The organism is Desulfovibrio sp. DV (genome assembly GCF_001936595.1).
In the GTDB taxonomy this organism is placed as follows: Bacteria; Desulfobacterota; Desulfovibrionia; order Desulfovibrionales; family Desulfovibrionaceae; genus Solidesulfovibrio.
Window position 1 is genome coordinate 1 of record NZ_MLBG01000017.1, and the last position, 52761, is coordinate 52761.

Sequence of the window (52761 nt, forward strand, 5' to 3'; positions counted from 1 at the left end):
CCGGGGATGATCCCCCCCGGTTTTCTTTCTCTTCGTATTCGTTTTCACTTCTGGCACTGCGGACAAAACGTCGATGTCCGCCCGGCCACTTTGATCGAAATAAGCGCTTTGCCGCAGCCCGGGCAGGGCTCGCCGGCCTTGCCGTAGACGGCGAACTGGTGCTGGAAGCCGCCTTCCACGCCATCCGGGGTGCGGTAGTCCCGGATGGTGCTGCCGCCGGCGGCAATGGCCCTGGCGATGACGGCCTGGATGGCGGTGAGCAACTTGCGGCGGGCGGCCGGGGTCAGGGCGCTGGCCGGCGTATCGGGCCGGATACAGGCGGCATGGAGGGATTCGTCGGCGTAGATGTTGCCGACCCCGGCGATGACGGTCTGGTCGAGGATGGCCGCCTTGATGCGGGTGGTCTTGCGGCAAAGGGCCGCCTCAAAGGCCTCGGGCGTCATGTCCCAGGGTTCCGGGCCAAGGGAGGCGTAAAATTTCCAGGCGGCCAGCGCCTCGGGGGTCGCCAGCCGGGCCGTGCCGAACCGGCGCATGTCGGAAAAAACCAGGGCATTGCCGTCGTCGAGGTGGACGAGCAGCCGGGCATAGGCCGGGGGGGCGTCGTTCGAGGGGGCGATGTGGAAGCGGCCGGTCATTTTGAGATGCAGCGCCAGGAAGACCGGGCAGTCGTCGGCAATGTGGGGCCGGGGTCCAAGGGCAATGAGCAGCAGCTTGGCCCGGCGGCCGACCGATTCGACCACCCGCCCCAAGGCGGCGGCGGCAAAGGCTGTGCGGCTCCCCGGCCCGGCCAGGACTTTGGCGTCGGGGACGTCGACCCCGGTCACCACGCGGCCGGTCAGGCCCGGAGCCAGGGCGCGGGCAATGGTTTCCACTTCGGGAAGTTCGGGCATGGCGGTTATTTTCCAGCCGGCGGCGCGGCGAGCGGGATGGTGATGGCCAGTGTTTCGCCGGCCCGGGAGACGGTGAGCGTCAGCGGTTCCCCGGCCTTGGCCGCTTCCATGGCGGCTTGGTGCAGCACGGCCAGATCGGTGGCCGGATGTTTACCGGCCGCGGTGACGGCGTCGCCGGCCAGCAGCCCGGCTTTCCCGGCGGCAGAGCCCGGGGCCACGGCTGTTACCAAGAGCGGCGGGACCGGCTGGCCCGGCGTTGGCTGGTCATGCGAGAGGGTCATGCCGAGCCGGCTTTTCTGGATGGCCGGACAGGCGGCAAAAAACGTGGCTTCGCCCGGAGCCGGGGCCTCGCCGCCGCGCCAGGGCACAACGGTGACGGTCCGGGCCGAAGGATCGTACACGGCCAGCCGCCGGGCAATGCCCCAGCCGTCCGCCACATGGCCGGCTCCGGCGATAATCACCACCGGGCGGGCGGTCAGCGAGCGGGCATACAGCGCCCGGGCCGCCATCTGCGTATCCCACAGGGACTGGACCGTCAGGAAGCTGGCAAAGGGATCGCGGCCGGGCGCAGCTTCTTTCCGGGGCGCGGAATCGGGGACGGGCTTGCCCATGGGGCCGTGGTGGACGAAAAAGGCACGCAGTTCCTCGACCTGGGCCGGATGGGGCGGCAGGAGGGCACCGGGGAGGAGGGTCCGCTCGGCCGGGGGCAGGGCGTCAAGGCCGGCGCGGCCGACTTTCTTGGCCAGGCCCTTGGGGACATTTAGGGCGAAAAGGGGCAGGCGGAAGTCCCGGGCGGCCTCGAAAATGGGGGCGTAGAGCTCGAAATCAAAGCCCCAGGTGGTTTTCCAGTCCAGGGCCTTTGGCAGGTCGGCCAGGGACAGGGTGCCGGCATTGAAGGCGTCCAGGACCTGCTGCCGGTCGGCCGGGACCATCTCCAGGCCGATGGCCGGGAAAGCGCCGGCAGCGGCCAGTCGGCGGATGACGGCGGCCTGGGCCAGGTGGTCGCAGGGGTTGGGATGTTCCTCGCCAAGGAGGATGTAGTCGGCCCCGGCGATGTCCCGGGCAAAGACGGCCGGGGAGAGCGGTCTGGCCGCAGCATCGAGCAGGGTTTCCGGGGCAAAAGGCGGCGGTCCGGCGCGTCTGGCTGCGCACCCGGCCGTGAGAACGGCCAGGGCCAGCAGACAGGCCATAAAAACGGCCCGCAGGGCGCGGGGGATACCCGCGCCCCGGAGGGCCGAAAAGGCAGCTTGTAAAGAGGCCGGCGCGTTCATGCCGTTGGCTGTTGGGCGCGCTCGCCTAGTCCCACTTGCGCTTGTCTTCGATGGGCTTGATCTGCGGCGGCAGGGTGCCGGGAGCCACCACGGTCAGCCCCGGGCGCAGCTTGATCTTCTCCCGGAACTTGTGGAGCAGATCTTCTTCGCGCTTGAAGTTGGAGGCCTCGATGATGAGGTTCATCTCGTCGATGCCGCCGGGGTTGGTGACTTCGATCTGCCAGCGCTTGATTTCCTCAAACCGGGTGATGACCTGCTCGACCTGGTGCGGGTAGACGAACATGCCCTTGATGCGGGCGGTTGTGTCCACGCGTCCGACAATGGAACCCAGGCGCGGCGAGGTCCGTCCGCACGGGCAGGGCGCACGCTCGATGTAGGACAGATCGCCCGTGGCCAGCCGGATCAGCGGATAGGTCTTGTTAAAGGCCGTGACCACGATTTCGCCGACTTCGCCGTCCTTGAGCGGAATGCCCGTGTCCGGATGGCAGATTTCGACAAAAGCCCGGTTGGCGATGTGCAGGCCCGTCTTGTGGAAGCACTCGTAGCCGATGCAGCCGACATCCGCTGTGCCGTAGCCCTGGCGCATGATGATGTCGAATTTCTTCTCCAGATTGGCGCGCAGCTTTTCGGAGAATTTCTCGCCGGTGACGAAGGCCACTTCCATGTACAGGTCTTTGCGCAGGTTAAGCCCCATCTCCTCGCCCTTCTGGGCCAGGTGCATGAGGTAGCTCGGGGTGCCGACATAGCCGGTGGCCCGCAGCTTCTGCATGATCTCAAGCTGGGTGGCCGAGTTGCCGGGACCGGCAGGGACCACGGCGCAGCCCAGGTTTTTAAGCGGCTCCTCGAACATGAGGCCGGCCGGGGTGAGATGATAGTTAAACGTCACCTGCACGAGGTCGCCGGAACGGAAGCCGCAGGCGTAAAAGCCTTCGGTCCAGCCCCAGTAATCGTCCTCGCGGTCCTCGGGGTCGAAGATCGGTCCGGGGGACAGAAAAATCCGCCGCAACTCGCCCATGTCCTTGGTGAGCAGCCCTCCCAGGCGCGGACCCATGGACTGCAGAAAGATGAGTTCTTTCTTTTTGAGAATGGGTATGTGCTTGAGGTCCGAGAGGGTCTTGAACTTCGAGGCCTGGAACTGGGCACGGTCGAAGCGCTTTTTGACATCCTCGGAATAGCGATAGGCATACGAGAGCAGATCCTTGATCTGGATCTGATAGTATTGGCGGCGTTCCGATTCGTCGAGCACTTCCCGGCGGGAATAGATGCCCTCGGTACGGTCCTTACGGGTCATGCCGGGTCTCCTTTGGAGCGATATCCCGTGGTGGGAAAAAGAGAGGTTTCATAGCGCGGGCCGGCGCGGAAATCAAGCGATTCGAGGCGCTCTGCCCAACAAAGTCCGTTGGACCACGGCCAGCAGTTCATAACGGGTGACGGGCTTGGCAATATAATCGGTCATGCCGGCTTCCAGGCCGAGCCGGCGGTCTTCCGGGGTGGCTGAGGCGGAAAGCCCCACGATGGGGATGTCCCGGGGCAGGCCGGGAACGAACCCGTCGCGGATGCGCCGGGTGGACTCCAGGCCGCAGATGCCGGGCATCTGGATGTCCATAAGCACCAGATCCACGGATTGGGCGCCCAGGATGTCAAAGAGCTGCTCGCAGGATGCGGCGATGACCGGGGCGTATCCCCGGTCTTCGAGAATGCGGCGCACCAGGAGCTGGGCCACCGGGTCGTCTTCGGCGTAAACAATGACCGCCCCCTGGCAGCGGGCGGACGACGATTGGCCCAGGGCCGGGAGCAGGGCGGACAGGAGTTCGGGAGAGGGGCGGCGCAGCATGGCCGTAAAAGAAAAGGCGCTGCCCCGGCCAAGGGTGCTTTCCAGATGGAGACAGCCGTGCATCTTCTCCACGATGTCCTTGGAAATGGCCAGACCCAGGCCGACCTGGGCGTAGCGTTTGCTGAGAAATGGTTCGCCGATGGTGAAATGCTCGAAGATATCGTTTTGCCGGTCCGGGTGGATGCCGATGCCGGTGTCGCGCACGGTGAACCGAAGGGGCACGACGTCGGTGGAGGCATGACCGGCCGGATCCACCGATGCGGTGACGCTGATGGAACCCTTTTCGGTATATTTAAGCGCATTGTGGATGAGGTTGAGCAGCACCTGGCGCAGGCGCTGGGCGTCGCCAACCAGAAACTGCGGCACGGCCTCGTCGATGGTGTTATGAAAGGCAAGGCCACGCGCGGCAGCGTCCTCGCCGCACATGGCGAAAAGCGCTGCGAGGGTGGTGCGCAGGTCGAAGGGCTCCTCAGCCAGGGTGAGGCGGCCGGCGGTGATGGTGGTCATGTCGAGCAGGGCGTTTATGACGCCAAGGAGCTGGTTGGAGGCGTTCATGGCCAGTTCCAGGAACTGGCGGCGGCGCTGGTCCTGCTCGCCTTGCAGCAGAAGGCTCAGCATCCCCATGATGCCGTTTAAGGGTGTGCGCAGCTCATGGCTCATGTTGGCCAAAAACAGTTCCTTGGCCGCGCCGGCCTTGGCGGCCGATCCGGCAAAGGCGGCGAATTCCCGGTAAAACGCCTGGAGCATGGTATGGCGTTCCGGGGTCAGGCAGGGAATGATGTGCAAGGCGGCGTCGGCTGCCGGGCTGTGCCCGAACAGGCTTTGCCGATCGGCCGGATTGGTGAAATACGGCCCCAGGGTCAGCACACCCGGGCCGCCGTCGCGAAGGGGCAGGGAGAACCGGCGGACGGTCATGCCCAGGGGGCACAGGGCCGGCGAGGGGCTCTCATCCGGGAAGGCATCCGTCGCCTCGAGCAGGGGACAAGGGCCGCGCTCGGGAAATTCCCGGTGCAGCATGGCGTGCGCCTCGGCCCCGGGGTCCGGCCAGACCGGACTGTCGGCCGACGGGCGGACGGTGACCGGGATCCCGAGCAGGCTGCCCAGAGGATCGAGCAGCCGCTTGAGGGACCGGGGGGTTTCGGCGCACAGCACATCTTTTGCCATGATAAGACTCTTAGCCGCATCCCCCCGGCAGGTCAATCGGATGGTCCGGGAATATTGGGGCCGTCAGCTTCCGGATGTCCGGGAGCGTCAAGGGAATCCGGGAAATCGGCCGGCGGCAGCGGGGGGCACACGTCCCGGCCGCCGTGGCGGGCAAAGACGAGAAATCCGGTATGGGCCACCATGCGGTCTTCGGGGCGCAGGCGCTCGGGTACGGGCTTGTAGCGGCGCACCAGGATTTCCAGCACCTCGATGTCCTCGAAGGGGGACTTCTCCATGGCCCAGAGCAGTTCGCTGATCTGGTTGGTGGTGGGCAGCAGGAACCCGACCGGCGCGCCGGGACGCACCACGGCTGCGGCCTGGTCAAGATAGTCCCAGGGTGTGCGCACGTCGAGAAAGAGCGCGTCGGCGTCGGTGGGGTCGCTTTGCGGATCGCCCTTGGTCACGGATTCCGGGAAAAAGCCCTCGGCAATGTCGCAGTTGTGGCGCGACACGCGATGGCCAAGGCCCACGGCGTCGAGGTTTTCGCCGGACAAGGTGTAGAATTCCGGACGCTTTTCAAAGGTGTAGACCCGGCCCGTGTCGCCTACGTGCCAGGCCAGGGCCAGGGTCAGGCCGCCGGAGCCGCTGCCGGACTCCACCACCCGCACTCCTGGGCCGATGCCCAATTTCAAAATGACGTAACCGATCTCTTTGGGGTACATGATCTGGGTCGAACGCTTGACCCCCTTGATGAGATCGTAGGTGGATGGGCGAAGGATGCGGAAGACGTGGCCGATGTGGGTGGTCACAGCGCCGCCGCTGCCGGCGCGCTCCACATCGGTGAACCGAATCATGCCTTCCTGGGTATGGAGTACGGTTTCCGGGTCAAAACGCCGCAGATATCGCTTGCCCTTGGGAGAGACCAGAAGTATCAAATCGCCCTGTTTCACATGTCACCCCGCAGTGGTATATGGGTCGAGGCCCTTGACCACGCCGGGACGCGCCTGTCAAGTGTGTACGCGGCAAGGAGGATCGCGCTACGAACCCTCTTCAGTATGTTTTCGGCCCGGTCGGATCGGGTCGCCTTGGCGTGTCGTTGGGCCTGGACCTGCTTGGCGCGCGGATCTGCACGTTCGATTGCCTCTACTGCGAGGTCGGCGTCACCGAGGCCCTGACCACCGTCCGAAAGCCCTATGTCCCGGCCAGGCGCATCCTGGACGAACTGGCCGCCTGGAAGGCGGCCGGCCACGCCATGCCCGACGTCGTGACTCTCGGGGGGCTTGGCGAACCCTGCCTCAATACCGACCTTGGCGACATTATTGCCGGGACCAAAGAACTTTTCCCCGACATCCCCGTGGCCGTGCTCACCAATTCGAGCCTGCTGCCGGATGCGGACGTGCGGGGAGCGCTTTCTGCCGCCGACATTGTCCTGCCCTCCATGGACACGTTGGTCGCCTCCGAGTACCGTCGCCTGAACCGCCCCCATGCCGCCATCGGCCTGGACACCATCCGCCGGGGCCTGCTCGATTTTCGGGCCATGTACGGCGGATCGATCTTTCTGGAAGTGCTGCTTTTGGCCGGTATCAATGATACGGCTGAAAATCTTGATCTTTTGCAGGGGTTTTGCCGGGAACTGGCACCCACGCGGGTGGATGTCGTCACCATGTCCCGGCCCGGAGCCTATGCCGGCGCGACGGCTGTCCCGCGCGAGGTTCTCGCCCGCTTTCGCGAGAGCCTCGGCAGTGCCGACGCTGCAACGGCCCTTTCCGGCGATCCGTCCGGACACGGGCCGACGGCTCTGGTCGGTCGGCATTCGGAGGAGCTTGCGGCCCGCATCGCCGCCTCCGTGGCCCGTCGCCCCCAGACTGAGCAAGGGTTGGCTGCCGGACTCGGCGTTCCCGTCGAGCACGTGCGCCGTGCCCTTGATGGCCTCCTGCGGACCGGTTCGGTTCGCCGGCAGCCCGACGATGATGATTTTTTCTATTCCGGATGACCGGATAAACAAAATTTTGCCCGGACGAACGCGTCCTGGCAGGGAGTTTCATGGAAATGAGCAGAGGAAAGAAACGCAAGCAGAAAATGTTCATCAGCGTGCTGCCCGGCGAACAGGTCGAGGTGGCCGTGGCCGAAGACGGCCTGCTGCTCGAATATTATGTGGAAATGGTCCACCAGGCCAAGACCCGGGGCCATATCTACAAGGGCAAGATCCATAACATTGATCCGGCCCTGCAGGCGGCGTTTATCAATTACGGCGCGGACCGAAACGGCTTTTTGCAGATCGACGAGGTCCACCCCGAGTACTACCAGATCGTGCAGTCCGGCGGCGACCGCCGGCCCAAATATCCGCCCATCCAGAAGGCGCTGAAAAAAAACCAGGAGTTGCTTGTCCAGGTGGTCAAGGAGCCGACCGGGCACAAAGGCGCGTTTTTAACCACCTATCTGTCCCTGCCCGGCCGTTATTTTGTCCTCACCCCTGGACGCGAGCAGCGGGGCGTGTCGCGCAAGATCGAGGACGAGGCCGAACGCAAGCGGCTTAAGGAAGTCATTTCCGGCCTCAAACTCGACGAGGGCCTGGGACTGATCGTGCGCACCGCCGCCCTGTCCCAGTCCAAGACGTCCCTTGAGCGCGATCTGTCCTACTTAAAGCGCCTGTGGAAGGAAGTGCGCCAGCGCGGCACCACGGCCGACACGCCAAGCCTCATTTACCAGGAGCTCGATCTGTCGTCCCGGGCCGTTCGCGACTACCTCACCGACGACGTGGGTGAAATCTGGGTGGATGAGCCGGAAACCGCCAAGCGCGTGTCCGAAATGGCGGCCCTGGTCTATCCCCGCCGTCCGGGCATCGTCAAACAACACAGCGACATTGATATTCCGCTGTGGGACCGCTTCAATCTGCGCAAACAGATCGAGCAACTCTACGGCCGGGAAGTGACCCTGCCAAGCGGCGGGGTGCTGGTCTTTGACCACGCCGAGGCGCTCACGGCCGTTGACATCAACTCCGGCAAGATCGGCGGCGAATCCAATTTCCGCGAGATGGCCCTCAAGACCAATATCGAGGCCTCGGAAGAAGTGGCCCGGCAACTGCGCCTGCGCGACATCGGCGGCCAGGTGGTCATCGATTTTATCGAGATGAAGGACCGAAAGCACGTGGCCGAGGTGGAAAAAACCTTGCGCGCGGCCTTTAAAAACGACCGGGCGCGCACGGATGTGGGCCGCATCTCCCGTTTTGGCCTGCTTGAGATCGTGCGCCAGCGCCTGGGCTCCTCGGCCCTGTCCATCACCTCCGAACCCTGCCCCTGCTGCAACGGCTCGGGACAGCGCCGCAACCACGAGTGGCAGGCCCTCACCGTGCTCAAAGACGTCTATCGCCAGTTGCGCAAAGACACCGGCCAGGAGTCGGTCACGGCCAAGGTGTCCGAGGAGCTCGCCCTGTACATGCTCAACAACAAGCGGGTGCGGCTTTCGGCCATGGAAGAAGAATTTAAGAAAAAGATCAATATTCTCGCGCTCTGAGCCGCAGTGTGGCCATGGCCAGCCGGGTGTTGCTTCATATCTGCTGCGGCCCGTGCGCCATTGCGCCGCTCCTGCGCCTGACCGAGGCCGGGTTGGATGTTGTCGGGCTTTTTGCCAACGACAACATCCAGCCGGCCGCCGAGTGGCTGCGCCGCCGCGACGGCGCGGCCAAAGTGGCCGGGCGTCTGGGGATCACCCTGGTCATCGACGACTACAATCCCGTGCCCCACATGGTCCGGTCCCTGGCCGACCCGGCCGGACGCTGCCGGCCGTGTTGGGCCGAGCGCCTGAACCGGACCGCGGCCAGGGCCCGCGAACTCGACTGCAACACCTTCACCTCGTCGCTTCTGTACAGCAAATACCAGGACCACGCCGCCATCACCGCACTGGGCCGGGACGCCACCGCCAGCCATGGCGTAGCCTTTGCCTATGCCGACTACCGCGTCCATTGGGATGAGGGCATTGCCCTGTCCCGGGAGTGGGACATCTATCGCCAGCCCTACTGCGGCTGCGTGCTGAGCGAACTCGACCGCTACGCCAAAAAACTGCGCCGCCCGCCTGATATTGGGTGAGAGCGGGGAGAAGAGAAAGAGTGCCTCCGGCGGCCAAAGGGCTGAGCCCTTTGGAATCCCGCCTGGGGTTGGTTTGATTTGACCGGGTGCGGCGTCAAGTCGACGAGCGGAAGTTGCGCAAGAAAAGACGCAAAGGGGCCAGGGTCGTGATCGTTGGTGTTTGAGCTTGACAGGGAACACCGTTGCTCCGGCGGCCAAAGGGACTGATACCCTTTGGAAACCCATCTTGGGGACGTTTGCTTTGACTGCGCGCGGCAGCAAGTCGGTTTGCGAAAGCGGAGCAGGAAACGACGGGAAGAGGCGGACGGGAGACGCAACGCCGCCCCCGGTTTTCTTGGACAGGGGTTTCCATTTTTTCTGGAATCCCGGGCCGGGCCGTCGCCTGATCGTGGAATCCATCTGCCGCATCACCACCACAACTATTGGAATGTTGCATGAATCCACTGCTGCTGCCCTTGGCCGTAGGCCTTGACCTGCTCCTGGGCGATCCGGCCGGCTGGCCCCATCCGGTGCGGGCCATTGGCTGGTGCTACGCCCGGTTGGACACCCTGGCCGACCGGCCGGGCCGGCGCACTCGTGTCTTTGGAGCCGTCTGTGTCCTGGCCGTGGCTGCCGGCAGCGCCGGTCTGGTCTGGGCGGCGTCCCGGCTGCCCTTCCTTGGCTCGCTGTGCGCCCTGTATTTTGCCTATGCCGGGCTGGCCCTGGGGGGCCTTTTGGCCGAGGGCCGTAAGGCGGCACGGTTCTTGATTGTTGGTGACATCGAAGCTGCCCGGAGTGTTGTGGGCGGGCTGGTCAGTCGGGACGTGACGGAACTTGACGGGCCGGACCTGTGGCGGGCCCTGGCCGAATCCGTGGCCGAGAACGCCAACGACGGTTTTGTCGCGCCGCTTTTCTGGCTGGCCCTGGCCGGCCCGGCCGGACTGTGGGCCTACAAGGCCGTGTCCACGGCCGACTCCATGTGGGGCTATCGAACGGAGCGCTACACGGATTTCGGCTGGTTCGGGGCCAGGGCCGACGATGTGCTGGCCTGGTTGCCGGCCCGGCTCACCGTGGCGGCCATGTGGCTGGCTGCCGGCCTGCTTGGCCGCTTAGGCGGTGTGCGTCTGGCCGACATTGCCCGCGACGCCGCCAAAAGCGCCAGCCCCAACGCCGGCTGGCCCATGGCTGCGGCCGCCTGGCTGTGCGGCGGCGGCATGGGCGGCCCGTCGCGGTATTTCGGCGTAATCGTCGAAAAGCCCCGTCTGGGACCGCCGTCTGGGGCCTGGGATGCACAGCGGTATGGGTTGTTGAGCCGGTTAGTATTGTTCACAGGATGTATTGTTGCTGTGGGAACAATTGCTTTGCGAAGCATTATCGCGCTGCTTGCATAGTGCTCGTGCCTGAATGTGGTTCTCGCTCAATCCTCAGTCAATCGGTCTTCTTTATTCGTTCTATGGACGCTAAAATGATTTGTTGTTGACGACATTCCGTTTTGAGTGGTAGCTGGTAAAGTACGAATTTTTCAGGAGGGCAGACGTATGGCTTTCGAAGGCACCGTGAAGTGGTTCAGTGACAAAAAGGGTTATGGATTTATCATGCGCGAAGGCGAAGATGACGTCTTCGTCCATTACTCGTCCATTGAAGGCGAAGGATTTCGCACGCTGCGCGAGGGCGAGGAAGTATCCTTTGAGATCCTTCAAGGTGAGCGGGGACCCAAAGCCACAAATGTGGTGCGTCCTGCCTGACCTTGGCCGATCCTGACAAGAGAAAAGCCCCCGCCGGATGTTTCCGACGGGGGCTTTGTTACGATTGTGCGTCGAATTATGCGCCAAGGGCCGTGGAACGGTCCTTGGAGGCCACGGCTGCATCAATGATGGCGGCGCGCACGGCTTTACGGTCCAGATGCATGAGCGCCTCAATGGTGGTGCCGGCCGGCGAGGTCACCATCTCGCGCAACACGCTCGGATGCAGGCCCGTTTCCACGGCCAGCTTGGCCGTGCCCTCAAACAGGCCGAGCACGATGTCCGTGGACTTGTCCCGGGCAAAGCCCATGAGCACCCCGGATTCGATGAGCGCTTCCATGAAGTGGAGCACATAGGCCGGACCCGAACCGGCCAGGCCGGTGAAGGCGTCGAAGAATTTTTCTTCCAGCACGTACGTGCGCCCCAGGGCGGCAAAGAGTCTGGCGACGAAGTCCTTCTGGCCGGCGTCCAGGGCCGGGTCGTCCAGGCACAGGGCGAACTGGCCCGCACCGACCAGGGCCGGGGTGTTGGGCATGACCCGCACCACCGGGCACTTGCCGCCGGCAAGCTCCCGCAGTTTCGCCATGGTCACGCCGGCCACGATGGACACGATGACCGTCTCCGGTCCCAGGTGCGGGGCCAGTTCGGCCATGGCCGCGGCGAGGTACTGGGGTTTGACGCACAAAACGAGATAGTCGCTTGCGGCCGCCAGATCTTCGGGGGTGGCTGCGGCCTTGGCCAGCTTCTCGCCGGCCAGGGCCGCGACCTTGGCGGCATCGACGTCGTAGGCCACGGCCGAAACGTCGGGGACAGCGGCAAGGCCCTTGATGATGGCCGCGCCCATGTTCCCCGCGCCGAGAAATCCGATGACGGCGGCCATGGCCTTAGCCCACCATCTCAAGCGTGCTGAAGTAGTAGGCGGTCTCGAAGGCGGCCGTCTCAGGGGCGTCGGAGCCGTGGACCGAGTTCTTCTCGATGTCCAGGGCAAAGCACTTGCGGATGGTGCCTTCCTCGGCATTGGCCGGGTTGGTGGCGCCCATGAGCTTGCGGTATTTGGCAATGGCGTCGTCGCCTTCGAGGATGGACACGACCACCGGGCCGGAGATCATGAAATCCACCAGGCTGCGGAAAAACGGGCGTTCCTTGTGCACGGCGTAGAAGCCTTCGGCCTCGGCGGCGGAAAGCTGGATCATCTTCATGGCCACGACCTTGAGGCCGGCGTCCTGGATCATTTTGAGGATGGCTCCGGACAGATTGCGCTCAACGGCGTCGGGCTTGATGATGGAAAGGGTACGTTCCATGGTGTGGCTCCTTGATGGTATTGGCTGCGGGCGCGAAAGCCCGGCGAGGCGGGGCTTACCGCGAATCGGCCGGCAAGGCAAATCTATCCCGTCCGGCCGGCGATGACCTGCAAAAGCGCCTCCCGGTCCACCATGCCGACCAGGCGGTTGCCCTCGCCTGTGACCACCAGCCGTTTGACGTGATGGGCCAGCATTTTTTGCAACACGTCCATGAGCGAGGCGTCTTCGGGCACGCTGTGAACGGTTGGCTGCATGACCTCGCGCACCGTGCCGGCCGGGCAGGCGTCAGCAGCCTGCTTTTTACCGAAAAGCGCCTGCAGCAGGCCGGGTTTGCGCTCCGGGCCGCACCGGGTGAGGAGATCGCCGTCGAGCACGATGCCGACGACTGCGCCGGCCTTGTCCACGACCACCACCCGGCGAAGCGGCGAGGCCACGAGCTTGGCCACCACCCCGGGCAGGGGGTCGTCCGGGCTGGCTGTGGGCACGTCGGTAAACATCACGTCGCGGGCCTGCTGCAACAGGCCGGCGGTAAAGCGCGGCAGGGCCACGGCTGTCCCGGCCGGCACCTTGGCTGCCGAACGCAGGATGTCGGCCCGGCTGACGATGCCGATGAGTTCCCCGGCCTCGTCGACCACGGGCAGGCGCTTGAGGCCCTTTTTCACCATCCGCTGCGAAGCCTCGCGCAGGCTGGCCCGTTCGCCGATGGTTTGCGGCGGCGCAGTCATGACGTCCCGGGCAACGCGGCCGGAGAGCTGGGCTGCGGCCTCTTCCCGGGCATCCCGGGGGAGCAGGCCGTAGACCGAAAGCCGCGCCGCCAGCCCCCCGCGGGTGAGCAGGTCGCCGCCGGTGACGATGCCAAGGACCTTGCGCCCGGCGTCGAGCACCGGCACGGCCTTGACGTTTCGGGTGAGCAGCAGGTCCACCACCTCGGCCAGGGGCGCATCCGGGCCGACGGTGGCCACATCGGAAGCCATGACGTCGCGTACCCGCACCGGGCAATGGAACCGGGCGGTCATGGGCTGCCGGGCGATCAGTCCGCCCTTGGCCAGTTCTTCGAGGCGCGGCAGCAGGGCTTCGATGCGGTCCGGGCGGTCGGCGATTTCGACGACCATCGGCAGGTCTTCGGACAGGCGCAAAATTTTGGCGGTATGCACCAGGCTGCCGGCCCCGAATCCGAGCACTCCGCGCAGCACCGTGGCTCCGGCCGCGCCGTGCCGCCGCGCTTCCTCCACCAGCAGTTCATAGACCGGCCGGCCGTCCACGCGGTCGGATTCGCCGCAATAGATACGCACCAGTTCGATTTCGACGTATTCCGACATCGGGTTATACCTCCATCAGTATCGTACCCATGGGGAGCTTCCGGCTCGCTCAGGGGTCCGGGGGGGCCTGGGGCTAACGCCCCAGGTTTCTGTCTCCAGCCTACGGCAGCTACAGCAGCCGGCCAAGCAGCAGGCCGCCGAACATTGCGGCAAACCCCAGCACGGTCTGAAAACCCACATTGGCCAGGGCCGGCAGGATGCGGCCGTCTTCCAGAAAGGCGCTGCTTTCAAAAATGAAGGTGGAAAAGGTTGTAAACGCGCCCATGAAGCCGGTAAGCAGGACAAGGCGGGATTCGGTGCGCAAGAGCATCCGTTCGCCGCCAAGCTCCCATACCAGGCCAAACAGAAAGCAGCCGAGGATATTGACGACCGCCGTGCCCCAGGGAAAATCCCGGCCGGCCAGTTCGTAGACCACGCCGGAGAGCCAGTAGCGGGCCAGGGTGCCGGCTGCTCCGGCCAGGGCGACGAGGGCCAGTTTTTCGAGCATAAGGCTCCTCCGCAGCAAAAAACTTCAGGCATCACGCGTCGGGCCGGGCCGGGCGATTTCCGGTCAATCCATACGCCCGGGTCGAAAAAGCGTAAAGGCCGCGGTTGACTATCCGAACCTCATCGTTATGGTATGAATTTGTCGGTGTTCTTTGAAAAAAACGGCCAACGCCCCTTTTCGCAAACCGCCCTGGGGCATACACTGTCGTTGCGCCAGTCGGCCCAAAGCCGACGAAACGGAGGTCATCATGTGGGAATATACGGATAAAGTCAGGGATCATTTTCTCAATCCGAGAAACGTCGGCAGTCTTGAGGACGCCAATGCCGTGGGCGAGGTCGGTTCGCTGGCCTGCGGCGACGCACTCAAACTTTTTCTCAAGATCAATGACGCCGGAGTCATCGAGGACGCCCGGTTTCAGACCTTCGGCTGCGCCTCGGCCATTGCCTCAAGCTCGGTTTTGACCGAACTGCTCAAGGGCAAGACCATCGAGGAGGCCCGGGCCCTGACCAACAAGGACATCGCCGACGACCTGGGCGGCCTGCCCAAGGAAAAGATGCATTGCTCGGTCATGGGCCAGGAAGCCCTGGAAGCGGCTTTGGCCGACTATCTGGGCGAGAAGGCCCCGGCCCATGAGCCTGAGGGCGAGCTGGTGTGCAAGTGTTTCGGCGTCTACGACGGCCAGATTCGCCGGGCCATCCGGGAAAACAAGCTGACCACCGTCGAGGAGGTCACGGATTTCACCAAGGCCGGCGGCGGCTGCGGCGATTGCCTGGAAAAGCTGGCCGGCATCCTGGCCGAGGAACTCGGGCAGGCCGCGGCCAAGCCCCTGGTCGAACTGCAGGTGAAGCGGCCGATGACCAATCTGGAGCGGGTCAAGCTCGTGACCAAGGTCATGGAAGAGGAAATCCGCCCGAATCTGAAAAAGGACGGCGGCGATATCGAACTGGTGGACATCGACGGCAGGACGGTCTTCGTGTCCCTGCGCGGGGCCTGCAAGGGCTGCCCGAGCAGCAACGTGACGCTGACGGAATTCGTCGAGAAGCGGCTCCAGGAACTGGTCGAGCCGGGCATCACGGTCAAGGAGGCAGGGAAATGAAGCCGGTTTATCTCGACAACAACGCCACCACCATGGTGGCCCCGGAAGTCGTGGCCGAAATGCTGCCGTTCCTGTCGGAATACTATGGCAACCCGTCGAGTATGCACACCTTCGGCGGCCATGTGGGCACGAAGCTCAAAGAGGCCCGCAGCGCCATCGCCGGGGTGCTCGGCTGCCAGCCCGACGAGCTGATCTTTACCTCCTGCGGCTCCGAAGGCGACAATACCGCCGTATTAAGCGCCCTGGCCGCCCAGCCCGACAAGCGCCATATCGTCACCACCCGGGTGGAGCATCCGGCCATCCTGAGCCTGGCCAAGCACCTGGAGGAAAAAGACTACGAGGTCACCTATCTCGGCGTGGACGAGAAAGGTCGCCTGAGCCTCGACGAATTGGGGCAGGCCATCCGCAAGGATACGGCCATCGTCTCCATCATGTACGCCAACAACGAAACCGGCGTGATTTTCCCGCTGCCCGAGATTGCCGCCCTGTGCAAGGCCCGCGGCGTGCTGCTCCATACCGACGCCGTCCAGGCCGTGGGCAAGATCGCCATCGACCTGTCCAAGCTGCCCGTGGACATGCTGGTGCTTTCCGGCCACAAGCTCCACGCCCCCAAGGGCGTGGGCGTCCTTTATGTGCGCAAGGGCACGCCGTTCCGGCCGTTTCTCATCGGTGGCCACCAGGAGCGCGGCCGCCGGGCCGGGACCGAGAATACCGCCGGCATCATCGCCCTGGCCAAGGCCATGACCATGGCCAAGGAACACATGGCCGAGGAAAACACCCGGGTCAGAGCCCTGCGTGACCGCCTCGAAGCCGGCATCCTGGCCGCCGTGCCCCACGCCCAGATAAACGGCGACACAGAACATCGGCTGCCCAACACCACCAGCATCGCCTTCAAGTTCGTCGAGGGCGAAGCCATCCTGCTCATGCTCGACCAGTACGGCATCTGCGCCAGCTCCGGCTCGGCCTGCACCTCGGGCAGCCTCGAACCCTCCCACGTGCTGCGGGCCATGGGCGTGCCGTTCACCTACGCCCACGGCTCCATCCGATTCAGCCTCTCGCGCTACACCACCGAGGCCGACGTGGATCTGGTCCTGGAGAAACTGCCGGGCATCATCGAAACCCTGCGGCGCATGTCGCCGTTTCGCGAAGAAGACGCTGCCAAGCCCGCTTGCACGTGTTGAGGCCGCGCCGCCCGCCAAGCAGGTCCGGGGGGGCATTTTCCCCCCCGGCGGGGCCAGGGCAGCGCCCTGGCCGGCAACAGGAGGAACCATGCGCGTTTATAATGACATGACCGAGCTGGTTGGCGGCACGCCCATGGTGTGGCTGACCAAGCTGGCCGAGGGCTTGCCGGCCCGGGTGGCGGCCAAACTGGAGTCGTTTAATCCGTGTTCGTCGGTCAAGGACCGGATCGGCGTGGCCATGATCCGGGCGGCCGAGCGCGAAGGGCGCGTCGGGCCGGGCACGGTGGTGGTGGAGCCGACGTCGGGCAATACCGGCATCGGGCTGGCCTTTATGTGCGCCGTGCGCGGCTACCGGCTGCTCCTTACCATGCCCGAGTCCATGAGCGTCGAGCGGCGCACCTTGCTGCGGGGATTTGGGGCCGAGCTGGTGCTGACTCCGGCGGCCAAGGGCATGACCGGGGCGGTTTCGCGGGCGCGCGAACTCGTTGCCGAGATCCCCGGAGCCTTTATGCCCATGCAGTTTTCCAATCCGGCCAACCCGGACATCCACGCCCTGACCACGGGGCCGGAAATCTGGGAGGACACCGACGGCGCGGTGGATATCTTTGTGGCCGGCGTCGGCACGGGCGGCACCATCACCGGCGTTGCCCGGGCGCTCAAGGCCAGGAAGCCGGAGGTTCGGGCCGTGGCCGTGGAACCGGCCGCCTCGCCGGTGCTGTCCGGTGGCCAGCCGGGCCCCCACGCCATCCAGGGCATCGGCGCGGGGTTTGTCCCCGAGGTGCTGGACCGAAGCCTCGTGGACGAGGTGTTCACCGTGGAAAATGAGGCCGCCATGGCCATGGCCCGGCGGCTGTTGCGCGAGGAAGGCATCCTGTGCGGCATCTCGTCCGGGGCCAATGCCTATGCCGCCCTGGAGATTGCCAAGCGCCCGGAGAATGCCGGCAAAGTGGTTGTCTTTATCGTCTGCGACACGGGTGAGCGCTATCTCTCCACGCCGCTTTTCACCGAGGGGGTCTGATGACTGCCGATGCGATCCGGCTGCCCCGTCCCAAACGGCGAACGCCGGTTGAGTGGGTCACGGAGATGTTGTGCGAGGAGGCCTCCTACCAAAAGGTCTACCACCGGCCGCTGCATGACGAGCCCATGCCGTCGGTGGCGGTCCTGGAAGAGGTCATGGAGCGGCTGCGGGGCGCGATTTTTCCGGGCTATTTCGGCCATTCCGATGTTGCGCCGGAAAACATGCGCTTTCATATCGGGGCCAGCCTCGACGCGGTCTACAAGCTGCTCACCGACCAGGTCCGGCGGGGGCACTGCTTTTTTTGCGAAATTAACGAGGCCGGCAACTGCCAGGAATGCCAGGAACGGGCCGAGCGGCTGGTGGGCGATTTCCTCATGCGCCTGCCCGACATCCGCGAGGCTCTGGCCGAGGACGCCCAGGCCGCCTATGAGGGCGACCCGGCCTCGCGTTCCCCTGGCGAGACCATTTTCTGCTACCCGAGCCTGACCGCGCTGACCCACCACCGGGTGGCCCATGAACTGCACAAGCTCGGCGTGGACCTCATTCCGCGCATCATCTCGGAAATGGCCCATTCCCGCACCGGCATCGACATCCATCCCGGAGCCACCATCGGCCGGCGGTTTTTCATTGACCACGGCACCGGCACGGTCATCGGCGAGACCTGCATCATCGGCGACAATGTGCGGCTCTATCAGGGCGTGACCCTTGGGGCCAAGAGTTTCCCCAAGGATGCGGCCGGGGTCCTGGTCAAGGGCAATGCCCGCCATCCGGTGGTCGAGGACGATGTGGTGATCTACGCCGGGGCCACGGCCCTGGGACGCATCACCATCGGCAAGGGCGCGGTCATCGGCGGCAATGTCTGGGTGGTGGACGACGTGCCGGCCGGGGCGCGCATTGCCCAGCAAGGACCGGGCGGCGTGCTCATCCGCGACGGCGCCGGGATCTGATCCGTCTTTTTCCCAACCCGGCAGACAAACGAAAGCCCGGTCGCAACAGACGTTGCGACCGGGCTTTTCGTCTTGGCCGGGCTGTCTACTCGGTGATGACCATGACGCTGGAGGCCTTGACCATGGCCTTGACCTTGGACCCGGCCTTAAGGCCCATGGCCTCGGCGGATTCCTTGGTGATGACCGAGACGATCTCGACGCCGGGGGCGGCTTCGATGACGACTTCGGCGTTGACCATACCGATGGTGACTTTCTTGACGGTGCCGGGGATCAGGTTGCGGGCGCTGACTTTCATGGTGTGGCCTCCTTGGGTGTTAGAGATCGTTTGGGACCGGCCGGTAGTTCGGGCCGTTGTTGCTTGAGGAAAGGATAGGGCGAACCTGACTCACACGCAAAGTTTATTTTTCGTGTGTGTGATGTTAGTTTTAACACTAATTATTCAAGGTTTTTATTGCCTTAAGAGTCACGAAAATTATTTCCGTGATTGCCTGAGAAAGTGCGACACCGTGTTGTTTATCCACGTCGTTTTTCAATTATTTTCTATAATATTAGGTGCTTAATGCATGGACACTGGTTGTTCCCAGGGGGGCAGCGGGGCGACGTCTGGGCGGGGGCCGTGTTTGCCCAAGCCGCGGCGCGGATGCAGCCGCCCGAGGAGGGAACGGGAAGAGCCGACCGGGGCGTGTCCGGCGAAGGGGTTTCCTCCGGTTATCTTGCCGGCCCTGCACCCTGGCCGGCCAGGGCGTGCCCGTCTGCCCGGTCAGGGGCTCGTGTGTCGCAGCAGGACCCGGGAGCGCGATGAACAGTCAAGACGCAGCAAGCCTGACCGCTCAGACGGTTGTGGTCTCTGGCCTCCGGGAGGGGGCGCTGCCGGCGACACCTGGCAGGGAGGCGGCAGGCCGGCCGCTGACAGGTGTCGCCCAGGGGACCAAGCCAGCGGCGTTATTTCCCGGCTTTGAAATCCAGGCGCACCACCACGGTCGGGTCGAGCACCTGGAAGGTGAAGGATTCCAGGAAAAACAGCGCCACTTTCTCGGTGTCGTGGGAGGCGTAGCCGATGGCGATATCGCCGCCAAGGGTCATTTCCAGATCGCCGCCGCGGGTGGAGAGGACGTAGGCCTCCTCGATAAACGGGCTGACGATGACCTGCCCGCCAAGCATGGTCTCCAGATATTGGGACAAGGGGTAGCCCCGGACGTGGCCGGAAAGGGCCACCCACATTTCAGGACCGACCACCAGGGCGTAGGGGCCTTCCACCGAAGTCTTGCGCAGGGCGGTCAGGGCCTTGGACACCTTGTCGGCAATGTCTTCGGGATCGCCCGAGACCAGCATCCGGGTCTGGCTGGACACTTCCGACAGGCCTTTGATGCCGGCCGGGGCAAAGCCGTGGTAGAGGGCTTCTTCTTCGAACCGGGCCAGCTTTTCGGCGGCTTCGTCCAGGGCGGCCAGATCAATGTCCTTGCCGCCGCGGGCGGCGTTGTCGATTTCGGCGATGTCCAGGGTGAAGGGGACTTTGACTTCGATCAGCGGTTTGACCTGGTGCAGGCCGTAGGTGATGCCGGAAACCGACTGGGCCTTGGCGTATTCGATGCGCCCAAGCGGCACGGCGGCGAATTCCCAGCCAAGGGGGCCGGCGACATCAACGACCCGGCGGCCGGACAGCATGGTGGTGAGCGTCTGGCGGGCGCGGTTGTCTACGGCCTGCCAGGCGGCAGCGGTTACCGGGGCGAGATCGCGTTTCAAAATATCCATGGCGTCTCCCGTGCATGGTTAGCAGGTTTCCCCCGACACAAGGCCGGGCGTCCTGGACGATGCGTCACCCGTGGCTGGTTGGCGGGTTTCCCCTGACACACGGTCCGGCTGTCCCGGACAATGCGTCTCCCATGGGTGGTTAGCGGGTTGCCCTGGCACATGGCCCGGCCGTCCAGGATGTTGCGTCTCCCGTTGGTCGTTAGCGGGTTGCCTTGAGGCTGCCGATGCCAAGTGAGCCGGAGCCGGCGGGACGGGCGCTCTGGGGCGCTTCGCCGGTCTGGCCTTCGGCCGTGGCGGCATCTTCCAGGGCGGTGATGTCGCCGGTGGTAAAGAGGTAGGTGCGCATGACCGCGTCCCAGCCCGGCATGGTGCGGCGCAACCATTCCAGACCCATGATGGCGTGTTCCATCTCTTCGTCGCGGTTATGGGCCATGATGGCCTTGATCTGGGGATCGGAAGCCGCCGCCACCCGCTGGTGGTACCAGTTGATGGCTTCGATTTCTTCTTTGAGGCTTGAAAGCGCCCGGACAAAGTCCCGATCCAGGGGCGTCAGTTCGGCGACAGGCTCGTGATACTGATCCATGACTCCTCCTTGGAAAACCCGATCGCCTTCGACCGGGTTGCCGCGTTTGGAGCCAACTATGCCACAGGCTGCAGCGAATGCAACGCCCGGAGGAGATAAATCCGGCGTCAATTGGGATAAGCGGGCGTTACAGGAGGATCAGGTTCTTGATCTCGTCGGTATCGTTGTCGGCCGGGGGAAAGTGCGGGGCGAGGTGGCTGGCCAGGGTGTCCACGCAATCGGCCAGGGCCGCGGCCTGCCGGCCCTGGGCAATGCCCAGGGTCAGGGCGGCGGTGGCCGCGTCCAGCGTCCTGGTCTCGAGCGCGCCGGCCAGACCGGTATCGGGCTGGATAAAGACCAGCCGCTCAAAGACCGAGACATAGATGAGGACTGCGTTTCGGGCCTTGGTTTCGGTCAGGCCGTGGTTGAAAAAGGCGGCCTGGGCCGCTTGCCGGGTCTCGGCCAGGGCCCGGTCCCGGGCCACGAACAAACGCTTTATGGCCGGCGTGCGCTTGGCCGCCTCGAAGCCGAGCAGAGCGAAAATGCCGAAGAACAGGAGAAAAAACCACAGGTTGCGGGTGCCGAAAGCCAGACACAGGAGCAGCCCGGCGGTCAGTCCGACAACCACGGCGCAGGCCAGATCGGCCTTGGGATAGTCGTCGCTGGCTCCGACCACCATGGGCACGATCTCGGCCGAGGTCTGTTTCTCGGCCGCACCAACCGCCGCTACCACCGCTTCCCGGTCGGCCGGGGATAAAAATCCATCCACGAGCTTTCGCATGGTCGTCTCCTACCAGTTTCCCGACGAGCCGCCGCCGCCAAACGAACCGCCGCCGCCGGAAAATCCGCCGCCCCCGCCCGAGGACCCGCCGCCGCCGATGTAAAAGCCGCCGCCTCCGCCGCGTCCGCCCCGGAACAGAAACGGGCCGACCAGGCCAAGCACGACGCCGCCCATGAGCAGCAGGGCCAGCATGGCCAGGGGCAGGGCGAAAAAGGCCCCGAGGACCGGCATGGCCACGCCGAAGATGCCGGCCCGGGCCAGGGCCGGCAGCCCGGAAAGCAGGGCGGTCAGGATCATGGCCAGGATGAACAGGCCGAAAAAGGCGTTGTCGTCGTGGCCGGAGGATTTTCCGGTTTCCGGGGGTGCCTGGTATTCGCCGCGCGCCGCCTCGATGATCGAGGCCACGCCGGATTCGATGCCGGCGTCGAAGTTGCCGGCTTTGAAGGCCGGCACAATGGCGTGGTCGATGATGCGCCCGGTCAGGGCGTCGGTAAGTTGCCCTTCCAGGCCATAGCCCACTTCGATGCGCACCTTGCGGTCATTTTTGCTGACGAGCAGCAGCACCCCGTTGTCCTTGCCCTTCTGGCCGATGCCCCAGGCTTGCGCCACCTTGACGCTGTAGTCTTCAAGCGGTTCACCCTCCAGGGAGGGGATGGTGAGCACCACCACCTGGGTGGAATCGGTGCGCTCGAAGTCGGCCAGCTGGCTGTCCAGGCGGGCGGCGGCGGCCGGCGAGAGCAGATGGGCCGTGTCGGTCACCCGGCCTTCCAGGCGGGGCACGCCAAGAGCCAGGGCCGCACCGCTCCACACGGCAAGGGCGACCAACAAGGTGGCAAAACCGGCCAGCCACGGCCCAACCGGGCGGTTTGGGCCGTCGCTATGAACAATGCGCCGCGTGGCGGCGGGGAGAGAGGTCGGAGCCTGTTGCATCAGTATTCCTTGGGCCGGGCTGCGGCTTCGGGGTTAAGGCCACGCACCTGATGACGGTCGGTCAGGCTAGAACTTCACCTTGGGGGCCTGCTGGGCCGCTTCGTCGGCCTTGTAGTATTCTTTGGGCTTTAAATGGAGCATGAGGGAATTGGTGATGAAATTGGGAAAGGTGCGGATGGAGCTGTTATAGACTTCGACGGTCTGGTTGTAGCGTTGCCTGGCCACGTTGATGCGGTTTTCCGTGCCTTCAAGCTGGTGCTGGAGATCGCGGAAATTCTGGTCGGCCTTGAGCTGGGGGTAGTTCTCGGCCACGGCCAGCAGGCGCGAAAGGGCCGACTGCATCTGGCCTTGCGCTTGCTGGAAGGCGGCCATGGCTTGCGGATCGGCCAGGGTTTCCGGGGTGAGCTTGATCTGTCCGGCCTTGGACCGGGCGTCGGTGACGGCGGTGAAGGTGTCCTTTTCGTGGCTGGCGTAGCCCTTGACCGTTTCCACGAGGTTGGGAATGAGGTCCAGGCGGCGTTGCAGGGCGGCGTCCACATTGCCCCAGGCGGCCTTGACCGCTTCCTCATTGGTCTGCATCTGGTTGTAGCCGCAGCCGGAGAGGCCAAAAAGGGTCAGCAATATGGCAAAGGTGCCGAAGATTCTGGTCATGGGTGCTCCTTCGAACAGGTTCCAGCAATGGACTGCTTATAAGACGGCTGGCAGTCGGAGGCAAGGTGGCGGAAGCAAGGGCCGGTCGCCGTGGCTGGGGGGGAACCGCCACGGCGACCGGTCGGAGGCTAATTATCCAGGAGCAGGAGCAGGTTGGGTGCAGGTGTGCCGGGTATGGTTTCCTTGAAATCGGGATTGGTGGTCCAGATGACGCCGTTGTCGCCCACGGCAAAGGCGGCTGACTGGCTCTCCGACGCGCACAGGCCGTTGAGGGAACTGGTGAAATCGCCCTGGACCAGGACTCCAGCCCCGCCTTCAATCCGGTAGAGGAAGCCCTTGCCCCCGTCTGTATAGGCGGTGTTTGTATTGAGTGCGGCCCAGAAGACACCGTTGCCGGCATGGGTGATGGCCGTGAAGAATTTGAGCGGGACGGTGGGGGGGGAGGCGACTTCGCGGGTGATGCCGGCCACTGGCTGCCAGGTGGTGCCGTCGATGGTGTAAAAGGCGCTGCCGTTGACGCCGACGGCCACGACCATACCGGCGGCGGCAGCCACGGCGGTCAGGTCATCGCCGTTGGCGCCAACCGTGGCCACGCTCCAGGCCCCGTTTCGCCACAGGGCCACCTGTCCGCCCGTGCCCACGGCATGGACGTCGCCGTTGGGCGAGGCGGCCAGGGCGGCGTACTGATAGCTTTCCGATCCGCCTGGCAGGCAGGTGGGGAAGTCCGTGCCGACAGCGCAGGGTTGGCCCTTCCCGTTGAGTTCCATGAGCACCACATAACTGCCTGAAGCCGTCTTGGCCACGTCGAGGATGCCCAGGCCGCTTGTGCCGGGCATAATCCAGTCGCTCCAGCTTGTTCCGTTGCCTCGTTTGGTGACGGTCTGGCTCGCAGTGTAGTCCCAAAACGACAGCCACATGTCCGAGGTTGAAAAGGCTCGAAACGTCCAGGTGAGGCCGTTGCCCGCGAGGCCGGACACGGGGTGCGGCGTCATGCGGCCGCCGTCCCAGGTGTAGAGGCCGGTGGCGGCATCGAGGTAGAGGGGGGCAAGCCAGAGGCGCTCTGGAAAGGCTGCGGTCTTCCACGGGGTATTGACGGCCGGTGGTGTGTTGAGGGCCTGGCGGGTGGCGGTTGAAGGGTTGAAGGACTCAATAAGTCCGAGGTTTCCGGCGAAATAATACTGTCCTGAGCCGGCCGCACAGATGGTGTTGCGGGTTTTTCCCGTGGCATCGTTGTAATTGTCCAGCGCATTGAGCACGCCTGTCCAGTGTCGGATGGCACCACCGGCCCCGACAAACCAAATATCGTCGGCTCCAGTGCCGTCCATGTCCATCATGTTGGCCCCGCCGAGGTATTCGCCCCCGAAGACCAACTCCCAGCCTGAAGATCCGGACGGAAGCAGTCGGTACAGTTGGCCGTAGTTGCCGCCGGCAAAGACGGCCTCGGCAGACGGCCCCCAGACCGTTTGCAGCAGGTTGGTGGACAACCAGTAGGATGGTTCGTACTGGGCGACAACGGTCCAGGTCGTGGCGTCGCGGTGCAGGATGGTGCCGTGGGTGCCGACGGCATAGATGTCGTTGTCGGCAAAACCGTAAAGAGCGCTCAGCTTGTAGTCGCTGTGTTTGCCGTCCGGTATCGTGACGTTTTCAAATTCCCATTTGGCCAGCCCGGCATTCCATTTGACCGGCGCGCTGGAGCTGTCGGTCACGGCATAGGCCTGGCCGGTGGAGGAAACCCAGACGTCGTTTATGGGATAGAGATCGGGGAAAGAGGAATAGGTCGGCGGCGTGGTGGCCGTCCAGGCTGTTCCGTCAAAGTGGAGCAGCACTGAGCGGATGGGATCGGTGTTGGTGCCGGTGGCCGTGCTGCCGCCGACGGCCCAGATGTCGCTGGCGCTGCGGCCGGAGATGCCCTTGAGCGGGGCAATGGTGCCGGACTGCATCTGGCTGTAGGTGGTGCCGACCTTTTTGAGAATCAGGCCACCGTCCCCTACGATAAACAGGGTGGTGCCGCCGTCGGGACTGTAGGCATCATAGAGGTTGTTGCCGGTGGGCGAGGGGGTCAGCAGGGTCCAGGTGTCTGCGCCGGCCGGTTGGGCCAATCCGGCGAACAGGCAAAGGATCAGAAGGGGTAAGAAGACCGGGATGCGATACCACGGAAGAGGCGGGTGATGTGGCATGACGAGTCTCCTGTAACGGGTACTGGGCGTTACCACCCGTGGAGTTTGTCAGTTTTTGCCAGGATTACTCATGTGTTGTGGATTTTTCCAAACGTTTTCAGGCATGTTGGCTGTTGGAAACGGAGAGGGTAAGACAGTAACTATTCTCTCTAGTGAAGTTGCACGCCGTGGTCAATGCCGACTCGGCTGGAGCGTGCAGTTGTTTGCTTAAGACTGGCACTGGAATGGTTTGCAATGCGTGCAGAATGGTTTGCCTCTGGCCATGCCCGATATCTCACGCCATGAAGTGGAATGGTTGCAAAAAAGTGATACAATGCGTGGTGTTCACAGCAAGCAGAAAGTGGCCTGGCCGCGGGTCAGAATCGCGGACCAGACCACTGGACGGAAAACCCGCAGCAAGAGTCTGCGGGCAAGCGCACGAGAGAAGCGGCAGAAGGGGCGGGGCGCGTTTGTGCCGTGCCGTTAAAAAATACGATGGTATTTTTCAAGCGACAGAGAAAGCGTCTCTGGAGTTGTTGTGCTGTCTTGTCTGGGCACGTGGCGAGGCCGTGGCGCTAGTCGGCCCGGCCCCGGCCAAGGATGCGCGAAACGATGTCGCGGGAGTTGGATTCGGCTTGCAGGTATTCCTGCAGGGTCAGGCCCGCGCCGAGAGCCACTTTTTTGCGGCGTTCCTGATTGACCAGATCACCTGGTTCGTGGGCGTCGTTGTTGATGACCAGCTTGGCTCCGAACCGCCGGGCCAGGACGGCCACATGGCCGTTGGTCAGGCTGTGCCCCTTGCGGGTGGTGATTTCCAGGGCGACCCCGAGTTCGGCGGCCAGCTCCGCCTCTTCAGGGGTGATCAGTCCCGGATGGGCCAGGATGTCGCAGCCGGCCTCGATGGCGGCCAGATTGGTGCCGACTTCCACGGGCTCCACAATGGTCTCGCCGTGGACCACCACAAGCTGCGCCCCGGCCGCCCTGGCCCGGTCCACGAGCTGGGAAATGAGCGGCGGCGGCACATGGGTGATCTCCACCCCGCACAGCACCGTCACCCCGAGAAACGCCCCGGTCTCGGCCGTAAACCGGCCGATGTTGGAGACGATGAGGTCGAGGTTGGAGTGGTCGGCATGGTCGGTCATGGCCATGGCCCGATAGCCGGCCTTGGCCGCCCGTCTGGCCAGTTCGGCCGGAATGAGGACCCCGTCGGAAAAGGTGGTGTGGGTGTGTAGGTCGATCATGTTCACATCTTGTATTTGGTGTCGTTGGGATCAAATTTTTCGAGCAGTTCCGTCCATTTGTCCGAGTCGTCGCTGGAAAAGGCCACCACCGAGGCTTCCTTGGATTCGTTGGCCACCTGTTCAATGACCGGCTCGGCCACAAGGATCGGGACCTTGGCCCGAAGGGCCAGGGCAATGGCGTCGGAGGGCCGGCTGTCGATGCGCCGGATGCCGCCTTCCACCTCCACCTCGATGTCGGCGTAATACGTGCCCTCGGTGAGCTCCGTAACATTGACGGCCACCACATGGGCATCGAGCTTGTGGATCATATTGAGCAGCAGGTCGTGGGTCATGGGACGCGGCAGTTCCACGTCGTTTAGGGCCAGGGAGATGGCCATGGCCTCCATGGCCCCGATCCAGATCGGCAGCACGGTTTTTTCCTCGGAATCCTTGAGGATCAGCACCGGCACCTGGGAATCCTCGTCCAGGGCCAGCCCGAAGACTTTCATTTCAATCATGGTCGGCCTCCGCCTCCCCGATGAGGGAGTGCTTTTTGGCTTGGACGATGCGCACCCGCACCAGCCGGCCAGTGGCGTCACCAGCCCCGGGCAGGGCCAGGTTGACGATGCGTCCGGCAGGGTCGCGGCCCCGCCAGGAAGGTCCTTTCGGCCCGTCGCGCCGGCTTGCTCCCTCGATCAGCACGGTGTCTGTCCGGCCCACCCGGGCGGCCAGGGAGGCGGCCAGACGCTCATCGAGGAGCGCTTGGAGTTCGGCCAGCCGGGCGGATTTCACTTCCTGGCTGATTTTCGGCTCCAGACGCTCGGACGCGGTTCCCGGCCTGTCAGAGTACATGAAGGAGAATCCGCTTTCAAATCCTACCTTTCGCACCAAATCGAGGGTGGCGGCAAAATCGGCCTCGGTTTCACCGGGAAACCCGACGATGAAATCCGTGGTCAGGGCGATGTCCGGCCGGGCCCGGCGCAGTTTATCGACCAGGGTCAGGTAGGCGGCCGTGTCATAGCGCCGGCCCATGCGGCGCAGGATGTCGTCGGAACCGGATTGCACCGGCAGATGGAGCGCCGGGCACAGTTGGGGCAGGTCGGCGAACCGGGCTATGACCGCATCGTCCAGGTCTTTGGGGTGGGAGGTGGTAAAGCGGATGCGCTCAAGGCCGGGCACGGCGGCCACGGCGTCGAGCAGGGCGGCAAAACTTGTCCCGTCGCCGGAATCATCCAGGCCGTAGCTGTTGACGTTCTGGCCAAGGAGCGTCACCTCGCGCGCGCCGCGCTGGGCCAGAGAGGTGCATTCCTCGATGATCGAGGGCAGGCTGCGGGATTTCTGCCGGCCGCGCACAAAGGGCACGATGCAGTAGGAGCAATAATTGTCGCAGCCCTGCATGATGGAGACAAAGGCCCGGGGCGGCAGCCGGTCCTCGGGCCAGGACTGGTCGCGCTCGGGATAGGATTCCGTAAAATCCAGAAGCGACAGGCGAAGGCCGGGTTCCCGGGCCAGCCGGGCCAGGGCCCTGGGCGCGGCGGCGATGCCGTCGGTGCCAAAGACCAGCCGGACCATGGGGAAGCGTCGCCACAGGGCCGTGCCAAGCTGCTGGGCGGTGCAGCCGCCAACGGCAATGAAGGCCTCCGGGTTGTCCCGGTGCCGGTCGGCGATGCGGCCGATCTCGCTGACCACCTTCTGCTCGGGTTTATCCCGCACCGAACAGGTGAAAAGAATAAAGAGTTCGGCTTCTTCGTCAGAAGCCGGAGTGAAGCCTTCCGCTATGAGCGCTCGGGTGAGCCAGTCGCCGTCGCCGACGTTCATCTGGCAGCCCATGGTGGTGACGTGAAATTTCATGGCGCAAGAGCCATAATGCACGCCGGGCCGGCGGTAAAGGGGGAGGGGGCGGCACTGGCCCGCCGGCGGCGAAGCCGGAGTGTCGCCAAGTTGCTGCCGCAGCGGGTCCCGGCCAAGGATCGAAGGCTGCGGCGGCTATTTTCGCCGTGCCGCGGCGAAGGTGCAAACGTCTCGCCGCAAAGCAGGCGGGGCAGGGCACAGCCAGACACTTGAACAGGTCTGTTTTGCCGGGATAGGGCAGAATTTTCATCCCTACAACCACTCCTGGCCGTTTATTTTGAAGGAGTTTTGTTGATTTTTGCTTGGTCCGGGGCTTGCATGTCTTTGCAGGGCATCTTTGCGTGTGGGAAATAAACGCCATGTCCTGAAGAGGCGCGGCCTTTGCCTGTCCCAAGAGCGGCGTTTGATTTCCGGTGTTTGCCAAGAAACAGTCGCACAGTCCCGATCGGTCTGGCAGTATCAAAAAAGAACAGACACAGATGGAGTCCAAGAGATGCAAACGGCTGGAATTTCCACTGGTGAGCTGGTGAATGGTTCTCTTGTTCTGACACGCCAAAAAGCGCTGGAACGGGGTGTGCAGTTTCATGAGACCTTGAATCAAATGACAGGTGACAAAACGGAACTGATGCAGACCAGACTCAGTTCCATATCGATGTCGCTCATGCAGAATTGTTATGGCCATGGCGCTGGTGCAGAAACGGGAAATGGTTCCCTGTTTTGCCCAATGCCGGATTCAATAATGCGCATGGACGCCTTGCAGACGCAAGTGGCCGAAGATACCCCGGCAGTGGAACAGGCGCTTTCCGATTGTCTCGCTCAAGCCGGGATTGATCCGAACAGCGGCTTCTCCATGACAGTGGACTATGATACCGACGGGAAAAGCAGAATACACATCGGAAAAGACAACGCGCAGTGGCAGGATATCGAGGCAGTTTTAAATAACAACAAAGCGCTTCATTGTGATGTTATGCGAACATGGAATCAGCAGGACTTGCTTCGTGAAATGCAGGTCGTTGCGCGCGTTCTCAATGAAAACGCTCCTTCCGGGCAGGAGGCGATCAACACGGCCTGGCGTCAGTATGGCCAAGCCGACCTGGGCGCAGTCCGGCAAAATGCGGCTATCCTGTCCTATACCGGCGGAAAGCTCGTTTTCTCCGGCAGCGCCTCGGCCTGACACTGCCCGCTTTGCCCTCGGCCAAGGCAGGAATCAGACCATGCCGGCCCGGAAACAGCCGGCCGGCGGCATTGGCGGCCTGGCTGCTTTGGGCTATGCCGTCAGTATGGACAACGCGCTGACCATCGGTCTTCGGGCCGGACAACCGGTCTTTTTCGCCAATCCCGGCCGCCTCCCCATTGCCTCGGTGGCCGGCTCCCTGCCGGTCAGGCTTGCCGATATCGAGGCGGCCGGGGAGCGCCTCAAGCGTTTCGCACCGCTTCTGGCCGAGCTTTTTCCCGAACTGGCCCCATCCGGCGGTCTGGTCGAGTCGGCCTTGTTTCCTGCGCCCGTGCTGGAACGCCGGCTCAAGGCTGCCGGGCTGCCGGCCGGGGACCGGGTGTTTGTGAAGGCCGACCATGCCCTGCCCGTGGTCGGATCGGTCAAGGCCCGGGGCGGGCTCCATGCCGTGCTGGCCGTGGCCGAGGCCCTTGCCCTGGATGGTGGGCTGCTGGCCGGCCCGGATGACGACTGCCGCCGGATGGCCGAGCCGGCGGCCCGGAACTTTTTTTCCAGCCACACCCTGTCAGTCGGCTCCACGGGCAATCTCGGGCTGTCGATCGGCGTCTTTGGCCGGGGCCTGGGCTTTGGCGTCACGGTCCACATGTCCGCCGAGGCCCGGGCCTGGAAAAAAGAGATGCTGCGCCGCGTCGGGGCCACTGTGGTCGAACACCCCGGCGACTACGCCGCAGCCTGTGCCGTGGCCCGGGAGGAAGCAGGCCATTCGCCGCGCCTGCATTTCATTGACGATGAAAATTCCCTGGACCTTCTGCTTGGCTATGCCGTGGCCGGACTGCGGTTGCCGCAGCAACTGGCCGGATGCCGTATCGCAGTCTCGGCCGGGCATCCCCTGTGCCTGCACCTGCCCTGCGGCGTGGGGGGCGCGCCGGGCGGCATTGCCCTGGGCACGAGGCTGACCCTGGGGGACGCGGCCCTGGCCTTTTTCGTCGAGCCGACCGAGGCCCCGGCCCTGCTGCTCGGGCTGGCCACCGGCCGCCACGGCGGGATCAGCGCGGCCGAGTACGGCCTGACCGGGCGCACCGTGGCCGATGGGCTGGCCGTATCGCGCCCCTCAGACCTCGTTTGCCGGCTCATGGTCCCGGTCCTTGACGGCGCGCACACCGTCGGCGATGCCGCCATGCTCGGCCATGTGGCCGAGGCCTTTGACGCCGAGGCCCTTCGCCTGGAACCGTCGGCCGCCGCTGCCCTGGCCGGTCCCCTGGCCGTTCGCCGGGCCAATCTGCCGGTTCTGGCCGGTCGTCCGGCCACGCACATCTGCTGGGCCACGGGCGGCAGCCTGCTGCCGGACGCCGAATTTGCAGCCCTGCTGGCCAGGGCCGGGACACGGCCATGATCATCAGCGCCAGCCGGCGCACCGACCTTCCGGCTTTTTACGCCCGCTGGCTCATGGCCCGGCTTCGGGCCGGATGGTGCGAGGTGCGAAACCCTTTCAATGCTGCCCAGATTTCGCGTGTCTCCCTGGCGGCGGCCGACGTTACCGCCCTGGTCTTGTGGACCCGCGACCCCCGGCCGCTTCTGCCCCATCTGCCGGAAATCCTCGCCCTGGGGCATGAGCCGTTTTTTCTCTATACGCTCCTGGACAACCCCCGGCCGCTCGACCCGAAATGCCCGGGGCCGGACATTTCGATTCCAACCTTCGCCCGACTGGCCAAGGCTCTGCCCGGCCGCCTCGCCTGGCGCTACGATCCCATCGTCCTGACTGTGGCCACGCCCCCGGACTGGCACCGCCAGACCTTTGCCCGGCTGGCCGCCAGTCTGGCCGGCCACACCGACCGGGTGATCGTCAGCTTCGTCGAACCCTACCGTAAGATTGCCAAACGCATGGCCGCCCTGGCCGAGGCCGGTTTTGCGCCTTTGGATGTATCCCCCGAGGAGCGGTTGCGCCTTGTCCTCGACCTGCGCGACCTCGCCGCCAGCCACGGCATGGCCCTTTCCACCTGCTGCCAGCCCGAAGATTTCGAGGCCGCCGGCATTCCGGCCGCCCACTGCATCGACGCCGCCTGGATCAGCGCACACACCGGCCGCACCATCCCCGTCGGCAAGGACGCCGGCCAGCGGCCGGGCTGCGGCTGCGCCCCCAGCCGCGACATCGGAGCCTACGACCGCTGCCTGTTCGGTTGCGCCTACTGCTACGCCACAACCAGCTTCGAACGCGCCCGGGAGCACTACGGGCGTCACGATGCTGACGCTGTGAGCTTGTGAGAGAGGTGGGAAAGAAGAGGCGAAAGGCAAAGACGAATCGGGGCGCTGCCCCGAACCCCGCCGGGGGGATGATCCCCCCGGACCCCTGCAAAGGGAGATAAAGGGAGGGTGCGAGCGGGAGGGGGTGTGGGCGGAGAAAGAGCAAAGGGAATAGGGACACTGCCCGGCCGACGATATCTTTTTTCCCGCTTCCGTCCACGCTTCCGCGAACACTGCCCTTTTCCCCCTTTGGGGGGTCCGGGGGCCTCAGGCCCCCGGCCGTCGGAGGCACTCCCCTCATGACACTTCCATCGCTTACGACGATTTGGCGGCGTATTTGGCGGCGACTCGGGCGGCCAGGGTGTTTTGGCGCAGGGTCTTGCAGTCGGCTGGATTGGCTGGTGCGGGAGTGGTTGCCGGCAGCGGGGCGGCCGGGGCCGGCGAGGAGGTGGTTTCCGGATCAGGGTCAAGTCGCGGCGGCGCGGCCAGCGGCTTCGGCGCAATGGCCGGCCCGCCAGCCAGTCGAAAGGGCGAGGCAAAGCGGTGGCCGCATACCGGGCAGGCCATGAGGATGCCCCCGATATGGGACGGGAAACGCAGCGCCTGGCCGCAACCAGGACAATGCCGCACCGGGCCTTCAGACATCGCACCCTCCATGGCCATACATAATGCAAGAGAAGTGCCCACAGACCGGGCTTTGGTTACACAAATCGGCCCAATTGAGCGGAGATCGTATGGAACTCATTGAATTTGATGATTTTCTCAAAGTCGATATCCGTGTTGGCCGCATCCTTTCGGCCGAACCGCTCAAGGGGGCGCGCATCCCGGCCTATAAACTGCGCCTTGATTTCGGGGATCTTGGCGTCAAACAATCGAGCGCCCGCATTGCCGCCGTCTATGCTGCCGAGGAACTGCCGGGCCGGCTGGTCACGGCGGTGGTCAATTTTGCGCCCCGGCGCATTGCCGGCTTCCTGTCGGAAGTCCTGGTGCTGGGCCTGGACAGCGAGGCAGGCGTGGTGCTGCTCACCCCGGAGCGCGAGGTCACCCTGGGCCAACGGGTCTATTAATCTGGCGCTCGCCCTGTCAGACCTTGCCGCTCTGGCAAAACAACTCGTTTATACTCGTTCCCTTTCAAACGACCAACGGTCATGGTTCCGGCCTCTTCTCTTGCGCAACTTCTACTCGTCGCTTTGGCAGTGGCCCAGTCAAACCAAACTCGTCCCAGGTGGGTTTCCAAAGGGCACTGCCCTTTGGCCGCCGGAGGCCTCTTCTCTCCCCTCATATCCTCTCATCCGAGACGCCCGGCCGCGTCCAGGCCCGGCCAGTGGCGCAGGAAGGCAAGCACCACGTCGCGCCCGGCCTCGATGGACAGGTCTTCGGCGTCCACCACACATTCTGCCGCCGGGTCTTCCTCAAAGGGCACGTCCACACCGATGACCTGGCCCAGGCCCGGGAAATCGCGGCCGGTGGCTTTGCGCATCATGGCCTTGGCATAAAGCCCGGCCATGACTTTGCCTTCGGGCCGGGCTGCTTCCCGGGCCATGGCCGTGGCCAGGGAGCAATGGACGTGCACCTCGGCAAAATGGGGCATCAGCGACCGGGCATAGGCGCGCATGGCCAGACGCGGGGCCGAGGCGTCCATGATGACGAGTTTTTTCCCCTGGCGGTACAGTCCGGCGGCCTCGTCGGCGAAGAGCCTATAGGCCTTTTCGCGCTCGGCCTCGCTGTAGGTGGGCTTGGGGAAATAGGCTTTGCGCCGGTCGTCGAGTTCCAGCAGGGCCGTTTCGGTCCCGGCCAGTTGCAGATACTGGGCGACGGCCCTGGCCAGGGCGCTTTTGCCTGAGCCCGGCAATCCGGTGAACCAGAGGGTGGCTGGCATATTATCGCATGTACCGGTTGAAGTTCTTGCAATCGAAGCGGTCGTCGCCAAGGACATTTTCGAGAAACTGCAACAGCCCCCGGCGCACGGCCTCGGGATGGCCCGGGTACCACTGGGGCGAGGCGATGACCAGCCCGCGAAAGACGTAGAAGGGTGCGATGACGGAGAGCAGCTCGTCATCACCGGACTGGCGCAGGTAGGTCTCCCAGAAGGTCATGTAGAGCCGCTCGAAGTCCCCGGTCAGCGTCGTGTGGTTGTAGAGGCCAAACAGCACGAAATTAAGGCTCATGGTGGCCACGTCGTCGGCCGGCTCGCCCCACTGGCCCCGGCTGCGGTCGAGCACGGCGAAATCCCGCTTGTCGCCGTCCTCCTGGATGAGCACGTTCCAGGGGTGGAAATCGCCGTGCACATCGCTTAAGCGGTGGGTGTAGCCACGCAGCTTCCAGCGCCAGTCGATGATGCGTTTTTCCAGGGCGCAGAAGCGCTCGGGCGGAAAGAGGCCGTAGGGATGGGGATAGGCGTCCACCAGCCCGAAGATGCATTCGGACGCGCCGATCAGGTTTCGCACCCGGCGCAGGTACAGGTCGGCGTCGTCTTTTTTTGCACTGTGGACTCGGGCCAGCCAGGTGGCAAAAGACCGGGCCATGTCCAGGTCGCGGGCCTCAAGGCCGGTTTTTTGGATGCGTTGCAGATCCAGGTAGTAGTCGTAGCCCGGGGTCATTTCGCTTAAGAGAAAGAACTCTTTGGGCCGCGACACCGGCACCAGCCGGTCGTCCTGGTCGAAATAGCCCAGGGCCATGGGGCGCACGTGCTTTTCCATGGCGCCGCCGGCCTCGAACTGGAACATGAGGATGGCGGCCCGGTCCCAGTAGAACTGGTGGCCGTACTTGTCGCCGCGCATGATGGACAGCACGCCCCGGCGCACCTGCCCGCCCACCTCGAAATCCAGGCACACGGGCTTGCCGTAGCCGAATTCCTTCATGCCCTGGCCGCCGGAACCCATCTCGCAGGCCCCGAGCATCCGGGCGTCCGGGCCGAAAGCCTCTTTCAGATATTGCTCCACGGCTTCTGGGCGGACCGCGATGGCCGGTTTCTCCTCGGTTCCCTTGCGCATTGGCCTCTCCCTGCAGGTACGGCAGCCGTGCCGTTCCCGTCTCTTTCACAGGCTAAGCCGATAACTAGCCAGGATGTGCCGCCAATGCAACACTCTCCCTCCCCCTTTGCCCTATCGAGGGGTCCGGGGGGATGATCCCCCCGGCGGGGTCTGGGGCAGCGCCCCAGTCTTTCTTCCTATTTTCTCTCGACAGCGCGGAAGCCCCATTTGACGAAGGCCAGACCCAGGCCCAGGCACAGGGCGGCTTCGGTGCAAACGGTGGCCAGGGCTGCGCCTTTGGCGGCGAGGTGGGGGATGAGCAGGAAATTGAGGCCGATATTGAGGGCGGCGGCGGCGATGGTGACGCCGGCGTAGTAGCGTTCCCGGCCCAGGGCGACCAGGGCCTGGGTCAGGACGTAATTGGGCAGGATAAAGGGCAGCGAGGCCAGCAGCCAGGCAAGCAACGGCCCGGCTGAAGCATATTTGTCGCCAAAGGCCAGGGTGAGAATAAACGGGCCAAGGAGCAGGCCGCCGGCCGTGGCGCACAGGGACAGGGCGACCATGACCCCGAGCATGAGGCGAAAGGAGCGGGCAAAGGCGGCGGTGTCGTCGAGGGTGACGCGCAGGCGGCGGAAAAAGATGTGGGCCAGCGGTGTGGCCAGCATGATGACGCCTTCGATCAGGCGATAGGCGGCGGCGTAGTTGCCAACCTCGGCCGGATCGCTGGTGAGCTGGCGCAGCAGCACGATATCACACCGGAAATAGATGGTGGTGGCGGCGGAGATGCACAAAAAGGCGGCGCAGGGGGCGTAGATGTCGCGGCGCAGGTGGAGCCTGGGGGCGACGAGGAGCGGCCGGGCAAAGGGGGTGGCCAGGGCCACGGCCTGTCCGGCCAGGAGGGCCAGGAAGATGGCTGTCGGGCCGGGGCTTGGCATGAGCAGGGCGCAGCCGGCGGCCAGGGCGGTGGCGGTGCGGGTCACGGCCCGCCACAGGGCTTCGGCGGCGAAGTTGTTGCGGCCCTTGAGTTCGGAGGACACCAACGCCGTGGCGCAAAAGAGGGCATAGTAGAGAACCGCCGCGCCAAGGGGCAGACGTTCGCCATCCGGGAAAAGGGGGATAAGGCACACGCCCAGGGCGGTCACGGCCAGCAGATGGCCCAGGGCCATGGCCATAAGGCTTGGCCGGCCCGGGACGGCGGTCAGGGCGGCCTTGGCTGTTTCGCGAAAGATCAGGGTGGAGAAGCCGCCGTCCTGGAGAATGGCGAAAAGCGACCCCAGGGTCAGGAGGTAGGAATACTGGCCAAATCCGGCCGGTCCCAGGACCCGGCCAAGGAGAAAGGTCAGGCCGACCGACACGGCAGCGGCGTAGAGGGTGGCGGCCCACTGGCTGGTCAGGGCCTTGGCCAGGGCACGGCTCATGGGCCGGCCTTGGGGGCCAGCCGGCCGGCCAACAGGAAGTCGACGGCGGCGGGCAGATCCCGGGCCAGGACATGGGGCCAGCCGGGTTTGCGGTCGACCAGTTCCAGCCAGGGGGCGGACAGCGGCGGCAGGCCCAGGGTCTGGGCCGCCTGCTGCCCGTGTCCGGTTGCCACCAGGATGGTCAGCGGTGCACCAAGGGCCAGACCAAAGGCGATATCCGACGCCTTGTCGCCGATAACGGCGGTTGCGGCTGCGTCCAGGCCGTACGCCCGGGCCAGACGGTCAAACAGGCCCGTGGCTGGTTTGCGGCAGTCGCAGCCGGCGTCCGGGCCATGGGGACAATGGACCGTGGCCGTGATGGGCGCGCCATACGGGGCGAGCAGCGCCTGAAGCCGGGCCTGGACCGCCTGGAACTCGGCCTCGCCGTAATAGCCCCGGCCGATGCCGGACTGGTTGGTGACCAGATAGAGGTCTGCGCCGGCCAGGGCCAGCCGGGCCAGCGCCTGGCCGGCGCCGGGGAGAAGTTCCACGGCGTCGGGGTCGGCCGGATAGTGCCGGTCGACAATGACGGTGCCGTCGCGGTCGAGCAGGATATGCCGGATGGCGGCAGGCATCAGAAATTGTCCTGGAGATTTGGCTGATAGGGCAGCAGGCCCGGCGAGAGGAGCAACTCCACGGGCGCGCCGGCATTGTCCCGCAACTCGGCCGTAAAGGTGGCGGAGGGGACGGTCAGGCCGGTAAAAGCGCCGGCGTCCAGGACCGCTTCGATGCGCATCCGGGTGTCGTCGCGGGACCAGAGTTGGGCTCCGGGACCGGAGAAATCAAAACGCACAAAGCCGTTGTGGATGGGCCGATCGAAGCGCAGCACGACAACGCGACGCACCATCAGGCCTTCCCAGAAGCCGCTGCGGTTGCTTTGAAGCGTATCAAGGGGGGTGAAGGTCTTGCCGTCGCGGGAAAAGGAGATGCGCACGGTGTTTTTGCCGGCCTTGTCGGCAAACACGCGGGGATAGGCCAGCACCCGCAGGAGCTTTACGGGATAGGCCGAACTGATGGGCACGGTGAGCGAACAGGGGCCGGGATCCTGGCAGGACAAACAGTCTTCATCGTCGTTTTTTTTGATGTTACGGGCAATGGGAAAGGCGGCCAGGGCCTCGTTTTCGCGGGCGAAGCTCGGCTCAAAGCGCAGGACGCCAACGCCGTCCCGGTCAAGGAGCAGGGTCGAGGGAGCCGGGGCCAGCACGCCGATGTCGAGGGCTTTGCCGCCAAGCGACAACCGGGGGCGGTTGAGCGCTCCGGTGAGCCTGAGTGCCGCGAACTCACGGCCGGCCGCATTGTCCACAACCAGGGTGGCCGGCTGGTTCTCGGCCAGGGGCGTGAAGGGCTGGTTTAGGGCCGGGTCGTAGCACAGATAGGCCAGCTGCCCGTCAGCGTCCGGGATGGTCAATACCGGCGTAATACCGGGATGGGCAGCCAGGAAGCCGGGCAGGGCAGCGGCCGGATTGGCCGGCCCTTGTGGCAGTCCGGGCTTGGCCGGGAAGGCGAAGAGTGCCTCGCCAATGAGGCGCTCACCGGGCTTCCAGGCGGCCAGGGTGTTGTTGGCGGCCACGCGCCCAAGGGCGGCCAGGGCCGGGCTCTCGCCCACCGGGGAGCCGGTCAGGTCGGCGGAGAGTTCCAGGCCGCAGACTTCGACCACGCCCGGGTTGGCAACCGGGCCGTAGTCGATGCGAAGGCGCACGACGGTTGCGGCAGGGAGGGTTTCGGGCAGGGCGTAGCTTCGCTTTATGAAACGGCGCTTTTCGTGGTTGGCCGGGATGAGCGCGCCGTCCGGGCCGAGAAAGGCTTCACCGGTGACGACATCAAGGGGAACAAACGGCCCGTCATCCACGGCTATGGAGACCGTGACGCGGGAATCCGAGGCAATGCCCTCGTTAAACGTGGCGGAATAATCCAGGGCCAGGCGGCCGGCGGCATAGGCCGTGCCCGGGGCGGCGACAAATCGGTACAGGACATGGCCGGGCTTGTCGTAATCGTAGTGGGTGAGCGTGTGGTAGCGGCTTTCCGGGGCGATGTTCACGGCTTCGTCGCAGTCGGCGTAGAAGCGGTAGGTGTCAAAGGCGTCGGCATAACGGGCCGTGCCGGCAGCGTCGGGAAAAAGGACCACCGGCGCGGCGCTGACCAGACCCAGGCGGTAGACGGCCGAATCCATGAACCGGGCCGCTTTTTGCGGTGGAAAAGGCGCTGCGGCCGGGGTCAGGTCGCTTTGGATGATATGGTAGGCGCGCTTGTAGCCCTTGGGAACGTAGTGGTCGAGATTTTTATAGACGCCGGGCAGATACCAGTTGGTAATCAGCTTGGGATTGCGATTGCTTTGCAGGAAAAGATACCCGACGTTGTTCTTGTTCCAGGTGAGATAGTCGGCCAGTTCCTTGTTGTACGACGTTTCGCGGCGGTAATAGGCCGGCAGGGAGGCAAAATCAGCGGCGCTTAACAGCAGGCAGCAACCAAGGCCGGCCAGGGGGGCGACAAGGGCCGTGCGTTCGGGCGTCACCGCAAGATAGCGCAGCGTCCGGGAGCAGACGGCGTCAATGCCCAGGCCGGCCAGGGCGAGCAGGGCGAAAAAGGCATTGAACACATAGCGCGAACTGATTTCCAGTTTGGTGCCGGCGGCCAGAAAGGCGGCCACGGGCATGAGGGCAAAAAGGGCGAGTAGGACAAGGCCGGTGCGGTACTGCCGGCCAAGGGCCACGCCAAGCCCGACAAGGCTGGCCAGGGCCAGGGGCAGCCAGGGCAGGCCGCGCCTGGGGGCGGCGTAGGAGAAAAATTCCGACAGTACATTGACGACGAAATCGGCCGGGATGCCGGGGGATTTCTCCAGGCGCAGCAGGGCGAAGATGTTGCGGTAGGCCGGCAGCCAGGGCAGGTAGCACAGCCCGACAACACCCACGCAGACGACCAGGGCCAGCCCTTTGGCCACGGCCCGGCGCAAGGTCAGCTCCCGGGAGGCCAGTCCTCGAAGCAGGAAGAAAAGCGTAAAAAGTCCCTCGGCCCCGATGTTGGTGGTGCCCATGGACGAACTGTAGCACATGGCAACCGTGGCCAGGACGTAGGCGACATGGTTGCCAAGCCCGCCCCGGGTCAGGGCGCGATAGAGCGTCCACAGGGAGGCCAGCCCCAGGAACGTAAACAGGCTGTAGGGCCGAAGCTCCCGTGAATAATGGATATGATAGACGCAAAAGGTGGTCAGGGCGGCGGCGAACAGGCCGGCGCGGCGGGTGAAAAGTTCACCCACGAAGCCGTAGACCACGGCAATGGCAGCTGTGCCGGCCACCAGACTTATGCCGCGAAGCACAGCATCGTCGCGGCTGACGGCCAGCACGGCGCGGGTAATCAGGTGGTAGAGCGGCGGGAAAAATTCGCCGCCAAAGTCTGACGGCCCGATGACCGTCAGGGTGTGCACCATCCGGTCCACGGGCAGCAGGGCCGTGCCCAGGGTAATGAACTCATCCCACCACAGCGACGGATCGCCCAGATGGGGCAGGCGCAGGCAGACCGCTGCCGCAAGCAGCAGCAGGAGCAGGAAGAAGTGCAGGCGGCGATGATCGGTTGTCGGCATAGGGGCAGGTGTCCTGACCCCATGGCGCGGGGTCAAGGCCATTTAGCCAAGCTTTCCCTGGAACACAAGGCCGGCATCCAGGATTTCCCCGCCGGCCAGCACCCGGCCGGCGGCGTCGTAAAGGACAGCGACCTGTCCGGGGGTGGGGCGGGTGACGGGTTCGGCAAAGACGATGGACAGGCCGCCGGCCGCATCGCGGCCGGCCGTGGCCGGTCGCGGCCGCATCCGGTAGCAGGTCTGAGCCAGGATTTCGCCCGGCCAGTCGGCCGGCGGCACCAGGATATTGGCCGGGCCGGTGCGGCAGATGGTGCTCGAAAGCTCGGCTTTTATTCCGACGATGAGCGCATTGGCCCCGGCGTCCTTGGCCAGGACGTAGAGCGGTTCGCTGTAGGCGATGCCAAGCCCCTTGCGCTGGCCGATGGTGTGCCGCCACAGGCCGTTGTGCGTCCCCAGGCGGGTGCCGTCGGCCAGGAGGATCGGTCCCGGCCCGGTCAAGGGAACACCCGAGGCGGTCAGAAAAGCGCGGTAGTCGTCGCCGGGCACGAAGCAGACTTCGCGGGATTCGGTCGGCAGCGGCGGGGCAAGGCCGAGGGCGGCCAGGGCGGCCGGGTTGTCGGCCTTGTGGCGTTCGGCCAGGGGGAAAACAGCCTTGGCCAGGGCCGCTCTCGGCACGAGGCTTAAAAAATAGCTCTGGTCGCGGGTGGAATCGGCCCCGCGGTTGAGAGCCGGGCCGGTTGGCGTGGCTTCGATGCGGGCGTAGTGGCCGGTGGCGATGTGCGTTGCCCCGTTTTTCCGGGCCGCATCAAGAAGCAGGCCGAATTTCATGGTCCGGTTGCAGGCGGCGCAGGGATTGGGGGTCAGGCCGGCAGCGTAGGCATTGATAAAGGGATCGATAACCTGGGAGCGAAATTCCCGCGACAGGTCCACAGCGGCAAAGGGGACGGAAAGGAGCCGACACTCGGCGTCGATGGCTGCGGCCAGGGCCCGCTCCTTTTCGCCCGGCGGCAGGAAATGGGCGTGCAGGCCCAGGACGTCATGGCCGGCGGCCCGCAGCAGGCCAAGGGAAAGCAGGCTGTCTGCGCCACCGGAGAGGGCAACGGCCAGTTTCATGGACTTAGGCCGCCGCCTTGGTGGGCAGGGAGGAAGCCTCCGGCGGCCAAAGGGCTGCCATCCTTTGAAATCCCATCAGTATTGCAGTTGCGTTCATGTCTATCAGTAGGAAGAAGCCGTATATCACGTCCCTTCATAACGCGCAGCAATTGCTGCCCGCCATGATCCCCAGGTGGGTTTCCAAAGGGCACTGCCCTTTGGCCGCCGGAGGCACTCTTCCTCTTTCCTCTTAAATACCAGCCGGCTGCGGCAGCGGCGGCAGGGCATTGCCCAGCACTTTGGCCGTGCGCAGGATGGCGGCTTCGTCAAAGGCCGGTCCGAAGAGCTGCATGCCGATGGGCATTCCCGACGCCTGGCCGAGGCCCACGGGCATGGACAGGCCGGGCAGGCCGGCGAGGTTCAAGGAAATCGTAAAAATGTCGCTCAGATACATCTGAAGCGGATCATCGGTCATCTGGCCGATGGGGAAGGCGGCAAAGGGCGAGGTGGGACCGCAGATCACGTCGCATTTCTCGAAGGCGGTGAGGAAATCCTGGCGGATGAGCCGGCGGACTTGCGCCGCCTTGCGGTAATAGGCGTCGTAGTAGCCGGCCGAAAGCACATAGGTGCCGATCACGATGCGGCGCTGGACCTCGGGGCCAAAGCCCTTGGAGCGCGACAGCTCGTAGAGTTCTTCCAGGGTCTGGGCTTCGGGAGCGCGGTAGCCGTAGCGCACGCCGTCAAACCGGGCCAGATTGGAAGATGCTTCGGCCATGGCCACGATGTAGTAGGTGGCCACGGCATAGGGCGTGTGCGGCAGGGAGACCGGCACGACCTTGGCTCCGAGGCGTTTGGCCGTATCCACGGCAGCGGCGCAGGACTGGCGCACTTCGTCGTCCACGCCTTCGCCCCAGTATTCGTCGGGCAGGCCGATGGTCAGGCCGGCGAGGTCGGTTGCGCCGGCAAGGGCCGCCTCGAAATCGGGCACTTCGCGCGGGGCCGAGGTGGAGTCTTTGGGATCGTGGCCGGCGATGACCGAGAGGATGGCGGCGGCATCGTCGGCGGTGCGGGCCAGCGGTCCGATCTGGTCCAGGCTCGAGCCGTAGGCGACCAGCCCGTAGCGCGACACCCGGCCGTAGGTGGGCTTTATGCCGACCGTGCCGCAGAAGGCGGCGGGCTGGCGGATGGAGCCGCCGGTATCGGTGCCAAGGGCGGCGTAGCACTGGCCGGCGGCGACGGCTGCGGCCGATCCGCCGCTGGAGCCGCCGGGCACCTTGGAGACATCCCAGGGGTTGGCCGTGACCTTGTAGGCGGAATTTTCCGTGGACGACCCCATGGCGAATTCGTCCATGTTGGCCTTGCCAAGGATGACAGCCCCGGCCTCCCTGAGCTTTTCAATACAGGAGGCATCATAAAAGGGCGTGAAATTTTCCAGGATTCTGGAGCCGCAGGTGGTCGGGGCGTCCTTGACGCAGATGGCGTCTTTGACCAGCACCGGCACGCCCCACAGGCGTTTGCCGGCCTGGGGGCCGGCGGTGTCCAGGGCCTTGGCCGCGTCCATGGCAGCCTGGGCGTCGAGGTGCAGGAGCGCCTTGAGCGCCGGTTCGGTGGCTTCGATGCGGGCCAGACAGGCGGCCACGGCCTCGGCGGCCTTTATTTCCTTGTGCGCCAGCTTGTCGCGCACCTGGGTCAGGGTCAGGGTGGTGATCTCGGACATGAAAAATCCCTTTCTGCAGTGGCTCGTATGATTGAGGCCGGCCGGCGGCAGCGTCGCAAGGCAGGGGCCGGGTGCGGCCCCGCAGCAATCACACGATCTTGGGCACGATAAAAAAACTGGCCGTCGGTGGCCGGGGCGTTGGCCAGGATCTGCTCCCGGGCGCAGTTTTTGGTCACCACGTCCTGGCGCATGGGCGTTTCGTGGCCAACCGGGCTGTAAAGCGGCTCGACGCCAGTCGTATCCAGCGCGCCAAGGGTTTCCATGTAGGCCAGGATGTCGTCCATCTGGCCGGCAAAGCGTTCGAGTCTGGCGTCATCAAGGCGCAGTTTGGCCAGCTTGGCCACCTTGGCCACTTGGTCGGGGCGTATCGTCATGGACGCAGCTTCCTTGCGGTTTAGGAGACGGGAATGGCCTGGCGATGGGACGGCACCGGGGCCACGGGCTGGGCCGGCGCGGCCGGGACAGGCTGGGCCGGAACACCCTGCACGGGCTGGGCCGGGGCAGACGGCACCGGGGTCGGGGAATAGGACTGCTCGGTTTCCGGGGCCGGATTTTCCAGGGCCTTTTGCCGGATGGCGTTTAGGCGCTGGCGGAATCCTTCGGGATCGAGCAGGACCGGGCCGGTGACCGAAGGCCGGAACAGGTACATGGCCACATGGGCCTTGCCGTCAGGGCTGTAGGACAGCGGAGCCATGCTGAAATCCATGCCCGAGGTGGCCTGGGCCAGACGGGCGCTGACTTCCTGGGGCGGCGAGCCCTGGGGCAGCCGGCCAAGGCGGGCGGCCATGCGGGCGAAATCAAAGCCCACGGCCTCCCACATGTCGGGATGTTCCACGCCGGCGGCGCGCATGGCGGTCACGAGCTGCTGGGTGGCCTGTCCCTGGTTTTCCGGCCACCAGGCCCCGGGGCATACGGCCAACCGGTAGTTTTGAATATTAATCTGGCTCTTGGTGGCCGCGGCCCGGTACAGGGCTTCGGTCCACAGTTGCGGCCCAAGGATGAGCAGGTCTTCGACCTTGTTGCGGAAGATGGCCGGCAACACCTTGTCGGCCCGGGCCCATTCGTCGGGTATGAACACGGCTCCGAAGCCCGGACGGCCGCCGCCGGTGCGCAGCATGTCGGCGACAGTGGCTTCCCAGCCGGCCGGTTCCTGGGGATTGTAGACGCCGGTGGCCGTGATCTGGGCGCCGATCTTGGAGGCGGCCACGGCAAAGGCATCGCCCATGGTCTGGCCGTAGCGGTCGCCGGGACGCAGGATGGCAAACTGGTTGATGCCGTAATCGCTGGCGGACAAACGCAGCAGGGCGTCGATCTCGTCTTCGGCGCTGGGGAAAAAGCGCCAGGCGTCAATGCCTTCCCGGGCTTCGCCCAAAGACGGCATGAAGGCCAGGAAAACCCGGGTCTGGAGCATCCCGGCGGTTTCGAGTTCCTTAAGCGTCAGCCGGTGCATGGGGCCGCCGACAACGGTGATCTCCGGGGGGAGATTGCGCACGGCCTCGGCCCAACCCGGCTGGGTGGCGTCGATGATGTGGACGTCAAGGGGCGTGCCGGCCTTGGCCAGAACGTCCTGGGCGGCCTGGATGCCCTTTTGCACCCGCCCGCCGAATTCGCGAAACGGCCCGCCAAGCGGCAGCAGCACGGCCACGGAATTGGCGTAGGCCGGCTTTGGCGGCGGCGTGGGCTCGGGCTGGACCGCAACAACCGGCGGCGTTGGCGGCGGGGTCGGCTCGGCCTGTTGGGAACCGGAGAACATCCCGGCGCAACCGGACAGGGCGACAAGGAGGCTGCCCGCGACAAGACCAGCCAGAAGGCGGTGGAAGGAGCGATTTTTTTTGATCGTGGCGTACATGGGCGAACCGGGGTTTGGCGGCCGGGCCGTCGTGTCCGAAGGGCATGAAAAAAGCCTGACCCGTCCAAGGAGACGGGTCAGGCTTTTCGTTACGCGCAATGGGACCCGAAGGCAAGTCCGCGCCGGGATGAACGCTATTTCACTTCGGTGTAGTCGGCATCGACCACGTCGTCGTCGCCGCCGGTCTTGCCGGCCTGGGGGCCGCCGTGTGCGCCGGCTTCGGGACCGCCGGGCTGTCCGCCGGCCTCGGCCTTCTGCTGGTAGAGCTTTTCAGCCAGCTTGTGGGAGGCCTGGGACAGTTCGTCCGTGGCGCGCTTTATGGCATCGCTGTCATCGCCCTTGAGCAGTTCCTTGACGTGGTTGAGCTTGGACTCAATCTCGCCCCGGGTCACGCCGTCAACCTTCTCGCCGAGTTCCGCCAGGGACTTCTCGGTGGTGTAGACCAGGGTGTCAGCCTGGTTGCGGATCTCAATGAGCGCCTGTTTCTTCTTGTCGTCCTCGGCATGGGACTCGGCATCCTTGATGAGCTTCTGGATGTCGGATTCCGACAGGCCCGAGGAAGCGGTGATGCGGATGGACTGCTCCTTGCCGGTGCCGGTGTCCTTGGCCGAGACGTTGACGATGCCGTTGGCGTCGATGTCGAAGGTGACCTCGATCTGCGGCACCCCACGGGCCGCCGGCGGCAGGCCGGTCAGTTCAAACCGGCCCAGGGTCATGTTGTCGCCGGCCATGGGCCGCTCGCCCTGCATGACGTGGATGGACACCGAGGGCTGGTTGTCGGCAGCCGTGGTGAACACCTGGCTCTTGCGGGTCGGAATGGTGGTGTTGCGCTCGATCAGCTTGGTGAACACGCCGCCGAGGGTCTCGATGCCCAGGGACAGCGGGGTGACGTCGAGCAGCAGCACGTCCTTGACGTCGCCGGCCAGGATGCCGCCCTGGATGGCCGCGCCCATGGCCACGACTTCGTCCGGGTTGACCGAGCGGTTGGGTTCCTTGCCAAAGAAGTCCTGCACGGTCTTTTGCACCAGCGGCATACGGGTCATGCCGCCAACGAGGACGACTTCGTCGATGTCGGAGGCCTTGAGGCCGGCATCGGCCAGGGCCTTGCGGCAGGGTTCGATGGTGCGCTGGACCAGATCATGGACCAGGGATTCGAGCTTGCCGCGGGTGAGCTTGACCATCATGTGCTTGGGACCCGAGGCATCGGCCGTGATAAACGGCAGGTTGACCTCGGTTTCCATGGAGGTGGACAGCTCTTTCTTGGCTTTTTCGCCGGCTTCTTTGAGGCGCTGCAGGGCCATGCGGTCCTGGGACAGGTCAATGCCGCTTTCTTTTTTGAATTCTTCGACCAGATAGGTGATGACGCGATGGTCGAAGTCTTCTCCGCCAAGGAAGGTGTCGCCGTTGGTGGCGCGCACTTCGACGACGTTGTCGCCGACTTCCAGGATGGAGATGTCGAAGGTGCCGCCGCCGAGGTCGAAGACGGCGATCTTTTCATTGGCCTTTTTATCGAACCCATAGGCCAGGGAGGCGGCGGTGGGTTCGTTGATGATGCGCTTGACCTCAAGGCCGGCGATGCGGCCGGCGTCCTTGGTGGCCTGGCGCTGGGCGTCGTTGAAGTAGGCCGGCACGGTGATGACGGCTTCGGTGACCGGTTCGCCGAGGTAGGCTTCGGCGTCCTTTTTGAGCTTGCCGAGGATGATGGCCGAGATTTCGGCCGGGCTGTACTTCTTGCCCTCAACCTCGACATAGGCGTCGCCGCCCTGGCCTTCGACGATCTTGTACGGGCAGTGCGTCAGCCAATGGGTGACTTCCGGCGCGTCAAAGCGGCGGCCCATGAGACGCTTGATGGCGTAGATGGTCCGCTCGGGATTGGTCACGGCCTGACGTTTGGCGATTTCACCCACCAGCCGTTCCTTGGTAAAGGCCACGATGGACGGGGTGGTCCGGCCGCCTTCGGGGTTGGTGACGCACTTCGGGTCCTTGCCCTCCATGACGTAGACGCAGGAGTTGGTGGTCCCGAGGTCGATCCCGATTATTTTACCCATAACAGCCTTTCCTCCTTGAATTTCCTGTATGATTTTGCGCCGCTAGGCGAGTGTTTTGGCGTAACGTCGAAAATATAAGGCCCGATTTGCCCGAGTAAAGGGGCTAACGGAAAAAACGTTTCATTGCGCCTTGTTGACCATGACCTTGGCCGGGCGCAGCAAGCGGCCGCGCAGCATGTAGCCGCGCTGGACCACCTGGGCCACGGCGTCGTCGGCCAGGCCGGCGACGGTGGCCACGCCAAGGGCCTCGTGGGACTCGGGATTAAACGGCTCGCCGGCCGTGCCGAACTCCGTCACGCCATGGCGGGACAGGATATCGACAAAGGCTTTGCGGGTCATGTCCACGCCCACCATGAAGTCCTTGCAGACTTCGCTGGTGCGGCCGTGGGCCAGGGCCAGATCGAGATGGTCAAGGACGGGGAGCAGTTCCGAAATCAGGCTTTCGGTCGCATATTTCTGGAACTCTTCTTTTTCCTTGATGAGACGTTTCTTGAGATTTTCCGTTTCGGCCAGGGCGCGCAGGCGTCTGTCGGCCTCGGCGGCAAGTTCGGCGCGCAGGCGTTCGATGGCTTCCTCCGGGGTGGCCGGGGCAGCCTCGGCCGGGGTTTCAGACGCGGTTTCGGTGTCGGGCAGTTTTTCCTCAGGGACCATGATTCCTCCACAACGAGCGTTTGGGCGCAACAAAAGGCCGGCCTGCGCCGGGGCGTCGCGACGCGGATGGTGCTTGTTAAAAATGCCGGTCGAGCAGCCGGGTCAGGGTGCTGGCGGTGTAGTTCACCACCGGCACGAGCTTGGCGTAATCCATGCGCAGGGGACCGATGAGGCCGATGGCCCCCAGGGTGCGCCGGCCGGTGCCGTAGGGGGCGGTGATGACCCCCAGTTCGGACAGCGCGGCCTGATCCGACTCGTCGCCGATTATGATGACCGTTTTAAGACCGTTTACGGTTTTGTCCAGCAGATCGAGCAGAATGGTGCGCTCTTCCAGGACGCGCATGAGTTCGCGCATATGCTCGGCGTCGGTGAATTCGGGCTGGGACAGGATGTTGGGCGTCCCGTCCACAATGACTTCGCTGGCCGGGGCGCGTTCCTGTTCAAAGGTCGAGCGGGCCATGGTCAGGGCGCGCAGGCACAGGGCATTGAGCGAGCGCCGGGCCTCGTCCATCTCGCGCACGATGCGGGTGCGCACTTCGTCCAGGGTCCGGTCGGTGAACAGATGGTTCAAATAATTGGAGCAGGCCACGAGATCGTCGGGTGTGACGTCCGGGGCGGTCTCGATGACGCGTTTTCGCACCAGCCCGCCCTGGAGCACCAGGAGGACCATGACCAGTCCGGGATTGAGCAGGGAAAAATCGATGCGCTTAAACCGCGCGCCGGCCGGATTGGGGGCAATGACCATGGAAACCTGGAGCGACAGGCCGGACAGCAGGCGCGAGGCCTGGCGCAAGACGTCGTCGAGTTCAAGGCCGGCCAGGGTCAGGTTGTCGATGATGCGCCGCTTCTGATCGTCGCCCAGGGGCGACAGGCGCATGACCTGGTCGAGATAGAGGCGAAAGGCCTTGGCCGTGGGAATGCGGCCGGCCGAAGTATGGGGCTGCTCCAGATAGCCGGTCTCGGTGAGGTCGGCCATGATATTGCGGATGGAGGCGGCGGACAGGCCCAGGGAACTGAGCTTGGACACGACCCTGGAGCCAACGGGAGCGGCCGAAGTGATATACGCTTCGATGATGGTGGTCAGGACTTCCCGTTCGCGTTCGGCAAGAGGCATGGTGTTTCCCTGTTTGGCACTCGTCGCATTCGAGTGCCAAACGGGTAACAACCGAAGGAGGCGGTGTCAAGGGAGAGGCGAAGAAATGAGCGCTATCGCACGGAAATACTGTCGGATTTTTAAAACGCTTCCGTGTCCGGCCGGTATCAGTCCTGGCCGGGCAGCAGACCGGCCGGGCCGGGGCGGGTGTCATCGTCGGTAACGCGCAGTCCGGACTCGAGATCGGCCCACAGGGCGGCGTGCTCTTTGCGGGCGACGTCGGCAGCCGGCCGGCTGTCGTGCATGAGCGGCGAGGCCTGGACCACCCGGCGCAGTTCGGCCAGTCCCTCCCGGGCGGTCAACACGGCCGTGGCCGGCAGGGACAGCCGGGGCAGCATCCGGCCGAGATCCGCCAGGGAAGACGAGGAGGCAACCAGGGCGCGGCGCGACGGCGCGGCATCGGCCAGGACGGCGTAATAGCCCAGACAGACCGTGAACAGGAGAGCAACTAGGGACCTGGAAAGACGCATGGGAACTCCATTATGTATGAACCGGCGGCAACGCCGGTCCGGGGATGGCAGGACTGCCGACAGACCGGCTAAAGTCATATCATCTGACGATTATGGGCCATAAAAAGCAACTCCCCTGATCATTTCTCCAGGGCTGTGATATCACTGGTGAAATGGTCGATGCCGTCCATGGCGAAGCGGGCGGCGGCGTCGGCATCCTGGCTGGTGATGGCATCGAGCAGGCCGTTGTGGATGTGGTCCTGGTAGCGGTTGACCCCCACGTCGGCGATCAGATGGTCGAGAAAATCCTGAAAGACCATGCAGAAGCTGCGGTAGAGGTCGGCCAGCAGGCTGTTGCCGCTGGCTGCGGCCACGGCGGAATGAAAGGCGATGTCGGCGGCCACGTAGCCATGGGTGTCACTGGCGGCCACAGCCGCTTTCTTGCGGACCAGACAGTCGCGCATGGTGTCGAGATCGGTCTCGGTGCGGTTGGCGGCGGCCAGCCTGGCCGTTTCCACCTCGATAATACGGCGCACCTCGCGGATTTCCCGGGCGGTAGCCCGGCGCAGCCGGTATTCCAGCGGCTCCTTGCCCGATGAGCCGCGCAGCACGTAGGTGCCGTCGCCCTGGCGCACTTCGAGCAATCCGGCGCTGACCAGCACGCGGATAGCCTCGCGCACGGTGGAGCGGCCGACGCCGAGCTGGGCCATGAGGGTCGGTTCGGTGGGAATTTTGGTGCCCGGCGCAAAGACCCCCAGGGATATTTTTTCCTGGATCTGCTGGATGACGAGGTCGCAGAGTTTCCGCGAGCGCACGGGACTTAAGCGGGAAGGCATCGTCTGATGATCTCCTCAATGGCCTGCCGGTTTCTAGGACCGGGCCGGGTCGCTGTCAAGGGGGGGCGGCCCCCTTTTTGCGCGCAAGGCCGCCTGCGCGCCATGGGCATAGGCCTTCGTGATGGTTCGGGCAATGGGGCATCGGAAGCATGTATTGGATTCGCGCCGGGATGCCGGGTAGGACATGGACCCATTTCAGACGGTTGTCGGCGGGTTGCCGGGGAGGGTTGCATGGAAAAGGGAGCAGGGTTCGGGCGAAGACAATTTCTCAAGATGGCGGCGGTTTCGGCCGGCGGGGCCCTGTGTGCGGCCGGCCCTGCCCTGGCGGACCAGACGGCCCAACCGGCCCAGGCGGCCGGCGAGGTGCTGCAGGTCTGGTCCTGCGGCGGCCTGGCCGAGGCCATGCTGCCGGCCAACACCGCTTTTGAGGCGGCAACCGGGGCCAGGGTGGTTTATACCGGCGCTTTTGCCGCCGCCCTTGGCAAATCGCTCCTGGGTTCGGCCACCACCGACGTCTTTGCCGGCCGGGTGCTCGATCTGGCCAAGAAGCTGCGGGCCGAGGGCCGGATGTCCTGGTTTAAGCCCCTGTGCTTCACCCAATACGTGCTGGTGACGCCCAAGGGCAATCCGGCCGGCATTGGGAACATCGCCGATCTGGCCCGGTCCGGGGTCAGGGTGGTGCTGGCTCCCGAGGCCTCGCCGCCGGGGGGCGCGGCGGCGCTGAAGATTCTGGAGAAGGCGGGCATCCTGGAAGCGGCAAAGAAGAACGCTGTTGTCATGGGAAGCTGTGTGCAGCGCACCATGGACGACATCATGGCCGGGCGCGGCGACGCCTCCATTGTGGAGCTGCGCCTGACCCGCCTGCCGGCCTTTGCCGGGCGCATGGACGTGGTGGCCATTGACCCGGGGCTGTTTCCGCCGCCGCCCATGACCTTTACCGTGGGCGTCATGGAAAGCGCCAAAAACCGCACTCTGGCCGAGGCCTATGCCGCGTATCTCCTTTCGCCCGAGGGACAGGCTCACTTCGAGCACATGGGTTTTGTGCCGGCCATCTCGGCCAAAGGACAGGAGCTGGTGGAAAAGTACGGGGTGAGAGATGTCTGAGAGCGTTGTGGCCAAGACGGGTGTTGCCGTCCGGCTCAAAGTGCTGCGCCGGGGCGCGCAGGTGCTCGGGGCGGCGGTCCTTGGGCAGTGGTCGCTCTACGGCGTGCTGCGCTGCCCCTTTGTCGTGCCCTATGTCAGCTGCCAGAACTGTCCGGTCATCACCTGCCATGGCCGGGTGTTGCCCATGTACTGGGGCTTTTGGCTGGCCCTGCCGGCCAGCGTGATCCTTTTTGGCCGGGCTTTTTGCGGCTGGGCCTGTCCGGGCGGGTTGGCCGTGGCCCTTTTGGGCAAGGTCGCACCCCTTGGCCGGACGTATGGTTCAAAATTCGCCCGGCTGGCCGGGGGGGGCAAATATCTGGCCCTGGCCGGGTGCCTCTACGTCTTTTACGCCATGGGCCAGCCCAGGGCCGATGTGCCCATCCGGGTGGGGGCGTTTTTCCAGGCCGCCGCCTTGACCTTTGAGCACGCCGGCCTGCTTTGGATCGTGCGCTCGGCCATCGTGCTTGGCTTTCTGGCCCTGGGGCTGGTGCTGGCCGGAGCCTGGTGCCGGTTTGCCTGCCCCACGGGCGGGGCGTTGGAGCTGGTCAAGGGCGCATCGCTTTTCAAGGTCTTTAAGACCTCGGCCTGCAACGGCTGCGGCAAATGCACCAAGGTGTGCGAGATGGCCACCCGGCCGGAAGAGGCCAACTGCACCAATTGCGGCGACTGTCTGGACAGTTGTCCGGTCGAGGCCATCGGCTTTGGCCGAAAGCCCAAGGAAGGCCCTGGGAAAACGGCCTAGGCCGGCAGCGCCTGGAGACGGTCCGGGGCCTTTGCACGAGCTAACCCGGACCGGTGTCGCTGAATGTTACGCGCGCCGGGCAGTCGCCGGCCGGGCGTGTTGCGGCGGGTGAGGGAGCCGCAGGCCGTCAGGCGGTTTGTTTCCGCGGCCAATGGCCGGGGCTGGCAGGCGGAGGCAACGGGCTAGAGCGGGGAAACGGTCAGGCTCAGGCCGCCGACCGACAGCGTGGACGTGAAAAACGTGGTCACGTCGGTGGAGGGGATGCCGGCCTTGGCTGCATCGTAGCGGCTGGCCGCATCGGCAAACAGGCTGATGGAATGGCTGTCCAGAAAGGAGGCCGGGTCGCTTATGAGCGCTGTGAGGTCAAGGCCCGTGGTCAGGCCTTCCTCGCCCTGGCTGAAGCTGATGGTCAGGCCGGCGGTCTGGGTGCCGAGTTGGCTGGAGAAATCCGAAGGGTCGGTAAAGGCCGTGACGCGGGCGTCGGTGGTTGCGGCCGTAGTCTGGCCGGAAAGGCCGAGGGACCCGAAGACCACGGCAGCGTAGCGGGTGTCGGCGTCGTCGGCGTGTTCGGTCATGTAGGCCTGGGCCGCTGCGCCGCCCAGGCTATGCCCGGTGACGTAGACCTGCGTGATGCCCAGAGCGTCGACGGCGGCGTCAAAGGCGGACACGCCGGCATCCAGGAGATTGTAATAGCCGGTGGTATCGAGCCAGAACGCGGCGTCGGCACTGCCCTGGTAGGCGCTTAAGCCATCGGTCGTGTAATTGATGTCGTCAGTGCCGCGAAAGGCAATGATGGCGGCCGGTGCGCCGTTGGCCACGGTGATCCAGGCGTCGAAGGCGGCATTTTGGCTGACCACGGTGCCGTTGCCGTCGCCTTCGAGGTCGAGCTGGACAAAACCGGCCGATTCCAGACCCGAAATGAGCGTGGTGTTGTCACGATAGCTGGCCTCAGCCACCACCGCCAGGGTGGCGTCAAGGTTGGCGGCGGTCAGCGGCAGGCTGGTCTGGTCGGGAGCGGTGGCAGGGGACATCGGCAACTCGCTTGGGGATTTTTCCATGTGCTACGCCTGCCCGGGGAGAGCGTCAATGGCCGGCGGGGCAGGAAGCCGGGGGCAAGGAGTCGGCGGGCAGGACCGCGGATGGCCGGCCGGCCGGTCGGGCCAGAGTCGGAGCGCCGGGACGGTCAGGCCACCTTGACCATGGACCGGCGCATGTCTTCGGCCGAGTGCATGTCCAGGACGCGGCCTTCGCCGTAGCGCACCACCTCGCCGCCGAAAAAGGCCACGTCGGCCGGATCGTGGGTGACCATGACAAGCGGGATGTCCAGGCGCGACAGGATGCCGGCCAACTCGGCCCGCACCTTCTGGCGCAGCGGAATATCCAGGGCGGAAAAGGGCTCATCCAGGAGCAGGGCGGCCGGTTCGCCGGCCAAGGCCCGGGCCAGGGCCACACGCTGGCGCTGTCCGC

The 52761-nt window shown here is 64.8% G+C and carries 50 protein-coding genes and 1 pseudogene; 15 read left to right on the top strand and 36 right to left on the bottom strand.

Translation table 11 applies throughout. The annotated features are described in order from the left end of the window. Nucleotides 1-44 precede the first annotated feature (44 nt). The 5 genes from mutM to DVDV_RS06305 form a co-directional block, all read right to left on the bottom strand. On the bottom strand, nucleotides 45-890 hold the full coding sequence (gene mutM, locus DVDV_RS06285) for a bifunctional DNA-formamidopyrimidine glycosylase/DNA-(apurinic or apyrimidinic site) lyase (protein ID WP_075353852.1): 846 nt from the start codon (nucleotides 888-890) through the stop codon (nucleotides 45-47). A gap of 5 nt (nucleotides 891-895) precedes the next feature. After that, nucleotides 896-2080 carry a ChaN family lipoprotein gene (locus DVDV_RS06290; RefSeq protein ID WP_254845281.1) on the bottom strand — a complete coding sequence of 395 codons (1185 nt, stop codon included), beginning with the start codon at nucleotides 2078-2080 and terminating at the stop codon, nucleotides 896-898. A gap of 106 nt (nucleotides 2081-2186) precedes the next feature. Beyond that, the gene (locus tag DVDV_RS06295; protein WP_075353854.1) at nucleotides 2187-3452 is read right to left on the bottom strand and encodes a phenylacetate--CoA ligase family protein; all 1266 of its coding nucleotides are present in this window, start codon (nucleotides 3450-3452) and stop codon (nucleotides 2187-2189) included. Nucleotides 3453-3524: 72 nt separating this feature from the next. Beyond that, entirely contained in the window at nucleotides 3525-5159 is a 1635-nt protein-coding gene (locus tag DVDV_RS06300; RefSeq protein WP_075353855.1) for an ATP-binding protein, read from the bottom strand. A 32-nt stretch (nucleotides 5160-5191) separates the two neighbouring features. Beyond that, entirely contained in the window at nucleotides 5192-6088 is an 897-nt protein-coding gene (locus tag DVDV_RS06305; protein ID WP_075353856.1) for a tRNA (adenine-N1)-methyltransferase, read from the bottom strand. A 140-nt stretch (nucleotides 6089-6228) separates the two neighbouring features. Here DVDV_RS06305 and DVDV_RS06310 point away from each other — a divergent pair, with 140 nt between their 5' ends. The 5 genes from DVDV_RS06310 to DVDV_RS06330 all read left to right on the top strand — a co-directional run bounded on the left by DVDV_RS06310 (nucleotide 6229) and on the right by DVDV_RS06330 (nucleotide 10947). Next, complete coding sequence (locus tag DVDV_RS06310) at nucleotides 6229-7131, top strand: radical SAM protein (RefSeq protein ID WP_139311542.1); 903 nt, start codon at nucleotides 6229-6231, stop codon at nucleotides 7129-7131. A 56-nt stretch (nucleotides 7132-7187) separates the two neighbouring features. Continuing rightward, entirely contained in the window at nucleotides 7188-8651 is a 1464-nt protein-coding gene (locus DVDV_RS06315; RefSeq protein WP_075353895.1) for an Rne/Rng family ribonuclease, read from the top strand. Nucleotides 8652-8665: 14 nt separating this feature from the next. After that, the gene (locus tag DVDV_RS06320; protein WP_075353857.1) at nucleotides 8666-9223 is read left to right on the top strand and encodes an epoxyqueuosine reductase QueH; all 558 of its coding nucleotides are present in this window, start codon (nucleotides 8666-8668) and stop codon (nucleotides 9221-9223) included. Between the two features lie 434 nt (nucleotides 9224-9657). Then, on the top strand, nucleotides 9658-10593 hold the full coding sequence (gene cbiB, locus DVDV_RS06325) for an adenosylcobinamide-phosphate synthase CbiB (RefSeq protein WP_075353858.1): 936 nt from the start codon (nucleotides 9658-9660) through the stop codon (nucleotides 10591-10593). Between the two features lie 147 nt (nucleotides 10594-10740). Continuing rightward, nucleotides 10741-10947, top strand: a complete 207-nt coding sequence (locus DVDV_RS06330) for a cold shock domain-containing protein (protein WP_043639350.1) — start codon at nucleotides 10741-10743, stop codon at nucleotides 10945-10947. A gap of 76 nt (nucleotides 10948-11023) precedes the next feature. Here the strand turns inward: DVDV_RS06330 and proC are convergent, their stop codons facing one another. From proC to DVDV_RS06350, 4 genes are all read right to left on the bottom strand, one after another. Beyond that, nucleotides 11024-11824: a pyrroline-5-carboxylate reductase gene (proC, locus tag DVDV_RS06335; protein WP_075353859.1), complete on the bottom strand. Its 801-nt coding sequence runs from the start codon at nucleotides 11822-11824 to the stop codon at nucleotides 11024-11026. A gap of 4 nt (nucleotides 11825-11828) precedes the next feature. Continuing rightward, nucleotides 11829-12245 (bottom strand): nucleoside-diphosphate kinase, encoded by a 417-nt coding sequence (ndk, locus tag DVDV_RS06340; protein WP_075353860.1) that lies wholly within the window; start codon nucleotides 12243-12245, stop codon nucleotides 11829-11831. Nucleotides 12246-12328: 83 nt separating this feature from the next. After that, complete coding sequence (locus DVDV_RS06345) at nucleotides 12329-13564, bottom strand: DUF190 domain-containing protein (RefSeq protein WP_075353861.1); 1236 nt, start codon at nucleotides 13562-13564, stop codon at nucleotides 12329-12331. A 109-nt stretch (nucleotides 13565-13673) separates the two neighbouring features. Continuing rightward, entirely contained in the window at nucleotides 13674-14051 is a 378-nt protein-coding gene (locus DVDV_RS06350) for a CrcB family protein (RefSeq protein ID WP_075353862.1), read from the bottom strand. 247 nt (nucleotides 14052-14298) lie between these two features. On the opposite strand from DVDV_RS06350, the gene nifU reads away from it, so the two are divergent. The 4 genes from nifU (at nucleotide 14299) to epsC (ending at nucleotide 18293) form a co-directional block, all read left to right on the top strand. After that, nucleotides 14299-15147 carry a Fe-S cluster assembly protein NifU gene (nifU, locus tag DVDV_RS06355; protein WP_075353863.1) on the top strand — a complete coding sequence of 283 codons (849 nt, stop codon included), beginning with the start codon at nucleotides 14299-14301 and terminating at the stop codon, nucleotides 15145-15147. Beyond that, entirely contained in the window at nucleotides 15144-16328 is a 1185-nt protein-coding gene (nifS, locus tag DVDV_RS06360; RefSeq protein ID WP_075353864.1) for a cysteine desulfurase NifS, read from the top strand. Before nifU ends, nifS begins: the two co-directional genes overlap by 4 nt. Nucleotides 16329-16416: 88 nt before the next feature. Continuing rightward, the gene (cysK, locus tag DVDV_RS06365) at nucleotides 16417-17346 is read left to right on the top strand and encodes a cysteine synthase A (RefSeq protein WP_075353865.1); all 930 of its coding nucleotides are present in this window, start codon (nucleotides 16417-16419) and stop codon (nucleotides 17344-17346) included. After that, complete coding sequence (epsC, locus tag DVDV_RS06370) at nucleotides 17346-18293, top strand: serine O-acetyltransferase EpsC (protein ID WP_075353866.1); 948 nt, start codon at nucleotides 17346-17348, stop codon at nucleotides 18291-18293. The genes cysK and epsC overlap by 1 nt, the downstream gene beginning before the upstream one ends. A gap of 85 nt (nucleotides 18294-18378) precedes the next feature. Here the strand turns inward: epsC and DVDV_RS06375 are convergent, their stop codons facing one another. From DVDV_RS06375 to miaB, 10 genes are all read right to left on the bottom strand, one after another. Further along, nucleotides 18379-18588: a molybdopterin-binding protein gene (locus DVDV_RS06375; protein ID WP_075353867.1), complete on the bottom strand. Its 210-nt coding sequence runs from the start codon at nucleotides 18586-18588 to the stop codon at nucleotides 18379-18381. Between the two features lie 647 nt (nucleotides 18589-19235). Then, nucleotides 19236-20045, bottom strand: coding sequence for a family 1 encapsulin nanocompartment shell protein (locus DVDV_RS06380; protein WP_075353868.1), 810 nt, complete (start codon nucleotides 20043-20045; stop codon nucleotides 19236-19238). A 199-nt stretch (nucleotides 20046-20244) separates the two neighbouring features. Beyond that, nucleotides 20245-20628, bottom strand: coding sequence for an encapsulin-associated ferritin-like protein (locus tag DVDV_RS06385; RefSeq protein WP_075353869.1), 384 nt, complete (start codon nucleotides 20626-20628; stop codon nucleotides 20245-20247). Nucleotides 20629-20755: 127 nt separating this feature from the next. Then, nucleotides 20756-21388: a hypothetical protein gene (locus DVDV_RS06390; protein ID WP_075353870.1), complete on the bottom strand. Its 633-nt coding sequence runs from the start codon at nucleotides 21386-21388 to the stop codon at nucleotides 20756-20758. A 9-nt stretch (nucleotides 21389-21397) separates the two neighbouring features. Next, on the bottom strand, nucleotides 21398-22318 hold the full coding sequence (locus tag DVDV_RS06395; protein ID WP_083634677.1) for a YgcG family protein: 921 nt from the start codon (nucleotides 22316-22318) through the stop codon (nucleotides 21398-21400). Between the two features lie 66 nt (nucleotides 22319-22384). Continuing rightward, nucleotides 22385-22969, bottom strand: a complete 585-nt coding sequence (locus DVDV_RS06400; protein ID WP_075353871.1) for a LemA family protein — start codon at nucleotides 22967-22969, stop codon at nucleotides 22385-22387. A 128-nt stretch (nucleotides 22970-23097) separates the two neighbouring features. Beyond that, nucleotides 23098-25146, bottom strand: a complete 2049-nt coding sequence (locus tag DVDV_RS06405; protein WP_075353872.1) for a hypothetical protein — start codon at nucleotides 25144-25146, stop codon at nucleotides 23098-23100. Between the two features lie 554 nt (nucleotides 25147-25700). Further along, entirely contained in the window at nucleotides 25701-26366 is a 666-nt protein-coding gene (locus tag DVDV_RS06410; RefSeq protein WP_075353873.1) for a histidinol phosphate phosphatase domain-containing protein, read from the bottom strand. A gap of 2 nt (nucleotides 26367-26368) precedes the next feature. Next, complete coding sequence (locus DVDV_RS06415; protein WP_075353874.1) at nucleotides 26369-26863, bottom strand: bifunctional nuclease family protein; 495 nt, start codon at nucleotides 26861-26863, stop codon at nucleotides 26369-26371. Further along, nucleotides 26856-28196, bottom strand: a complete 1341-nt coding sequence (gene miaB, locus DVDV_RS06420; protein ID WP_075353875.1) for a tRNA (N6-isopentenyl adenosine(37)-C2)-methylthiotransferase MiaB — start codon at nucleotides 28194-28196, stop codon at nucleotides 26856-26858. The genes DVDV_RS06415 and miaB overlap by 8 nt, the downstream gene beginning before the upstream one ends. Before the next feature lie 493 nt (nucleotides 28197-28689). On the opposite strand from miaB, the gene DVDV_RS06425 reads away from it, so the two are divergent. Genes DVDV_RS06425 through DVDV_RS06435 form a run of 3 tightly spaced genes read left to right on the top strand, consistent with a single transcriptional unit; the run spans nucleotide 28690 to nucleotide 31632 of the window. After that, on the top strand, nucleotides 28690-29370 hold the full coding sequence (locus tag DVDV_RS06425; RefSeq protein WP_075353876.1) for a hypothetical protein: 681 nt from the start codon (nucleotides 28690-28692) through the stop codon (nucleotides 29368-29370). Nucleotides 29371-29410: 40 nt separating this feature from the next. Next, nucleotides 29411-30763 (top strand): D-serine ammonia-lyase, encoded by a 1353-nt coding sequence (locus tag DVDV_RS06430; protein ID WP_254845282.1) that lies wholly within the window; start codon nucleotides 29411-29413, stop codon nucleotides 30761-30763. Beyond that, complete coding sequence (locus DVDV_RS06435; protein WP_075353877.1) at nucleotides 30760-31632, top strand: DUF1848 domain-containing protein; 873 nt, start codon at nucleotides 30760-30762, stop codon at nucleotides 31630-31632. The genes DVDV_RS06430 and DVDV_RS06435 overlap by 4 nt, the downstream gene beginning before the upstream one ends. Before the next feature lie 294 nt (nucleotides 31633-31926). Here DVDV_RS06435 and DVDV_RS06440 read toward each other — a convergent pair whose 3' ends face one another. Further along, the gene (locus DVDV_RS06440; protein ID WP_075353878.1) at nucleotides 31927-32256 is read right to left on the bottom strand and encodes a hypothetical protein; all 330 of its coding nucleotides are present in this window, start codon (nucleotides 32254-32256) and stop codon (nucleotides 31927-31929) included. An 89-nt stretch (nucleotides 32257-32345) separates the two neighbouring features. Between DVDV_RS06440 and DVDV_RS06445 the strand changes: the two genes are divergently transcribed. Next, entirely contained in the window at nucleotides 32346-32678 is a 333-nt protein-coding gene (locus DVDV_RS06445) for a tRNA-binding protein (RefSeq protein WP_075353879.1), read from the top strand. Between the two features lie 221 nt (nucleotides 32679-32899). Here DVDV_RS06445 and DVDV_RS06450 read toward each other — a convergent pair whose 3' ends face one another. The 14 genes and pseudogenes from DVDV_RS06450 to DVDV_RS06515 all read right to left on the bottom strand — a co-directional run bounded on the left by DVDV_RS06450 (nucleotide 32900) and on the right by DVDV_RS06515 (nucleotide 49409). Then, nucleotides 32900-33490, bottom strand: coding sequence for an adenylyl-sulfate kinase (locus tag DVDV_RS06450; RefSeq protein WP_075353880.1), 591 nt, complete (start codon nucleotides 33488-33490; stop codon nucleotides 32900-32902). 1 nt (nucleotide 33491) lies between these two features. Beyond that, entirely contained in the window at nucleotides 33492-34604 is a 1113-nt protein-coding gene (locus DVDV_RS06455; protein WP_075353881.1) for a phosphotransferase family protein, read from the bottom strand. Between the two features lie 176 nt (nucleotides 34605-34780). Next, the gene (locus tag DVDV_RS06460; RefSeq protein WP_075353882.1) at nucleotides 34781-36001 is read right to left on the bottom strand and encodes an oligosaccharide flippase family protein; all 1221 of its coding nucleotides are present in this window, start codon (nucleotides 35999-36001) and stop codon (nucleotides 34781-34783) included. Continuing rightward, nucleotides 35998-36615, bottom strand: a complete 618-nt coding sequence (locus DVDV_RS06465; RefSeq protein WP_075353883.1) for an HAD-IIIA family hydrolase — start codon at nucleotides 36613-36615, stop codon at nucleotides 35998-36000. The genes DVDV_RS06460 and DVDV_RS06465 overlap by 4 nt, the downstream gene beginning before the upstream one ends. Beyond that, complete coding sequence (locus DVDV_RS06470) at nucleotides 36615-39617, bottom strand: glycosyltransferase family 39 protein (protein ID WP_075353884.1); 3003 nt, start codon at nucleotides 39615-39617, stop codon at nucleotides 36615-36617. The genes DVDV_RS06465 and DVDV_RS06470 overlap by 1 nt, the downstream gene beginning before the upstream one ends. Nucleotides 39618-39659: 42 nt before the next feature. Then, complete coding sequence (mnmA, locus tag DVDV_RS06475) at nucleotides 39660-40727, bottom strand: tRNA 2-thiouridine(34) synthase MnmA (protein WP_075353885.1); 1068 nt, start codon at nucleotides 40725-40727, stop codon at nucleotides 39660-39662. Between the two features lie 229 nt (nucleotides 40728-40956). Then, nucleotides 40957-42423, bottom strand: a complete 1467-nt coding sequence (gene gatA, locus DVDV_RS06480) for an Asp-tRNA(Asn)/Glu-tRNA(Gln) amidotransferase subunit GatA (protein ID WP_075353886.1) — start codon at nucleotides 42421-42423, stop codon at nucleotides 40957-40959. Between the two features lie 88 nt (nucleotides 42424-42511). Then, a pseudogene (gene gatC, locus DVDV_RS06485) lies at nucleotides 42512-42797 on the bottom strand (Asp-tRNA(Asn)/Glu-tRNA(Gln) amidotransferase subunit GatC). A gap of 20 nt (nucleotides 42798-42817) precedes the next feature. Continuing rightward, nucleotides 42818-44272: a penicillin-binding protein activator gene (locus DVDV_RS06490; RefSeq protein ID WP_075353887.1), complete on the bottom strand. Its 1455-nt coding sequence runs from the start codon at nucleotides 44270-44272 to the stop codon at nucleotides 42818-42820. Between the two features lie 134 nt (nucleotides 44273-44406). Further along, the gene (dnaK, locus tag DVDV_RS06495; RefSeq protein WP_075353888.1) at nucleotides 44407-46320 is read right to left on the bottom strand and encodes a molecular chaperone DnaK; all 1914 of its coding nucleotides are present in this window, start codon (nucleotides 46318-46320) and stop codon (nucleotides 44407-44409) included. 120 nt (nucleotides 46321-46440) lie between these two features. Further along, nucleotides 46441-46971, bottom strand: a complete 531-nt coding sequence (locus DVDV_RS06500; RefSeq protein WP_075353889.1) for a nucleotide exchange factor GrpE — start codon at nucleotides 46969-46971, stop codon at nucleotides 46441-46443. 76 nt (nucleotides 46972-47047) lie between these two features. After that, entirely contained in the window at nucleotides 47048-48085 is a 1038-nt protein-coding gene (gene hrcA, locus DVDV_RS06505) for a heat-inducible transcriptional repressor HrcA (protein WP_075353890.1), read from the bottom strand. Between the two features lie 146 nt (nucleotides 48086-48231). Further along, entirely contained in the window at nucleotides 48232-48594 is a 363-nt protein-coding gene (locus tag DVDV_RS06510; RefSeq protein WP_075353891.1) for a hypothetical protein, read from the bottom strand. Nucleotides 48595-48713: 119 nt separating this feature from the next. Next, complete coding sequence (locus DVDV_RS06515; protein WP_075353892.1) at nucleotides 48714-49409, bottom strand: FadR/GntR family transcriptional regulator; 696 nt, start codon at nucleotides 49407-49409, stop codon at nucleotides 48714-48716. Nucleotides 49410-49640: 231 nt separating this feature from the next. Here DVDV_RS06515 and DVDV_RS06520 point away from each other — a divergent pair, with 231 nt between their 5' ends. Next, nucleotides 49641-50513: a substrate-binding domain-containing protein gene (locus DVDV_RS06520; RefSeq protein WP_075353893.1), complete on the top strand. Its 873-nt coding sequence runs from the start codon at nucleotides 49641-49643 to the stop codon at nucleotides 50511-50513. Beyond that, complete coding sequence (locus tag DVDV_RS06525) at nucleotides 50506-51294, top strand: 4Fe-4S binding protein (protein WP_075353894.1); 789 nt, start codon at nucleotides 50506-50508, stop codon at nucleotides 51292-51294. The genes DVDV_RS06520 and DVDV_RS06525 overlap by 8 nt, the downstream gene beginning before the upstream one ends. A gap of 182 nt (nucleotides 51295-51476) precedes the next feature. Here DVDV_RS06525 and DVDV_RS06530 read toward each other — a convergent pair whose 3' ends face one another. Next, the gene (locus tag DVDV_RS06530) at nucleotides 51477-52352 is read right to left on the bottom strand and encodes an alpha/beta hydrolase (RefSeq protein WP_254845283.1); all 876 of its coding nucleotides are present in this window, start codon (nucleotides 52350-52352) and stop codon (nucleotides 51477-51479) included. 125 nt (nucleotides 52353-52477) lie between these two features. Continuing rightward, nucleotides 52478-52761, bottom strand: a 284-nt coding sequence (locus tag DVDV_RS23765; protein ID WP_139311544.1) for an ATP-binding cassette domain-containing protein, incomplete at its 5' end; no start/stop codon positions are given.

Coding starts and splice junctions, on each gene's coding strand:
- mutM (WP_075353852.1), bottom strand. CDS start 890: ATGCCCGAACTTCCCGAAGTGGAAACCATTGCCCGCGCCCTGGCTCCG.
- DVDV_RS06290 (WP_254845281.1), bottom strand. CDS start 2,080: ATGGCCTGTCTGCTGGCCCTGGCCGTTCTCACGGCCGGGTGCGCAGCC.
- DVDV_RS06295 (WP_075353854.1), bottom strand. CDS start 3,452: ATGACCCGTAAGGACCGTACCGAGGGCATCTATTCCCGCCGGGAAGTG.
- DVDV_RS06300 (WP_075353855.1), bottom strand. CDS start 5,159: ATGGCAAAAGATGTGCTGTGCGCCGAAACCCCCCGGTCCCTCAAGCGG.
- DVDV_RS06315 (WP_075353895.1), top strand. CDS start 7,188: ATGAGCAGAGGAAAGAAACGCAAGCAGAAAATGTTCATCAGCGTGCTG.
- DVDV_RS06320 (WP_075353857.1), top strand. CDS start 8,666: ATGGCCAGCCGGGTGTTGCTTCATATCTGCTGCGGCCCGTGCGCCATT.
- cbiB (WP_075353858.1), top strand. CDS start 9,658: ATGAATCCACTGCTGCTGCCCTTGGCCGTAGGCCTTGACCTGCTCCTG.
- DVDV_RS06330 (WP_043639350.1), top strand. CDS start 10,741: ATGGCTTTCGAAGGCACCGTGAAGTGGTTCAGTGACAAAAAGGGTTAT.
- proC (WP_075353859.1), bottom strand. CDS start 11,824: ATGGCCGCCGTCATCGGATTTCTCGGCGCGGGGAACATGGGCGCGGCC.
- ndk (WP_075353860.1), bottom strand. CDS start 12,245: ATGGAACGTACCCTTTCCATCATCAAGCCCGACGCCGTTGAGCGCAAT.
- DVDV_RS06345 (WP_075353861.1), bottom strand. CDS start 13,564: ATGTCGGAATACGTCGAAATCGAACTGGTGCGTATCTATTGCGGCGAA.
- DVDV_RS06350 (WP_075353862.1), bottom strand. CDS start 14,051: ATGCTCGAAAAACTGGCCCTCGTCGCCCTGGCCGGAGCAGCCGGCACC.
- nifU (WP_075353863.1), top strand. CDS start 14,299: ATGTGGGAATATACGGATAAAGTCAGGGATCATTTTCTCAATCCGAGA.
- nifS (WP_075353864.1), top strand. CDS start 15,144: ATGAAGCCGGTTTATCTCGACAACAACGCCACCACCATGGTGGCCCCG.
- cysK (WP_075353865.1), top strand. CDS start 16,417: ATGCGCGTTTATAATGACATGACCGAGCTGGTTGGCGGCACGCCCATG.
- epsC (WP_075353866.1), top strand. CDS start 17,346: ATGACTGCCGATGCGATCCGGCTGCCCCGTCCCAAACGGCGAACGCCG.
- DVDV_RS06375 (WP_075353867.1), bottom strand. CDS start 18,588: ATGAAAGTCAGCGCCCGCAACCTGATCCCCGGCACCGTCAAGAAAGTC.
- DVDV_RS06380 (WP_075353868.1), bottom strand. CDS start 20,045: ATGGATATTTTGAAACGCGATCTCGCCCCGGTAACCGCTGCCGCCTGG.
- DVDV_RS06385 (WP_075353869.1), bottom strand. CDS start 20,628: ATGGATCAGTATCACGAGCCTGTCGCCGAACTGACGCCCCTGGATCGG.
- DVDV_RS06390 (WP_075353870.1), bottom strand. CDS start 21,388: ATGCGAAAGCTCGTGGATGGATTTTTATCCCCGGCCGACCGGGAAGCG.
- DVDV_RS06395 (WP_083634677.1), bottom strand. CDS start 22,318: ATGCAACAGGCTCCGACCTCTCTCCCCGCCGCCACGCGGCGCATTGTT.
- DVDV_RS06400 (WP_075353871.1), bottom strand. CDS start 22,969: ATGACCAGAATCTTCGGCACCTTTGCCATATTGCTGACCCTTTTTGGC.
- DVDV_RS06405 (WP_075353872.1), bottom strand. CDS start 25,146: ATGCCACATCACCCGCCTCTTCCGTGGTATCGCATCCCGGTCTTCTTA.
- DVDV_RS06410 (WP_075353873.1), bottom strand. CDS start 26,366: ATGATCGACCTACACACCCACACCACCTTTTCCGACGGGGTCCTCATT.
- DVDV_RS06415 (WP_075353874.1), bottom strand. CDS start 26,863: ATGATTGAAATGAAAGTCTTCGGGCTGGCCCTGGACGAGGATTCCCAG.
- miaB (WP_075353875.1), bottom strand. CDS start 28,196: ATGAAATTTCACGTCACCACCATGGGCTGCCAGATGAACGTCGGCGAC.
- DVDV_RS06425 (WP_075353876.1), top strand. CDS start 28,690: ATGCAAACGGCTGGAATTTCCACTGGTGAGCTGGTGAATGGTTCTCTT.
- DVDV_RS06430 (WP_254845282.1), top strand. CDS start 29,411: ATGCCGGCCCGGAAACAGCCGGCCGGCGGCATTGGCGGCCTGGCTGCT.
- DVDV_RS06435 (WP_075353877.1), top strand. CDS start 30,760: ATGATCATCAGCGCCAGCCGGCGCACCGACCTTCCGGCTTTTTACGCC.
- DVDV_RS06440 (WP_075353878.1), bottom strand. CDS start 32,256: ATGTCTGAAGGCCCGGTGCGGCATTGTCCTGGTTGCGGCCAGGCGCTG.
- DVDV_RS06445 (WP_075353879.1), top strand. CDS start 32,346: ATGGAACTCATTGAATTTGATGATTTTCTCAAAGTCGATATCCGTGTT.
- DVDV_RS06450 (WP_075353880.1), bottom strand. CDS start 33,490: ATGCCAGCCACCCTCTGGTTCACCGGATTGCCGGGCTCAGGCAAAAGC.
- DVDV_RS06455 (WP_075353881.1), bottom strand. CDS start 34,604: ATGCGCAAGGGAACCGAGGAGAAACCGGCCATCGCGGTCCGCCCAGAA.
- DVDV_RS06460 (WP_075353882.1), bottom strand. CDS start 36,001: ATGAGCCGTGCCCTGGCCAAGGCCCTGACCAGCCAGTGGGCCGCCACC.
- DVDV_RS06465 (WP_075353883.1), bottom strand. CDS start 36,615: ATGCCTGCCGCCATCCGGCATATCCTGCTCGACCGCGACGGCACCGTC.
- DVDV_RS06470 (WP_075353884.1), bottom strand. CDS start 39,617: ATGCCGACAACCGATCATCGCCGCCTGCACTTCTTCCTGCTCCTGCTG.
- mnmA (WP_075353885.1), bottom strand. CDS start 40,727: ATGAAACTGGCCGTTGCCCTCTCCGGTGGCGCAGACAGCCTGCTTTCC.
- gatA (WP_075353886.1), bottom strand. CDS start 42,423: ATGTCCGAGATCACCACCCTGACCCTGACCCAGGTGCGCGACAAGCTG.
- DVDV_RS06490 (WP_075353887.1), bottom strand. CDS start 44,272: ATGTACGCCACGATCAAAAAAAATCGCTCCTTCCACCGCCTTCTGGCT.
- dnaK (WP_075353888.1), bottom strand. CDS start 46,320: ATGGGTAAAATAATCGGGATCGACCTCGGGACCACCAACTCCTGCGTC.
- DVDV_RS06500 (WP_075353889.1), bottom strand. CDS start 46,971: ATGGTCCCTGAGGAAAAACTGCCCGACACCGAAACCGCGTCTGAAACC.
- hrcA (WP_075353890.1), bottom strand. CDS start 48,085: ATGCCTCTTGCCGAACGCGAACGGGAAGTCCTGACCACCATCATCGAA.
- DVDV_RS06510 (WP_075353891.1), bottom strand. CDS start 48,594: ATGCGTCTTTCCAGGTCCCTAGTTGCTCTCCTGTTCACGGTCTGTCTG.
- DVDV_RS06515 (WP_075353892.1), bottom strand. CDS start 49,409: ATGCCTTCCCGCTTAAGTCCCGTGCGCTCGCGGAAACTCTGCGACCTC.
- DVDV_RS06520 (WP_075353893.1), top strand. CDS start 49,641: ATGGAAAAGGGAGCAGGGTTCGGGCGAAGACAATTTCTCAAGATGGCG.
- DVDV_RS06525 (WP_075353894.1), top strand. CDS start 50,506: ATGTCTGAGAGCGTTGTGGCCAAGACGGGTGTTGCCGTCCGGCTCAAA.
- DVDV_RS06530 (WP_254845283.1), bottom strand. CDS start 52,352: ATGGAAAAATCCCCAAGCGAGTTGCCGATGTCCCCTGCCACCGCTCCC.